This is a genomic window from Aeromonas sp. QDB63 (assembly GCF_027707425.1).
GTDB classification, from domain to species: domain Bacteria; phylum Pseudomonadota; class Gammaproteobacteria; order Enterobacterales; family Aeromonadaceae; genus Aeromonas; species Aeromonas caviae.
Genome location: NZ_JAPCIS010000017.1, coordinates 1 through 56,505, shown reverse-complemented (window position 1 = coordinate 56,505; position 56,505 = coordinate 1). Strand labels below are relative to the sequence as shown.

Here is a 56,505-nt window from a genome sequence, read left to right as displayed (position 1 = left end):
TTGGGAGAGGGGGTCTGCAACGGGGCGGGCAACAGAAAGGGGCGCGAGGCCCCTGACTGGAAACGGGTGAGCCGTTTACTCTTTTTTCTTTTTCTTCTCGGGCAGGGGCTTGCCGTCTCTGGCAATCACCTTGCCTGCCTCGAAACCGATCTGCGCCGCCAGCTCTTCCAGATCCGGCGCCTTGGCCTCGTTGCCGATGGCGTACTGGTAGTTGGCGATGGAGATCTTCTCCGCCACCGGTGTGCCCGGCACGATGGGTTCGCGCCAGCCCTGACCGATGTGGGCCACCAGGGTGCCGTTCATGATGAGCTCGCCGACGATCTCCTGGGTGGGGATGCCCTTGCCGTAGGTGAGGCCCTGCGGGTGCTTCTTGCCGACCAGGGGCTCTTGGCTTGCGGGCATCAGCTTGGTGCGGATCAGCCACTTGGGCGATTTGGTCTTGCCCACCGCCTTGCCGGTCTGGTACTCGTTGATCTTGATGGTCTTGATCATCTGGGCCGTGAACTCCTTGGTCAGGGCCTTCTGGGCTTCGCTGGTCTCGTCGATGACGATGGGGGCCACATACCAGGTCTGGGGAGCCTGCGCCTTGGGGGTCGCCGGGGCGGTTTGCGCCATGGCGAGCGGGCTGAGCAGGATGGCCGTCAACAAGAGTCCGATTTTCTTCATGGTGATTCCGCTTATGTTTCGACAAGAATTTTGTTTTGCCAGCGACGACTGCGCCAGCGCCAGAACATGGCCAGACCGCGCACCCACTCGTCGCAGGCGAGGGCCAGCCAGATGCCTACCAGGCCATAGCCCTGCATGATACCAAGGAAATAGGCCAGGGGAACGGCAATGCCCCACATGGAGACGAGCGCCATGTAGAGCGGGAAACGGGCATCCCCGGTGGCGCGCAGGGCGTTGATCACCACCAGATTGAAGGTGCGACCGGGTTCGAGGATGAGGCTGATGAGGAAGAGCTGCGCCACCTGGGTGATGATGTCGGCGTCGTCGGTGAACAGGCTGATGATGGCGCGGCCGTTGAGGGCGGCGGCGATGGCGATGGCGGCGGTGACGATGAGGCCGAGTTTCAGGCTCTTCATCAGTTGGCGATAGGCTTGATCGAAGCGTCGGGCCCCCGCCAGGTGGCCGATGATGATCTCGTTGCCAAGGCCGATGGAGAGGCCGAACAGCAGGATGAACAGGCAGATCTGGAAGAAGTAGGACTGGGTCGCCAGCGCCTTGTCGCCGAGCAGGCCGACGAAGGCGGTCACCACCATGAACTGCAGCATCCAGGAGAGGTTCTCCCCCGCCGCTGGCAGCCCGATGTGCAGCACCTTGTCCAGCATGGCGCGGCTTGGGCGGACGATCTCGGGCAGACGCAGCCGGATGCCGGTCTTGCGCGCCACCAGCCATACCAGCAGCACCACCCCGACGATGCGCCCGGCCACCGTGCTGATGGCGACCCCGGCGACCCCGAGCTGGGGCAGGCCGAACCAGCCATAGAGCAGCAGCAGGTTGCCGACGAAGGTGATGAGGTTGACGATGAGGGTCACGTACATGGCCTGGCGGGTGTGGCCGTGGGCACGCAGGGTGGCGGCCAGACAGAGGGCCGCCGCCTCCGGCAGCAGGCAAAGCCCGATGATCTGCAGGTAGAGGCTGCCGTCGCTCATCAGGTGGGCAGGCAGGTTCATCAGCGCCAGCATGGTGCCGGCCCCCGCCATGACGCCGACCGCGGCCACCAGTCCCACCAGCAGGTTGAAGCCGATGGCGGTGTGGATGACGACGCGGGCTTTTTCCTTGTCTCCCGCCCCCAGATACTGGGTGATCACCACGCTGGTGCCGATGCTGACGAAGCTGAACAGGGTGATGGCGAGATCGAAGACCTGGTTGCCCACCGCGAGGGCCGCCACCCCCTGATAGGAGACGTGGCCCACCATGAAGGTGTTGAGGGCCCCGGTCAGAAAGTGAAGGGCCAGATCGATGAACAGTGGCCAGGTCAGGGCGAACAGGGAGCCCGGGCCCGCGTGGGATTGAGTCTGCATGGGATATCCAGGTGCTGGCGATGGCCCTCGTCAGGGCCAACTGGAGGGGCATTTAACACCAAGCGGGGGCGGGGTGCAATCCTGGTCGCAGGAGGAGGGGGCCTGCGACCAGAGGATGTGTCTCAGACCGGCGTGGCGCCGGCCTCCTGCTCGCTGGGGCGGGTGAGGCGCGCCGAGTCGGGCAGGTCGTCATCGTGCGGCCAGCGGGTGAGCAGGGCATCCGTGGTGCTCTCCACCCCCTCGTCATCCCGGAACACCGGCTCCCGGTAACAGCGGGTCATGCGCAGGGCCTGGTACATGTCGGGGCAGAGGATGATGCCATCCTCGCCGACCCGGATACCCGCCTGTTTGAACCACTGGCTCATCTGGCCGTGCCGACCGGCCATCACCATGTGGATGCCGCGCCGCTTGAGCTCCTTGTGCAGCTCTCCCACCATGCTCATCACGCTGATGTCCTGATGGGTGAAGCAGGCCACCGCATCCACCACCAGGCACCTGGGATTGTGGGGATCCTGCACCAGCAGTGCCAGCACCCGCCGCTTGAAGTAGGGGGCGTTGAAGTAGGTGAGCGGGGAGTTGAAGCGGTAGACCAGGATGCCGGGAATCGCCTTGGCCTGCTCGTTGTCCCCCAGGGTGCGCACCACGCCCTCGTCGTCCATGCCGAGCAGCTGGTCGGTGGGGCGCATCACGTTGCGCAGGAACTGGAACAGCCCCAGCAGGACAGCGAGGGTGATGCCCGGAATGACCCCCATGGTGAGCACGCTGACAAAGGTCACCAGGGCGAGCCAGAAGGCGGCGCGATCCGAGTCGCGCAGGGCCCAGAGGCCGCGAAAATCCGTGAGCGACAGGGAGGCCATCACCAGCACCACGCCGAGGGCGGCGGTGGGAATGTATTGCAGCGGCGCCGTCAGGTAGAAGGTGACCAGGGCGATGACGGCGGCGGCGATGATGGAGACCAGCTGGCTCTTGCCGCCGTTGGCGTCGTTCACCGCGGTGCGCGAATCCGCCCCGCTGATGGCAAACCCCTGGGAGGCGGCGGCGGCCAGGTTCGCCATGCCCAGCGCCCTAAACTCCTTGTCCGCATCAATCTCGTAGCCGTTCTTGGCGGCGAAGCTGCGGGCGGTGAGCATCATGGAGACGAAGCTCACCATGGCGAGGTTGAGGGCGGGCAGCACCAGCTCACGGATAAGCCCGGGGGGAAAGTCCGGCATCTGGAAGGCGGGCAGCCCCGAGCCGATGGTCCCCAGGGTGGCGATGTCGACGCGGCCGAGATTGAACAGCCACACCAGGGCCGCCGTCACCACCATGGCCACCATGGAGGAGGGCCAGGCCGGTCTGTAGCGCTTGGCCAGCAGCAGGGTGAGCAGGGCCGTCAGGCTCATGGCCAGGGTGGGCAGATGGGTCTGGGTAATGTAGCTGGTGCCGTTCAGGATCCGCTCTATCAGGTAGCGCTCGCTGAAGGTGAAGCCGAAGATCTTGGAGAGCTGGCCCACCATGATGGTGATGGCCACCCCGTTGAGCAGCCCCATCAGGATGGGGCGGGAGAGAAAGTCTGCCAGCACCCCCAGCTTGAAGCGGCTGGCGATGAGGCACCAGAAGCCGGTCATGGCGGTCATGGTCATCACCAGTTGCCAGTGACGGGTGGGATCCCCGGCGGCGAGCGGCGTTACCACGGCGGCGATCACCGCGCAGGTGGCGGCATCCGGACCGACGATGAGCTGACGGGAGGTGCCAAAGAGGGCATACACCACCATGGGCAGGATGCAGGAGTAGAGGCCGACGATGGCGCCCACCCCGGCGAGCTCCGAATAGGCGATGGCCACGGGCAGGGCCACGGCCGCGACCGAGAGACCAGCGCGAAGATCCGGCATCAGCCAGGCCCGCTGGTATTGCAGCAAGGCGGCGAGCCCCGGCAGCCAGCGCTCGAGAGAGAAGAAGTCGCGCATTATTTAACCCATTGAGTTACAAACATCTTTTTCTTAGTGTGCCCAAGGTTGTCGGCCCTTTGCAATCCGCTCATGGCCAGTTCACCACAAGGTCAGGCCAGATGCGTTGCCACTCCTTGGCCCTGACCCGTTCGCTAAAGATACAGCTCTCCTGGCGACAGCGCGGATTGGGGCTCACCACCAGGGACCAGTTGGGGGCAAAGCCGTAGGGGGCCAGCCACTCGAACGCATCATCTGCCAACAGGCGGACTCCGATGCAGGTGGGTATCTCCACCCAGTGGCTGAGGGCCGAGAGCGAGCTGGCAAAAGGAGGCACCTGCTGGCGCAGATGCATGCGGGCCTGGTTGCGCACCTCCCACAACTGGCCTGGCATCCTGGCGGCGAGCCAGGCTTCGTGATCGGCCTCCTTCAATCCAGTCGGATCAGCGCTGTCCAGATAGATAAGATCGATGTCGTTGAGCGGGGTGGGTTCGGCCTTGTGATGGAGGTGATCCCAGATGAGGTTGCGCACGAAGCCCGCCCCCAGGGCCCAGTCGGGCAGCGCCAGCTCCCGCGCAGCCCGGAGGCAATCCATGCGCGGGTGATCGGCCCGCAGCAGGGCCTCGGTGCAGGCCCGCAGGTGCGCCTCCCGCAGCGCCCCGGCTTCAACCGGCATTGCGGCGCAACCAGACGTCGATGTAGCTGCAGCTCGGCACTATGGTGAGCCCCTCAGAGAGGGTCCAGTCGTAGAAGCGGCGGGCCAGCTTGTCGGCAATCCCCTGTCCGCGCAGCTCGGGGGGAACCTGGGTGCTGTAGGCGTCCACCGTGGTGGCGTCCAGCCGGCGATAGGCAAGGCGGGAGAGCTTGCCGTCCACGGTGCAGACAAACTGCTGCTGATCGGCCTGGTGAAGGATGTCGCTCATCGGGAGTCCTCTCTGGGTGAATGGGAAGATCAGAACATGGCGGACAGGGTTTGCCAACGCCATTCTTTGCGCCCATGGCGGGCTCGCTTACACTGGCCGGCCTGCGAATGGTCGCAAGGCAAGGTATAGAACATTGAGAGAGGATGGATCCGTCATGGCCTTCGCCACCCTGGACGATCTGATAGGCAACACCCCGCTGCTGGCGCTGCGCCGCATCAATCCGCACCCCGGCGTCACCCTGCTGGTGAAGCTGGAGGGCAACAACCCCGCCGGCTCCGTCAAGGACAGGGCGGCGCTGAACCTCATCAGGCAGGCAGAGGCGAGTGGTCACTTAGCGCCAGGAGCCCGGCTCATCGAGGCCACCTCCGGCAATACCGGCATCGCGCTGGCCATGGTGGCGGCGTCCTGGGGTTACCGGATGCGACTCATCATGCCGAGCAACATGAGCCAGGAGCGGCGCGACGCCATGCAGGCCTACGGCGCCGAGCTGGTGCTGGTGGAAGAGGGCATGGAAGCGGCGCGAGACCTCGCCCTGGCGATGCAGGCGCGGGGGGAGGGGCTGGTGCTCGATCAGTTCAACAACCCCGCCAACCCGGATGCCCACTACCGCTCCACCGGCCCCGAGATCTGGCGCCAGAGCGGCGGGGCGGTCACTCACTTCGTCTCGGCCATGGGCACCACGGGCACCATCATGGGGGTCTCCCGCTACCTCAAGGAGCAAAACCCGGCGGTGGCGGTGATCGGCCTGCAACCGGCCGAGGGGAGCCAGATCCCCGGCATTCGCCGCTGGCCCGAGGCCTACCGGCCCGCCATCTTCGAGCCTGCGCGGGTCGATGGGGTGCTGGATGTGACACTGGAAGAGTCCCTCGTCATGATGCGCCGCCTGGCGCGGGAGGAGGGGATCTGCTGCGGTGTCAGCTCGGGTGGCGCCGTGGCCGGGGCCTTGCGGGTGGCGGCGGAGATCGGGCAGGGGGTGGTGGTGGCGATCATCTGCGATCGGGGGGATCGCTATCTCTCCACCGGGGTCTTCACCCCCGATGTCTGACGGGCAAGGGGCCTGCTACTCCCAGGCCCGCTCCAGCAGGGCCAGCAACTGTTCCCTGTCCGCATCCTTGCGGTTGTAGAGCAGGGCGCCGTCGTTGATGGCGAGATCCCGGATCCCGGGCAGCAGCGCCTTGTCGGTGAGGCCCGCCTCCCGCAGGGTGCGGGGCAGCTTGACCGTCTGCCACAGGGTATCGCGCAGTGCCTGCAACGCCTCGATGGTGGCCTGGGGTCTCCCCTCGGCCGGGGTCGCGGCAAAGCACTCCGGCCCCACCAGGGGCAGCAGCAGGCGGGCGAGCTCGGGGTCGATGCCGGGCCGGTTGTAGTCGAGCACGGTGGGCAGGAAGAGGTTCATGCAGAGGCCATGGGGCAGGTGGCAGCGTGCCCCCAGACTGTGGCCGAGGGCGTGCACCAGCCCCACCATGGAGTTGGAAAACGCCATGCCCGCCAGGGTGGAGCCCTCTGCCAGTTGCAGCCGCAGGCCCTTGTCTGTCGGGTGGGCCAGCACCCTGGGCAGGGCGGTGGCAATCTTCTCCACCGCCATCAGGGCCAGGGCGTCACTGACCGGGTTCTTGCCGTTGCCGATGAAGGCCTCGATGGCGTGGGTCATGGCATCCATGGCGGTGGCGGCGGTGATGGGCAGCGGCAGCCCCAGGGTGAAGCGGGGATCCAGCACCGCCAGCCGGGGCAGCAGGAAGGGGGAGGTGAAGGGCACCTTGCGCCCGCTCCCTTCATCCTTGATCACTGCCACCAGCGTCACTTCGGAGCCGGTCCCCGCCGTGGTGGGGACCACCGCCAGGGGGTTGAGGGGACGGGTCAGGCAATCCGCTCCGGCATAGTCGAGCAGCCGCTCGCCCCCCAGGGTCGCCAGTATGTTCACCGCCTTGGCGGTGTCGATGACGGAGCCGCCGCCAAGGGCGAGCAGGCTGTCACAGCCCAGCTCCCGGTAGTGGCGGGCGATCCGCTCCACCACGGCGGTGGAGGAGTCCGCCGGGATCTCGTCCCAGATGGCGGCGACCGGCAAGGCCCCTTCGGCCATCACATCGGCCAGCAGGGTGGCTAGCCCGCTGCCGCTGACCCCCTTGTCGGTGAGAAGCAAGGGGCGGCCAGCTCCCAATCCCCTCAGGGCATCCGGCAACTGTTCCAGTGCCTGCTCCCCCGCCATCAGCTTGACCGGGCAGAAAAAATCGTAATAACGGCTCATCCCGTTCTCCTCGTGTTCAACCGGTCAGAAGACCCAGATAGATGTGGCAGGCCCGCGCGAGCTTGCGATGCGGGTCCGGGTAGTGGCGAAGCAGGGGCCGCGCGATGAAGGCGGGCAGGATCAGGCTCTGCAACTGCTCAAGCGCTCGCACCAGGTGCATGGCCGCGTCGAGATCCCCCTCCACCAGCAGCCGGTTTTCGCAAAAGGCCTGGTTGATGCCGAGGCGAAAACTGAGGGCGCGAAAGGCGACGGCGGGGTGCTTGAAGCGCACCCGCAGGGGGTGGGGGCCGTCATGGGCACAGGTCGAATGCGCCCTGCCAGCCTCCTCACCGCAGTGCCAGCGCCCCGCGAACTTGTAGAGACTCAGCCCCCGGGTCATGCCGTTTACCTCCAGCCTGATGGTGAGGCCATCCGGCAGGGGGGCAAGCTCGCGGCGCACCGCCTCGTCGACCCGGGCGGCGCGGCACAGGGTGCGGCCGATGATCCAGAGCAGGCTGCCAATCCAGAGGCGCCTGCCGGTGGCAAGCAGGGCGTCAGGGCGCATGAGAACCTCCGCTGATGGCGGACCAGAAGAGGGTGAAGGCGCTCTCCTGCCAGTGGGGGTCTTCTCCCAGTTCAGGCTGATCGACAAAGAGGGAGGCGCAGGCCAGAAACTGGCCCTGGCACACCTCCAGCATCAGGGGCGGCGGGGCCGACATCAGCTCGCCGCTGGCCTGGCCCCGGGCGAGCAGGCTCGGCAGAAAATGCAGGGTCTCAGCCAGGATCTGGCTGCGCAGGGAGCGGGCCAGCAGGGGGGAGTGGAAAAAGCCCAGCACGAACCTGAGCTCACGGGGGTGGGCCTGCATCCAGCCCATGGCCTGGTGCCAGTAGTGGCGGGCCTGCGCCTGGAGCGGCAGGGCGGCATCGGCCTCGGTGATGGCGGCGCCAAGGCGCAGCTTGATGTCCTGGTAGAGGCTCTGGATCAGCACCTCCTTGCTGGGAAAGTGATGAAACAGGGTGCCATTGGCCACCCCGGCCGCCTTGGCGATGCGGGCGGTGGCGGCGCCCTGCAGGCCATCCTCTGCGCACAGGGCCAGGGCGGCATCCAGAATCTGGCGGCGTTTGTCGGTCATGGTTTCTCGCATCTCGCCTCCTAACGCAGGAACAGGGCCATCATCAGCCGCTGGTACCAGCGCCGATAGGGGGGATGAATGAGGGAGCCTGTGCTGAAGCGCCCGCGACGCAGCACGGTTTTCGCCTTGGAGAAGGTGAGAAACCCCTCGCGGCCGTGATAGTGGCCCATGCCGGAGGGACCGATGCCGCCGAAGGGGGCATCGTCCGCCGCCACCTGGAACAGACTCTCGTTGATGGCCATGCCCCCGGCGTGGGTCTCCCGGATGAGGCGGCGCTGCAGCGTCTCGTCCAGGCTCATCAGATAGAGCGCCAGGGGGCGGGCCCGGGCCGCCACATAGGCCAGGGCTTCCTCGATGTCGTCATAGGGCACCAGGGGCAGCAGGGGGCCGAAGATCTCCTGCTGCATCACCTGGCAGTGGCCGGGCACCTCGGTCAGCAGGTGGGGCACCAGTTTGCGGGTGGCGTCATCCCGGGCGGGCGTGACGCAGGAGTGGATCTGGGCGCCGGCCTGCCTCGCCTCCTCCAGCCAGGCGATGAGCCGCTCGTACTGGGGGGGGTTGATGATGGCGCCATAATCCGGGCTCTCGAGCCCCTGGGGGTAGAGGCGGCTAAAATGGGCCTGATAGGCCTCGATAAAGGCCTGCTCCTGCCCCCTCGGCAGCAGCACGTAGTCGGGGGCCACGCAGATCTGGCCGGCGTTGAGGCTCTTGCCGAAGATCATCCGCTCCACCGCCAGGGCCAGGGGCATGTCGGGGGCGATGAGACAGGGGCTCTTGCCGCTGAGCTCCAGGGTGAGGGGGGTGAGCTGGGGGGCGGCCGCGGCCATCACCAGCCGACCCACCGCCGTGGAGCCGGTGAAGATGAGATGGTCGAAGGGGAGGGCGCTGAAGGCGGCCGCGATCCCCGCATCCCCCTCGATGACCACCACCTCGTCACCGCCGAGGGCCTCATCGAGCAGGGTGCGCAGCACGGCGTTGGTGTGAGGGGTGAACTCGGAGAGCTTGATCATGGCGCGGTTGCCGGCGGCGAGGGCGCCGATGAGGGGCCCGAGGCTCAGCATCACCGGGAAATTCCAGGGCACCATGATGCCGACCACGCCGAGGGGCTGATAGTGCACCTCGACCCTGGCGGGGGCCAGCAGCAGGCCGGAATGACGGCACTCCGGTTTCATCCACCCCTTGAGCCGTTTCAGGGTGTAGTTGATCTGCATGACGCAGGGGAGCACATCGGCGATCAGGCTGTCGTAGTCGCTGCGCTGGCCGTAGTCCCGGGCCAGGGCCTGACACAGTGCCTGTTTGTGGCGCAGCAGCCCCTGCTTGAGGGCATCAAGTCTGGCGCGGCGGGACGCCAGATCCGGCATGGGGGTGGCCTGGCTGGCCTGCCTGAGCCGATGCAGCTGCTCGGGGAGGGAGAACTTGTCCGGTGAGGCGGGGGTGACGGTGGTGTCCATGGCATGCTCCGCACGAAAAGTGACCGACTGATTAGTCGGTCCAAATCTAGCGATTCGTTGCCGACTTGTAAACCGGGCGAGGGCAGAGGGTGGCTGCCAGTGGGCAGCGTTGTCCGGAACTGTGTCCGGGCTCCCATTTTTGAGGCATCCGGATTGGCCTTATATCCAATAAGGGGTAATTGTGGGTCACCAACTCGGAGGGAGAACCGCACATGACCAGGGAATTGCATAGCCTGCTGGCTCGGCTGGATGACGTGATCGCGCACATGCCGGACAGTTTCAATACCTATGAGTTTGCCCAGAAGCTGGCGCTGCAACATCAGCAGGAGTATTTCGCCGCAGGCCACTCCCTGGCGGGCCAGGAGAAGAACCTGCTGCGCCTGCTCCACGAGAAGATTGCCCTGGCGCTGGCGAGCCATGAGGGCGTCATCGAGGGGGCCCTGCTGCCCTGCATGACCCCCTGGGGGGAGCGTGCCACCTCGCCCCGCTGGCACCGCAAGCACTGACCCGGCAACAACATGAAAAGGCCCCTCGGGGCCTTTTCATGTTGGGGGTCGCACCTACTGGACCAGCCTGCGGGCCTGCCAGTAGCGGCTGTTCCAGTAGACGTTGTCGAGGCGCGAGCGGATCACGCCCTTGCTGGTGGAGGCGTGGATGAACTCACCTGCCCCGGTGTAGACCCCGACGTGGTACTGCTGCCAGCCGGTCTTGAAGAAGACCAGGTCCCCGTGCTGGAGACGGTATCTGTCCACCGGGCGGCCGAGGCTCGCCTGGGATTCCGTGGTGCGGGGCAGGGTGAAGCCCAGCACCTGGCTGTAGGCGAGCTGGGTGAAGGCGGAGCAGTCGAGACCGGCGCGGCTGGTACCGCCCATGCGATAGGGCACGCCGCGCCACTGCTGATAGAAGTTGTCGAATGCGCCGCTCTGGCGCACGGGAGGGGGAGGCTCCGGCGTGCTGGAGCAGGCGGCGAGAAGCAGGGCCAGCAGGGGCAGCAGCAAGGTGCGAAACATCTCAACTCCTTGATAGGGCACGGGGTTCATCATAGACGATGATCCTGCCTGGAACCTGAATGACAACGGCATTGACGAGTGGCCGCCTGTGGGGGCAGCCACTGGATCACCCCGCCGGTTTGGGGGTAATGAGCGGCGTCAGCAGCTCGGCAATCTTGTAGAAGGTCTGTACCCGGGTGGTGCTGGGGCGCCACACCAGGCCTATCTCCCGATAGGGTTTCTCCCCGGGCAGGGGAATGGCCACCAGGTCCGTGTTGTCGAGGATGCCCGCATCTATGGCCATCTGGGGCAGGAAGGTGGTGCCAAGACCGGCCCCCACCATCTGCACCAGGGTGTGCAGACTGGTGGCGGCGAAGGGGTTGATCTTGCTCTTGTCCCGCAGCCGGCAGGCGCTCACCGCGTGCTCCGTCAGGCAGTGCTCCCGCTCCAGCAGGAAGATGCTCTGGTTGGGCAGCTCCTTGTAGTCGAACGGCATGTGCAGGCCCGCAGCCATGTGGGAGGGCATCACCATGTGGAAGGGATCCTGGCCGACGGTTTTGCTGTGGAAGCCGCCGATCTCCACCGGCAGCGCCAGGATCAGCAGATCGAGCTGCCCCTGCTCCAGCTGCTTGAGCAGATTGGTGGTGGTGTCTTCCCGCAGCAGCAGCTCCAGATCCGGATAGGCCTTACCGCACACCTGCAGCAGCTTGCTCAGCAGGAAGGGGGCGATGGTGGGGATGCAGCCCAGGCGCACCGTGCCGTGCATGACGCCCCCCTGCTGCTGCCCCAGCTCCATCAGGTCCCGGGCATCGGAGAGCAGGTTGCGCGCCCGCGCCACGATTTCCATGCCGACCGGCGTCATGATGAAGCTTTTGTGATCCCGCTCCACCAGTTGCAGGTTCATCATGTCCTCCAGGGTCTGGATCCCGGTACTCAGGGTCGACTGGCTGACATGGCAGGCCTTGGCGGCGCGGTTGAAATTCTTGTGCTCGTCCAGAGCGACCAGATACTGGAGCTGCTTCAGGCTGGGCCAACGTTGCATAGGAGAAACCCGATCGATGCTATCTATTTGATTTGATTAATTTACCATCGAGAAGCCCCGTTGTCGTCGACAAATCGGTGCCCCCTGGCAGGCGCACTGCCTCACGCACATGGGGTGGCCTGCTCCGATGGGCAGGCCACCCCTCATTGGTCAGGAGCTTATCCCCTTGTGCCGCGCCATTGAAGGGGCGCCGCCATGGGATGTGACGGGGATCGGCCTTCGGGCGGGGCGCCCTGCGCGCAGGAACGGCCATAAAAAAACGCGCCGGTGGGCGCGTTTTTGCAGAAGGGGGGCGGACTATTCGTCGAAGATACCGAAGTGATCCTTGGCGAAGTTGACCCGCTGCTCCACGTTCATCTTGACCTGACCCAGCTTCTCGATGGTCTTGAGGTTGGGCACCAGGCCGCGACCGTTGGCGATCTGGATGGCAAGGCCCGGACGGGCGTTGAGCTCCAGCAGCATGGGGCCGCGGAACTTGTCCAGCACCATGTCGGTCCCGATGTAGCCAAGACCGGACATCTCGTAGCAGGAGGCCGCCAGGTTGAGCAGGGTGTCCCAGTGGGGCACCTTCAGATCATAGAGATCCAGGCCGGTGTCCGGGTGGTGGCGCAGCGGGTTGCCAAACTGCACCGCCCGCAGGGCGCGGCCGGTGCGCAGGCACAGCCCCACCCCCACGGCGCCCTGGTGCAGGTTCGCCTTGCCGTCGGAAGCCGAGGTCGAGAGGCGCATCATGGCCATCACCGGGAACCCCTTGAAGATGATCACCCGGGCATCGGGGACCCCTTCGAAGGAGTAGCCGTCGAACACGTCATCGAAGTTGATGAGGCCTTCCACCAGCGCCACGTCGGGCTTGCCGCCGAGGGAATAGAGCCCCGCCAGGATGTTGGAGACATGGCGCTCCAGATCCTGGCCGTTGGCGGCGCTGCCGTTGGGCTTGTAGAAGAGGCCGTCCTCCTGGCGCAGGATCACCAGGATCCCCTTGCCGCCGGAGCCGCGGGCCGGCTTGATGCAGAAGCCCGGCCAGTCCTTCACCAGCGCGGTGATGCGAGTCACGTCGTGCTGCTCGCGGATGGTGCCGATGAGTTCAGGCACCGTCACCCCCGCATCCAGCGCGATGCGCTTGGTCTTGAGCTTGTCATCCACCAGCGGATAGAGGCGGCGCGGGTTGTAGCGGCTGATGTAGGAGTGGTTGCGCTTGTTCATGCCGAGGATGCCAGCCTGGGACAGGCTCCACGGACTGGTGTATTTCTGCCAGAACCACATCTGTTACTTGTCCTTACCCGGGGTGGCACCAGACTTCATCTCGTCCACCAGCGGCTTGAAGCGCTTGAGCTCGCTCAGCTTGTAGCCGGTGTAGTTACCCATCAACAGCACGGTCGCCATCAGCACCAGCTGCAGGCCGAGGAAGTTGAAGGTGAGGTGACGAATGAGCTCGTTGTCCATGGCCAGGTAGGCGATGACCGCCACCAGCAGGGAGCCGCCGCCCTGGCGGAACACCTCTTTGGGACCCTCTTCTTCCCACAGGATGGACATGCGCTCGATGGTCCAGGAGAGGATGATCATCGGGAAGAAGGTGATCTTCATGCCGTCGGTCAGCCCCAGCTTGAAGGCGAACGCCGAGAAGATGCCGATCATCGAGATCACCATGATGATGATCGCCGATATTCGGGCGACCAGCAGCAGGTTCAGCCTCGAGAGGTAGGAGCGGATCACCAGGCCGGTGCCGACGATCAGCAGGAAGCCGATGAGGCCGGTGACCAGCGAGGTCTGGATGAAGGCGACCGCGATCAGCACCGGCATGAAGGTGCCGGAGGTCTTGATCCCCACGATGACCCGCAGGAACACCACCATCAGCACGCCGATGGGGATGAGCAGCAGACCCTTGAACAGGGCTTGCTCTTCCAGGGGCAGGCTGTGGATCGAGAAGTTCATCATCTCGGATTTTTCGAACTTCTGGGCCAGGGCCACGTTGACCGGTTGCTCCTGCTCGATCATCGAGAAGGTGACGCGGGAGTTGTGACCGCCGGTGACGTCCAGCAGGGCGCCGGAGTTGTACTCCCACAGCAGCAGGTTGGCCGGTTGACCCTGTTCACCGCTTTGCGGGTTGAACAGCTTGTAGTCGGTCGGGCTGTTGAAGACCTGCAGGTAATCCACCAGCTCCTGACGGCGACGGCCATCTTCCAGGCTGAGGGCGTGAACCACCCGGGCCGGGACGTCCGCGTTGTTGAGCAGCTCGGCAATCAGATTGGCGCGGCTCTTGTGGGACTTGAGCAGCTCGGCGTTCTGTTCCTGCTTCTCGATCTCCTTGATGATCTCGCGGGTCAGGGTGTAGCCGTCGGCGGAGCGCTCCTGGGCGCGCTCCAGGATCTGCTTCATGGCCGTGGCGTAGGGCTCGCTCTCGATCTGCTTCTCGATGGCGGGCGGCTGCGGGTTGGCGGCGGGCTTGGCATGGGCATCGGCCATCATGTCGACCCGGTAGTAGAGCTCCTGACGGCCGGAGGCGGTGCGGATGGACCACTCGGCGCGGGCATCCCCGTCCTTTTCCACGAACGACAGGCCATAGCCCGGGCTCGCGGCGTTCTCGTTCATCAGGGTGAAGCCGGGCTGGGTGCCCGGAATGGCCAGGGAGGCGATCACCGGCTCGCCGGTGGCCTCGAACTCGAGTTTGGCTTCGATGGACCAGATCTGGCGCTTTTCACCCGGCGTGAGCGGGACGTCCAGCGCGATGTGATGATAGAAGGTCATCCCCAGGCCGACGATGTAGAGCAGGGCGACCAGCAGATAGAACGGCTTACGGGAAACCATGGATTATTTCACATCCTTGAGCTTGGGTTTGGGTTGGATATATTCGCGGGCCACGTCGACCACGGCGATGTCTTTGAGGAATTCACGGCCCAGCAGCACGGGGAAGGTCATGTCGCTGCGGTCCTTCAGGGTAAATTCGGCCTTCTCGGTCATGTCGCCGATGCGCACGGCAAGGCGGACCACGGGGCGACGGTCGAGATCGTCGGCGGAAGCCTGACGGACCCGCACGTGACGCACCAGGGGCGCTTCAATCTGGATCTTGTCGTCCATCTCCTGGTGGCTCAGGAAGAAGCGCACCCAGTTCTTGCCGTTGCGCTCGAAGATGGTGATCTCCTGGGCGCTGATGGAGGAGGTGGTGGCGCCGGTGTCGACCCGGGCCTGGAAGGCGTCGTTGGCGGCGTCAACCCAGATCCACTCCGCTTCACCCACCAGCAGCTTGCCATCGATGGTGTGGCCCTGGCTCGGCGCCGGGCACTTCTCGGTGGGAATGGGCATGGCCTTGGGCGGCTCGGGAGGCAGGGTAGCCAGCTTGCTGTCGACTTTCTTTACGGACTCTTTCATGTTGGTGACATCGGTGTTGAGCTGAACCAGCAGGTGCTGTTGCTGCACATACTGCTTCTGTTGCTGTTCCATGGATGTTTGCAGACGTTGCTCGCTCAACGAGATCTCGTTGCGCAGCTCGGCCAGCGTCAGGGTCGGGGCCGGGGGGGCTTTTTCCATACTGACACACCCGCCGAGACTGAGCAGGGAGAGCAGGGTCATTCCTTTTAATTTGCTTTTCATGTCATTCATTTAACTGTGCTTCCTGGAATTGGGTCAGTGTAACTTCCACAGCCGCCATCGGCTAGTCTTTGGCCTTTCTGGCGATCAGTACGGCACGTTTGGGTGCCGGGTATCCTTCGACCGTGAGTGCAGGATTGTGTGGATCCAGATAGTCACTCAGGGACTCGTTAATCATCCAGTCGGTACGACGCTGTTCGTCGGTGCTGGTCATATTCTCGTCGACGATGCGCACCTCGGTGAACCCGCAGCGCTCGACCCAGCGTGTGAGGGCCGCGCTCGAGGGGAGGAACCAGACGTTGCGCATCTTGCCGTAGCGATCGGAAGGCATCAGCACCTGGTTTTCGTCGCCGTCCACCACCAGGGTCTCGAGCACCAGCTCCCCATCGTCTTTGAGCTGGTTGCGCAACTGCTCGATGTGCTCGATGGGGGACTTGCGATGATAGAGCACCCCCATGGAGAAGACGGTGTCAAAGGCGCGCAGCGCCGGCAGCTCCTGGATACCGAGGGGCAGCAGGTGGGCGCGCTGGTCGTTGCCTGCGAAGTGGCGAATGGCTTCGAACTGGCAGAGGAACAGCGGGCTCGGGTCGATGCCGACCGCCAGTTTCGCCCCTTCCCCCACCATGCGCCAGAGGTGGTAGCCGCTGCCGCAGCCCACGTCCAGCACGTAGCGGCCCTGGAGCGGGCTGATGTGGGGCAGCACCCGATCCCACTTCCAGTCGGAGCGCCACTCGGTGTCGATGTGGATGCCGTGCACATGGAAGGGGCCCTTGCGCCAGGGCATGAGCTGGCGCAACAGGCTCTCGGTCTTCTTGCGCTCACCCTCTCCCAGGCTATCGGGGCCGCCGATGGCGACCCGCTCTTTGAGCTCGATCCGGCCGGGGGCCACGACGGGCAGCTTGGCGAGGGCGCGGTTCCAGCGCGGCAGATCCCCGTGCAGGTTGTCGTGCTGCCAGGCGTGCAGCTGGGCGGGCAGGGTGTGCAGCCAGTGGCTCAACCGGTTCTTGGCGATCAGTTGATAAAAATGGGCGAAATCGATCATGGCTTAGTTGGTGTCGCTGGCTTTGATGGCAATCATGGAGCCGAAGTTGAAGCACTGGAACCAGAGGTCCAGGTGGGTGAAGCCGGCGTCCCGCAGGCGCGCCTGATGGACCGCCAGGGTGTCGGTGCGCATCACGTTCTCAAGGGCGGTGCGCTTCTGGCTGATTTCCAGCTCGCTGTAGCCGTTGGCCCGCTTGAAGTCGAGGTGCAAGTCGATGAGCAGCTCGTTGACCTGCTCGTCATCGAAGCGGAACTTCTCGCTCAGGATGAGGATGCCGCCGGGGCGCAGGCCGTCAAAGATGCGCGCGATGAGGGCGGCCCGCTTCTCGGGGGCGACGAACTGCAGGGTGAAGTTGAGCACCACCACGGAGGCGTTCTCGATGGGGATGTCGCAGATGTCCGCCTCCACCAGATCCACCGGTACCTCGGACTTGAAGCCCGAGAGGTGGGCGCGGGCCCGCTCGATCATGGGGTGGGAGAGATCCACCGCCGTGATGTGGCAACCGGGCTGGGTGACGTGGCGGCGCATGGCCTGGGTCGCGGCGCCGAGGGAGCAGCCGAGATCGTAGAGGCGGCTCTGGGGCTGGGCGTAGCGGGCGGCCATCATGCCGATGGCGGAGATGATGTTGCTGTAACCGGGCACCGAGCGCTGGATCATGTCGGGGAAGACGTCGACGACCTGCTCGTCAAAGCAGAAGTCTCCCAGACGGGCGATAGGGGCGGCAAAAATCTGATCGTGCATGCTGACGCAACCTGACAGCCGGTGTGGTGGGCGGCTGTTTTATTCAATTGAATCTTGGGTGGACGGGCATCGAAATGGCGTCGTCACCGGTTGACGAACGGGGTGGCTTGCTCCGGGATCCTTCGGGCTGCCCCTGTTCGCAACGGGCCATGGTCCGGGCCCTCAGGGTGCCGGGCTGGGGTGGGCAACGCATTGCCATGCACCCAGGCCCGGGACCTTACTTGGGGCGCTAGTGTAGAGGAAAGGCGGGCGTTTGTCTTGACGCCAACCCCGGTGGGACCACAAAAAAAGCGGCTTTTTTTGGGGATGGAGAAGGGGCGGGGAGGGGGTCGCTCAAAAGGGCAGCACCCCCTGGCGGGCGCGATCGTTTTCTCCCGGCCAGGGGGCCATCTCCTGGCCGAGCAGGCGGCTGATCTGCCGTGCGAGTTCGGGGGCCCGGGCATTGTCGGCGGTGTGAACAAAGAGGTAGAGATCCTTGCCCTCCTGGAGCCATTGTTTCCAATGTGGCAACCATGGTGGCAAAAAAGGGTGATTGTCCTCGATTTGAGGCAAACCAATCAGGCGCACCACCGGGGCCCCCCCCGTGGCCAGCAGATGGACCGGCAACCTGGGTTTCTTGCCCTGGGCATCGATCATGGCGGCCGTGGTGGCGGGCACCGAGAAGAGCGGGCGGCTGTCGAGCATGATGCGATTGATGCCCCGCGCCATCAGCATCCGGTTGAGGGCCCGTTCCGCCTCCCCCTTGGCGAAGAAATCGGGGTGGCGCACCTCGAGGGCATAGGTGAAATCCTGGGGCAGCCGCGCGAAGAAGGCATCCAGACGGGCCAGCCCCTCTGGCCCGAAGCGGGCGGGCAGTTGCAGCTTGAGCAGCCCCAGCTTGTCATGCAAGGGGGCCAGCAGGCGGATGAAGGCCGTCACCTGTTTGTCCACGCTCACCAGATCGCTCTGGTGGCTGATCTCCTTGGGAAACTTGAAGCTGAAGCGAAAGTGGTCGGGGACAGCATCGGCCCAGCGCTGCACCGTCTCCGGGGTCGGCGAGGCGTAGAAGGTGGTGTTGCCCTCCACGGAGTTGAACACCCTGGCATAGTCGGCGAGGTGCTCGGCGGGCCTGGCATTCATCCCCAGCAACTGGCCGGGCCAGGCCGGGTGTGACCACTGGGGCAGGCCCAAATAGAGGCTCATGATGGTTCCTGTCGGCAGGTTGGCGCACTTTTGCCCTCCTTTTTGCGCCAGAACAACAAAAAACAGGGTAAAGGGGGCTGCGGGCCATTTTACCCAAATGGAGGTTTTCCTCTATAATGCCAACCCTTTTGTTTGCCACATTGTCGTAATGCGCGCGACCGAGCCCCCGGGTGACGATGATCGCGGCCCGGCAGTGGCCAGACAACGACGCCAGCCGATACCCCGGCGCCCACTCGTCATCCCGGTCGGGAGCGGGGGCATGCCTGGGACGGCGGCAAGAATCCGGCTCGGGGAGCCGGATGACCCGAGACAGATTTCAAACCGGGCAAGAAGCAGGATCTGGCCAGCTGTGAGACAGACGGTGCTTGCCAGTCGTGCCCGGCGACCCAGGATGAACCGTCTCTCTACCATTTCGAAGGAAGAAGTCCATGCGCTCTATCTATTGCGGACAGGTCAATGAGGCCCATGCCGGGCAGACCATTACATTGTGCGGTTGGGTCCATCGTCGTCGTGATCTCGGCGGCCTCATCTTTATCGACATGCGCGACCGCGAGGGCATCGTGCAGGTGTTCTTCGATCCGGACAAGCCGGACGCCTTTGCCCTGGCCTCCGAGCTGCGCGGCGAGTTCTGCATCCAGGTGACCGGTGTGGTGCGTACCCGCCCCGACTCCCAGCGCAACAGCGACATGGCCACCGGTGCCATCGAGGTGTTCGCCCACGAGCTGACCATCATCAACCGTGCCGAGCCGCTGCCCCTTGACTTCAACCAGGTCAACAGCGAAGAGGTGAGCCTCAAGTACCGCTACCTGGATCTGCGTCGCCCCGAGATGGCCAAGTACCTGAAGACCCGTGCCAAGGCCAGTGCCTTCGTGCGCCGCTTCATGGACGAGCACGGCTTCCTCGACATCGAGACCCCGATGCTGACCAAGGCGACCCCGGAAGGGGCCCGTGACTACCTGGTGCCGAGCCGTGTGCACAAGGGCAAGTTCTACGCCCTGCCGCAGTCCCCCCAGCTGTTCAAGCAGCTGCTGATGATGTCCGGCTTCGATCGCTACTACCAGATCGTCAAGTGCTTCCGCGACGAAGACCTGCGTGCCGACCGCCAGCCGGAATTCACCCAGATCGACGTGGAGACCTCCTTCATGACCGCGCCCCAGGTGCGTGAAATCATGGAAGAGATGATCCGCAAGCTCTGGCTGCACATCCTGAACGTGGACCTGGGTGACTTCCCCATCATGACCTTCGACGAAGCCATGCGCCGCTTCGGCTCCGACAAGCCGGACCTGCGTCTGCCCATGGAGCTGGTCGATGTGGCAGATCTCTTGACCGAGGTGGAGTTCGCCGTGTTCGCCGGCCCCGCCAAGGATCCGAAAGGCCGTGTGGCGGCCCTGAAGGTACCGGGCGGCGCGGAGCTGTCTCGCAAGCAGATCGACGAGTACACCAAGTTCGTCGGCATCTACGGTGCCAAGGGCCTGGCCTGGATGAAGGTCAACGAAGCCGGGAGCGGCCTCGAAGGGGTGCAGTCCCCGGTGGCCAAGTTCCTCTCTGACGCCATCGTGCGCGAGATCCTGGCCCGCACCGGCGCGATGGATGGCGACATCATCTTCTTCGGCGCCGACTCCAAGAAAGTGGTGTGCGATGCCATGGGCGCCCTGCGCCTGAAGGTGGGCCGCGATCTGGGCCTGGTGGAGAACGTCTGGAAGCCGCTCTGGGTCATCGACTTCCCCATGTTCGAGGAAGATGGCGAAGGCGGCCTGGCGGCCATGCACCACCCCTTCACCGCCCCGAGCAACCTGGGCCCGGCCGAGCTGAAAGCGAACCCGGTGGGCGCTTACGCCAACGCCTACGACATGGTGATCAACGGCTACGAAGTGGGTGGCGGCTCTGTGCGTATCCACAACAGCGAGATGCAGTCCACCGTGTTCGACATCCTGGGGATCACCCCGGACGAGCAGCGCCTGAAGTTCGGCTTCCTGCTGGATGCCCTGAAATACGGCACCCCGCCCCACGCTGGCCTGGCCTTCGGTCTGGACCGCCTCAGCATGCTGCTGACCGGCACCGACAACATCCGGGATGTCATCGCCTTCCCGAAAACCACGGCGGCCGCCTGTCTGATGACGGACGCCCCGAGCTTTGCCAACCCGGCCCAACTGGGCGAGCTGGCGATTGCGACCACCGTCAAGGGTGACGAATAAGCCGTTATCGGCAACAAAGGCCGCAGCGATGCGGCCTTTCCCGTTTCCCCCTGGGCGCAACCAGTGTTACTGAAATTTCCAACTATAACGGAGAGTCCCTATGGCAGGTCACAGTAAATGGGCCAACATCAAACACCGCAAGGCGGCGCAAGACGCCAAGCGCGGCAAGATCTTCACCAAGCTGATCCGCGAAATCACCACCTCCGCGCGTCTGGGTGATGCCGATCCTGCCAACAACCCCCGCCTGCGTGCGGCGGTGGCGGCAGCCCTGACCAGCAACATGACCCGCGACACCATCAACCGCGCCATCGCCCGTGGGGCCGGCGGCGGTGACGGCGAGCAGCTCGAGACCATCGTGTACGAAGGGTACGGCCCGGCCGGTTCCGCCGTCATGGTGGAGTGCCTGACCGACAACCGCAACCGTACCGTGGCCGAAGTGCGCCACGCCTTCAGCAAGTGCGGCGGCAACCTGGGGACCGACGGCTCCGTGGCCTATCTGTTCACCAAGAAGGGGGTGCTGACCTTCGTGGGCGCCGATGAAGACGCCCTGATGGACGCCGCGCTGGAAGCCGGTGCCGACGACGTGGTAACCGAAGAAGATGGCACCATCGAGGTCTACACCACTCCGAACGACTTCGGCACCGTGCTGGACGGTCTGGAAGCCGCCGGCTTCAAGCCCGAGAGCGCCGAAGTGACCATGATCCCCTCCACCGAGGCGGAACTGGATGCCGAGACCGCGCCCAAGCTGATGCGCCTCATCGACATGCTGGAAGATCTGGACGACGTGCAGGAGGTGTACCACAACGGCTCCATCTCCGACGAGATCGCCGCGACCCTGTAATTGCCTCTCGGGAGCGCTGTGATCCCCCAGGGCAAGGGGAGGGCGACCACAACGGTCCTCTCCCCCTGCTCCGACGAGATTGCCGCGACCCTGTGATTGCCTCTCGGGAGCGCTGTGATCCCCCAGGGCAAGGGGAGGGTGACCACAACGGTCCTCTTCCCCGGCTCCGACGAGATTGCCGCGACCCTGTAATTGCCTCTCGCGACCCTGTTCAGGTTCGCGAACACACAGGTGCGACACCTTGTTCACCTTCGCAAAAACGGCAGCCCGGGCTGCCGTTTTTTTATGTGCCAGACCGCGCACCTCCTCCTTGTGGTTCGATTTCCTCTCTTAATGTTCGCTTAAGTTTGCCGTCCTAGGATGACCCCGTATCTGGACCTCCCTGGCTCTTGTCCTGTTTTTCAGGGCCGAGTGTCGGGATGGTCACCACGAAGCCTGCTGGCAGGTTGTTAGTTCCACTGGTTTGTCGGAGTCTCTCTATGCGTCTCACTCTGGGAGTGATGAAGGTCAATCTGTTGCTGGTGCTGCTGTTTGCACTGGTCTTCAACTGGCCCATTTTCCTGCACTTTTATCGCATTCTCAGCGCCCTTGAACACGTCAAGGCGGGGTTTGTCCTCTCCATTCCCCTGGTACTGGTGGCGGCCCTCAACGCGGTGTTCCTGCCCTTTACCTTCCGTTATCTGCTCAAGCCTTTTTTCGCCTTGCTCATCCTGACCGGCTCCCTGGTCAGCTACGCCATGCTCAAGTACGGGGTGATCTTCGACATGGGCATGATGCAGAACATCATCGAGACCAACAGCGGGGAGGCGGGCTCCTACCTCAACGGCTCCGTGGTGCTCTGGTTCCTGCTGACCGGCCTGCTGCCGGTGCTGGTCCTGCTGTGGGTGAAGATTGAGTATCCCCGTCCCTGGTACAAGGGGCTGGGTCTGCGCCTCGGTTCCATCGCCCTCTCCTTGCTGTTTCTGATGGGGGCTGCCGCCCTCTATTACCAGGATTACGCCTCGGTCGGGCGCAACAACAAGTCCCTCGGCAAGGAGATAGTGCCCGCCAACTATGTGCACGGGCTCTACAAGTACGCCCGGGATGTGGTCTTCGCCACTCCCATTCCCTACCAGCAGATCGGCACCGATGCCAGGGTGATCGGCCAGCATGAGAAGCCGACCCTGATGTTCCTGGTGGTGGGGGAGACGGCCCGCAGCCAGAACTACTCCCTCAACGGCTACAAGAAGGAGACCAACGGCTTCACCGAGAAGGAGGCCAATGTGGTCTCGTTCAGGAACGTGCGCTCCTGCGGCACCGCCACTGCGCTCTCCGTGCCCTGCATGTTCTCGAACATGACCCGGCGCGGCTATGACGAGGCCAGGGCCCAGTCCCAGGATGGCTTGCTGGACGTGCTGCAACATGCCGGGATCTCGGTGCTCTGGAAGGAGAACGACGGCGGCTGCAAGGGGGTGTGCAAAAACGTCCCCACCATCGAGATTGAGCCCAAGGCATTCCCCGCATACTGCTCCGGCAATGCCTGTCATGACGAGGTGCTGTTGCAGGGGCTGGATCAGCAGATCGCCGACATGCAGGGCAAGCAGGGCAGCAAGCTGGTGGCCTTCCACCTGATGGGCAGCCACGGTCCGACCTACTATCGCCGCTACCCGGCCGCCGATCGCGTCTTCCTGCCGGACTGCCCGCGCAGCGACATCGAGAACTGCAGCAACGAAGAGCTGGTGAACACCTATGACAACACCATCCGCTACACCGACAAGGTGCTGGCCCAGCTCATCGACAAGCTCAAGAGCCTGGAGAGCCAGTACAACGTGGGGCTGGTCTATCTGTCGGATCACGGTGAATCCCTCGGTGCCATGGGGCTCTATCTGCACGGCACCCCCTACAAGTTCGCACCGGACGATCAGACCCGGGTGCCGCTCCTGACCTGGTTCTCTCCCCAGTTGCAGGCAGACCGTCAGCTCAATCTGGATTGCCTGCAACAGGAGGCAGCCAGCAAGCGCTTCTCCCACGACAACCTGTTCCACTCCATGCTCGGTATCATGGACGTGCAGACCCAGGTCTATGACGGCAAGCTGGATCTGTTCAAGCCGTGCCGGGCGGGGTGAACCGGCGAAAACAGACCATAAAAAAACGGCAGCCACTGGCTGCCGTTTTCGTGTCCGAAGGGGTGGACCTTACTTCTGCTCCATGATGATCTGCAGCAGATCCCCTTCCAGCAGGGAGCGCTTGACCAGGGCGAAGCCGCCGATGGTGGGCTGGTTCTGGAAGCGCGCCTTCACGATAGGCAGGCCGCGATGGAAACTTGGCAGAGACTGGTGCTCGACACAGCGGCGGATGGCCGGGATCAGGATCTCTTCGGCGGCGGTGATTTCACCGGCGATGAGCACCTTCTGGGGGTTGAACAGGTTGACCGTGATGGCGATGGCGCGCCCCAGGTGCTCCCCCACGTTCTCGATCACGCTGCGGGCCAGCTCGTCACCGGCCACCGCCGCCTTGCACACCTCCTGGATGGTGATGTGCTTCTCTTGCAGCGAACTCAGGTGGCCGCGGCTGATGAGTTCCTTCACCTTGTCGACGATGGCCTCGTTGGAGGCGATGGTCTCGAGGCAGCCGAAGTTGCCGCAGTGGCAGCGCTTGCCAAGGGGTTCGACCTGGATGTGGCCTATTTCGCCGACGTTGCGGTTCTGGCCGAGAAACACCTTGCCCTTGGTGATGATGCCCGAGCCCGTCCCCTGGTGGACACTCACCAGGATGGAGTCCATGCAGTCGCGGGACTCGCCGAAGAAGTGCTCGGCCAGCGCCAGCGAACGGGTGTCGTTGCCCACGTAGCAGGGGAGGTTGAAGTGGTGCTCCAGGAGCTTGGCGAGCCCCAGGTTGCGGATCTGGTAGGTGGGGGTGTAGATGACCATGCCGGATTCCGGGTTGACCAGACCCGGCATGGTCAGCGCGATGCTGATGAGGTTGCGGCTGCGATCCTGATTGGCGTCGATGAAGGCGCCAATCTCCCGCAGCAGCATGTCCACCACGGGTTGCTGCTCGATCTCGGTCACCTGGGTGATGTGCTGATCGAGCTCCTTGCCGTCGAGGTCATACAGGGAGAGCTGCAGGTAGCCGCGACCCAGCTTGGCGGACACAAACTGGAAGCGATGCTTGATGGTGGTCAGGGAGATGGCGCGGCGCCCGCCAGTGGAGGCTTGCGGCGAGGTTTCCCTGATGAGGCCGTGCTCGATAAGTTGCCGGGTTATCTTGGTCACGCTGGCCGGGGCCAGCTGACTCAACTCGGCAATTTTGACCCGCGAGATGGGCCCCTGCAGGTCAATGAGGCGATAGACGACCGCACTGTTTACCTGCTTGATAAGATCTACGTTTGCTATTTGTCCGCCAGTCATAGTGTCACTGTGTTGTGTAGTGTCCGTTAACCACGGTCCCGCAGACCGCGAAGGCCTGATCAAAGACGGTGAGGTTGGCAATTTTTCCGACCTGGATACTACCGAGACGCGAGTCCCATCCAATGGCGCGAGCGGGGTAAAGGGTGGCCATTCTCAGTGCTTCGTCGAGCGGCAATCCGACCTGTTTGACCAGATTTTCCACCCCTTCGATCATGGTGAGGGCGGAGCCGCCGAGTGTACCATTCTCATCGACGCACTGACCATCGCGGAAATAGACGGTTGCGCCGCAAAAATCAAATTTCTCAAAGCCTTCCGGTGCACCTGCCGCCGCGGTTGCATCGGTGACCAGCACCAGCCGCTCCCCCAGCATCCTGTGCGCCAGGCGCACGTTGGCCCAGTGTACGTGGTGGCCGTCGACGATGATGCCCGCATAGACATCCTTGCGATCGTAGATGGCGCCGACCACGCCGGGCTCGCGACCATTCAGGGTCGGAGTCATGGCGTTGTAGAGGTGGGTGGCAAAGCGCATGCCGTTGTCAAAGCCCGCCATGGCCTGGTCGTAGTTGGCGGCGGTGTGGCCGGCGGAGACCAGGATGCCGGCTTCCACCAGACGGCGGATGTGTTCGGGCTTGTTGCGCTCCGGCGCCAGGGTGATCTTGGCGATGGCGTCTGCGTTGTCGCAGAAGAAGTCGATCATCTCGTCGGCGGGCTGACGGATCTGTTCGGCCGGGTGGATCCCTTTGCGCTTGAGGTTGGTATAGGGCCCTTCCAGATGGACGCCAAGCACCTCGTTGGGGTGGGCGGCCATGTAGTCGCGGGTGACGGCAACGGCCTGCTTCATGTCCGCATCCGGGCTGGTGATCAGGGTCGGCAGGAAGCTGGTGGTCCCGGATTTCAGGTTGGCCGCCTGCATGGTGGCCAGGGTGTCCGTGGTGATGTGACCGTTGAACATGACGCCACCGCAGCCGTTGAGCTGGACGTCGATGAAGCCGGCGCTGAGGTTGGCGCCCTGGAGGTCAATCTGCTCGATGCCGGCGGGCAGTTCTGCCTGGCGGGAGATGGCGACAATCTTGTCGCCATCGATGACCACGCCATAACCGGTCAGCACGCAGCTGCCGGTGTAGAGAGTGCAATTAGTCAGAGCGTACATGGGAGCTCCTCAGAGGTGCTTGATATTGTCGGCTTCCAGTTGCTGGAAGTAGCGCACCGTCTTGACCTTCAACTCCATGGTGGAAGGTTCGTCGCACACCACAATCCCTTTCGGATGCAGTTGCAGGGTGGAGATGGTCCACATGTGGTTGACGCTGCCCTCCACGGTGGCCTGCAGGGCCTGGGCCTTGGCGTGACCGACCACCAGGATCAGGATCTCTTCGGCGTCCATCAGGGTGCCGACACCCACGGTCAGAGCCAGCTTGGGCACCTGCTCCATGTCGCCGCCAAAGAAGCGGGAGTTGGCGATGCGGGTGTCTTCGGTCAGGGTCTTGACCCGGGTACGGGAAGCCAGGGAAGAGGCCGGTTCGTTGAAGGCGATGTGGCCGTCATTGCCGACGCCGCCCATGAACAGGTGGATCTTGCCGTAGGACTTGATCTTGTCTTCGTAGCGCTGGCACTCGGCCACCAGATCCTCGGCGTTGCCATTGAGGATGTTGATGTTTTCCGGGCGAATGTCCACGTGATTGAAGAAGTTGTTGTGCATGAAGCTGTGGTAGCTCTCCGGGTGTTCCTTGGGCAGCCCCACGTACTCGTCCATGTTGAAGGTGACCACGTTCTGGAAGCTCACCTCGCCGACTTTATGCAGCTCAATCAGGCGCTTGTAGGTGTTGAGCGGGGTGCCGCCAGTGGGCAGACCCAGCACGAAGGGGCGCTCGGCAGTGGGTTTGAACGCATTGATGCGGTCAACGATGTAACGGGCAGACCAGAGACCCACCTGGCTGGCAGACTTCAACGGGATCAGGCGCATTCTATATACCTCAGTACGGTTGCCGCACAGGGAGTGACGGCAAGGGACCAGACACGGATTCAAGTTGTTTTATAGCGTAAATAAAGATTGCGAACTAAGCCACATCTATCGGCTACCTTTATCTCTGTTGAGTGATAATGATCACGAAAGCTGGTTTATTAATTTGCGCAGCGAAATAAAACACATAGACTGCCAATCAAGCCTTGATGGCTTATGCGTCGAACGTGATAAGCACTTAATTTCTAGAAAAACACCAACTAAGGAGAGGAACCGTGAACATTCTCGGTTATTTGCAAAAGATCGGCCGTGCCCTGATGGTGCCGGTAGCGGTATTGCCTGCCGCCGCGATCCTGATGGGGATTGGCTACTGGATTGACCCGAACGGTTGGGGTGGCGGAAGCCCTCTGGCTGCGTTTCTGATCAAGGCGGGCGCCGCCATCATCGACAGTATGCCCATTCTGTTCGCCGTCGGCGTCGCTTACGGCATGTCCAAGGATAAAGACGGTTCCGCCGCGCTGGCCGGTCTGGTCGGCTTCCTGGTGGTCACCACCCTGCTGAGCCCGGGCGCCGTGGCCCAGATCAAGGGTATCCCGGCCGACCAGGTGCCGGCAGCCTTTGCCAAGATCAGCAACCAGTTCGTCGGCATCCTGTGTGGTGTCATCGCTGCCGAGCTCTACAACCGCTTCAGCAGCGTGGAGCTGCACAAGGCGCTGGCTTTCTTCTCCGGTCGTCGTCTGGTGCCGATCGTGACCTCCGTGGTGATGATCGTCGTCTCCTTCATCCTGATGGCCGTCTGGCCGGTCATCTACGGTGGCCTGGTGAGCTTCGGTGAATCCATCGTCAGCATGGGCTCCACCGGTGCCGGCATCTATGCCTTCTTCAACCGTCTGCTGATCCCGGTCGGTCTGCACCACGCCCTGAACTCCGTGTTCTGGTTCGACGTGGCCGGCATCAACGACATCCCGAACTTCCTGGGTGGCCAGTCCTCCATCGACGCCGGCAAGGCTGTCGTGGGCGTGACCGGCATGTATCAGGCCGGCTTCTTCCCCATCATGATGTTCGGTCTGCCGGGTGCCGCACTGGCCATCTACCACAGCGCGAAGAAAGAGAACAAAGAGAAGGTTGCGTCCATCATGATCGCTGCCGCCTTTGCCGCCTTCTTCACCGGGGTGACCGAGCCGCTCGAGTTCTCCTTCATGTTCGTGGCGCCGGTACTGTACGTCATCCACGCCCTGCTGACCGGTATCTCCGTGTTCATCGCAGCCTCCATGCACTGGATCGCCGGTTTCGGCTTCAGCGCCGGTCTGGTGGATATGGTGCTCTCCAGCCGCAACCCGCTGGCGACCCAGTGGTACATGCTGCTGGTACAGGGTCTGGTCTTCTTCGGCCTCTACTACGTGGTCTTCCGCGCGGTGATCGCCAAGTTCAACCTGAAAACCCCGGGTCGTGAAGATGACGAAGCCGTGCCGGTACAGGCTCAAACCACCGACCGCACCGAGCTGGCCAAGCAGTATCTGGAAGTGCTGGGTGGTCAGGAGAACCTGGTGACCATCGATGCCTGCATCACCCGTCTGCGTCTGACCCTGAAAGACCGCAGCATCGTTGACGAGCGCAAGCTCAAAGCCCTGGGCGCGGCCGGTGTGGTCAAGCTCGGTGAGCAGAACCTGCAGGTGATTCTGGGCCCATTGGCCGAGATCATCGCCGGTGAGATGAAAGCCCTGCGTTAATCGAGCGACTCGCTCACCTCAAGTCTAAGTCCATTGTTGACATAACTAAGGGCCCCGCCTCGGGGCCCCATATAAAAAAAGCCAAGAAAATCCAACCTTTACTTCAAATGAGAGCAGCAGTTATGAACTTGAAACATTCTCTGTTAGCCATTGCCATGTCTACCGTTTTCGCCGCTCCCGCACTTGCAGCCGATGCTGCCAGGCAAGCGGTGGTCGACGCCCTCGCCAGCAACCTCGTCGTCAAGTACGAAGTCGTCACCAATGACGGTGCCGGCGCCGGTCTTGACTGCCAGGCCCTGGGCTCCGAGTGGGCGAGCTGCGGCGTTGCCAAGCTGCACCTGACCAATACCGGTGCCGACGTCACCTCCAAGGACTGGAGCATCTATGTCTCCTCCATCCGCCGCATCCAGCGGGTGGACAACGACCAGTTCACCATCACCCACCTGACCGGCGACCTCTATCGTTTGACGCCGACCGAGAAGTTCCAGGGCTTTGCCAAGGACGCCACGGTCGAGGTGCCCCTGGTGGTGGAATACTGGGTATTGTTCGAATCTGACATCATGCCGAACTGGTATGTCGCCAGTGAAGGGGCCGAGCCGAAAGTGCTGGCCAGCATGAGCAACATCGACGATGCCAGCACCTACGAGAAGCCGATGCCTGCCGATGGCTGGAAGCGCACCAAGGATGACAACAACATCCTGATGAACAGCGAGACCCGTTTCGCCGCGAACCAGACCAGCACCCTGCTGCCTGCCGGCAAGATTGACGACCGCATCCTGCCAAGCCCCATGAAGCAGGTGGTCAAGGCCGGCCCGCAAATCGACTTCTCCACCATCAAGCTCAATGCCCTTGACCTGCCGAGCGATCGCGCCGAGGCCCTGAAGGCGCAACTGACCAAGCTGGGTGTTACCCTCTCCGACACCGGCTACCCGGTCACCATCAAGCTCGGCAGCAAGCTCAAGCAGGCCGAAGGCTACGACATGACCATCGGCAAGAAGGGCACCGTCATTCAGGGGCACGACGTTGACGGCGCCTTCTGGGGCGCCCAGTCCCTGATCTCTCTGCTGGGGGTTGACGACAAGCTGGTGAGCCAGATGAGCGTCGAGGATGCGCCGCGCTTTGAATACCGTGGCATGCAGACCGACGTGGCCCGTCACTTCAGAAGCCCGGAGACCATGAAGAAGCTGGTGGATCAGATGTCCGCCATGAAGCTCAACGTGCTGCACCTGGGGCTGACCAACGATGAAGGCTGGCGTCTGGAGATCCCGGGCCTGCCGGAGCTGACCGATGTCGGCAGCCAGCGTTGCCACGACGATTCCGAAACCAAGTGCCTGATGCCGCAGCTCGGCTCCGGCCCCAGCAGCGACAACCAGGGCTCCGGTTTCTACAGCAAGGCGGACTACATCGACCTGGTACGCTATGCCAAGGCCCGCGGTGTGACCGTGATCCCCGAGATCAACATGCCGGCCCACGCCCGTGCCGCCGTGGTCTCCATGGAGGCGCGCTACAAGCATCTGATGAGCGAGGGCAAAGAAGCCGAGGCCAACCAGTTCCGTCTGACTGACCCGGCCGATACCTCCAACGTCACCTCGGTGCAGTTCTACGACAAGATGTCCTTCATCAACCCCTGCCAGCCGGGTGCCGCCACCTTCGTGGCCAAGGTGATGGACGAAGTGGCCCAGATGCACCAGGCCGCCGGCCAGCCGCTGACCGCCTGGCACTACGGTGGTGACGAGGCGAAGAACATCATGCAGGGCGGTGGTTACCAGGATCCGGCCGTCACCAAGAAAGAAGACCTGATGGCCTGGAAGGGCAACGTCGACTCCAGCAAGCAGGACAAGCCGTTCGGCAAGTCCCCCATGTGCCAGAAGATGATCGACGATGGCAAGATCAAGGACGTGGCCGAGCTGCCGGTCTACTTTGCCAAGGAAGTGAGCGAGATGGTCAAGGGCCACGGCTTCTCCACCCTGCAGGCGTGGGAAGATGGCCTGAAGTACGCCACGGATGCCAGCGTATTCGCCACCGACAAGACCCGGGTCAACTTCTGGGAAACCCTCTACTGGGGTGGTTTCAACGAGGCGATGAAGTGGGCGCACAAGGGCTATGACGTGGTGCTCTCCAACCCGGATTACCTCTACTTCGACTTCCCGAACGAGGTACACCCGGCCGAGCGCGGCTACTACTGGGCAACCCGCTTCAACGACACCCGCAAGGTGTTTGCCTTCGCCCCGGAAAACCTGCCGCAGAACGCCGAGACCTCGGTTGACCGCGACGGCAACGCCTTCGTGGCCAAGGGTGACCAGGATCCGGTCAAGTTCAAGGGGATCTCCGGTCAGCAGTGGAGTGAAACCGTGCGCACCGATGCCCAGTACGAATACATGGTCTATCCGCGCATCTTCTCCGTGGCCGAGCGCGCCTGGCACAAGGGCGGCTTCGAGCTCGATTACGTGAAGGGTCGCGAGTTCTCCGGCACCACCAAGCATGTCAACAAGGCCACCCTGAACAAGGAGTGGAACCAGTTTGCCAACGTGCTGGGTCAGCGCGTGCTGCCGAAACTGGACCAGGCCGGGGTGGAATATCGCCTCTCCGTACCGGGTGCCAAGGTGGTGAACGGTGTGCTGGAAGCGAATGTGGATCTGCCGGGTCTGCCCATCCAGTACAGCCTGGATGGCAAGAGCTGGAGCGCCTACGACGCTGCCGCCAAGCCGACCGTGGATGGCAAGGTCTACCTGCGTACCACCAGCTTCGATGGCAAGCGTACCAGCCGCGTCACCGAGCTGAACTGATAGCTAGCCTTCAATCCATAACGCAAGGTGGGTCGCAAGACCCGCCTTTCCCAAGGTCGATGGCCATCGGGTTTGGGAAAGGTTGACTCTGCGTGTGAACCTTTGTTGTGTGTGTTTTGTCTGTTTTTCATCACTTGAGACCCCGCCCCGTGCGGGGCTTTTTTTGATCGGGATCTCTGCAATTTCTCCCGTTTCGCCGTTTTTGGTGCGCCAATGACCCGAATTGGCCAAATTCAGGTTGAGGCAGGGCGCGTAATGAGGGATCATACCCGGCTTGACGGCGGGGGTATGAGGGTGCCAGCCGGCACAACGTCCGCCAGTGACGCATTTTTGAGGTGAGCCATGAGTCAGGCGAACAGCCCAACTAACTTTATTCGTCAGATCATTGATGAAGATCTGGCCAGCGGTAAGCACAGCAGCGTGCATACCCGTTTCCCGCCGGAGCCGAACGGTTATCTCCATATCGGCCACGCCAAATCCATCTGCCTGAACTTCGGCATCGCCCGCGACTATCAGGGTCAGTGCAACCTGCGTTTCGATGACACCAACCCGGCGAAGGAAGACATCGAGTTCGTGGAGTCCATCAAGCAGGACGTCCAGTGGCTGGGCTTCCAGTGGAGCGGCGAGATCTGCTACTCCTCCGACTATTTCCACAAGCTGCACGGCTACGCCATCGAGCTCATCGAGAAGGGGCTGGCCTATGTGGACGAGCTCTCCCCGGAGCAGATGCGCGAATACCGCGGCACCCTGACCGCCCCTGGCAAGAACAGCCCGTTCCGCGATCGCAGCGTGGAAGAGAACCTTGCTCTGTTCGCCAAGATGAAAAACGGTGAGATGGCCGAAGGCTCCGCCTGCCTGCGCGCCAAGATCGACATGGCATCCCCCTTCATGGTGATGCGCGATCCCGTCATCTATCGCATCAAGTTTGCCCACCACCACCAGACCGGTGACGAGTGGTGCATCTACCCGATGTATGACTTCACCCACTGCATCTCGGATGCCCTGGAGGGGATCACCCACTCCCTGTGTACCCTGGAGTTCCAGGACAACCGTCGCCTGTATGACTGGGTGCTGGACAACATCAGCATCGACTGTCACCCCCGTCAGTACGAGTTTTCCCGTCTGAACCTCGAATACACCGTCATGTCCAAGCGCAAGCTGAACCTGCTGGTGACCGAGGGGCACGTGAACGGCTGGGACGATCCGCGCATGCTGACCGTCTCCGGTCTGCGCCGCCGTGGTTACACCCCGGCCTCCATCCGCGAGTTCTGCAAGCGCATCGGTGTGACCAAGCAGGACAACATCGTCGAGATGAGCATGCTGGAAGCCTGTATCCGCGACGATCTCAACGAGAACGCCCCGCGCGCCATGGCCGTGCTGCACCCGGTGAAGGTGGTGATCGAGAACCTGGCGGCCGACGAGGTGCTGACAGCCCCTGCGCACCCGAACAAGCCGGAGATGGGGACCCGTGAGCTGCATTTCTCCCGCGAAATCTTCATCGATGAGGCGGACTTCAAAGAGGAAGCCAACAAGCAGTTCAAGCGGCTGGTGCTGGGCAAGGAAGTGCGCCTGCGCAACGCCTACGTCATCAAGGCCGAACGGGTCGAGAAGGATGCGGACGGCAAGATCACCTGCATCTACTGCTCTTACGACCCCGAGACCCTGGGCAAGGATCCGGCGGACGGCCGCAAGGTGAAAGGGGTGATCCACTGGGTCAGCGCCACTCACTCCCTGCCGGCCGAAGTGCGTCTCTACGACCGTCTGTTCAAGGTGCCGAACCCGGGCGCCGAGGATGACTTCGAAGCGGCTCTGAATCCGGAATCCCTGGTGATCATCGAAGGGGCCCGGGTGGAGGCTTCCCTGAAGGATGCCAAGCCGGAGTTTGCCTACCAGTTCGAGCGTGAAGGTTACTTCTGCGCCGACAACAAGCTCTCCAGCGCCGAGCGCCTGGTGTTCAACCGCACCGTGGCCCTGCGTGACGTCTGGGGCAAGGCCGAGGCCTGATAGAAGAGGGCAGGGGAGACCCTGCCGCTTCTGGTCCGGATTGCGGACACAAAAAAGCCAGCATCATGCTGGCTTTTTTATTGCGCCGACCCGGCCGAATCAATCGTCGTGCTTGCAGTCACCGTTGGCGCAGTGGCCATACAGGTAAAGGCTGTGGTTGGTCAGGCGGATGTTGTGCGCCTTGGCGATGTCGCGCTGGCGCTGTTCGATCACCTCGTCGGAGAACTCGATCACCTTGCCGCAGTCGAGGCAGACCAGGTGGTCGTGGTGCTCCTGGGTGGCGAGCTCGAACACCGACTTGCCCCCTTCGAAATGGTGACGGGTGACGATACCGGCATCATCAAACTGGTTGAGAACGCGATAAACGGTAGCGAGACCAATCTCCTCGCCCTGATCGATCAGCCGTTTGTACAGATCTTCCGCACTGGTGTGCTGGCAGTCCGGCTGTTGCAGGATTTCCAGGATCTTGACACGGGGCAAGGTGATCTTGAGCCCGGCCTTTTTTAACGCTTGGTTGTTGTCTGCCATTTCTATTTATTCGCATTCTCGAAGGTGTGGTTATTCTGATTGACTGCCGCTGTAATGGCAACCACGAACTCGCTTGGCCTGTCATTATAGGTCGTAGCCAAGTTAAAAATAAACCCAGCAATTCAAGGGCTTTAGCTCATCAAGCCCATCATGGGAATATTCAGGTCCGCTTGCTCGACCAGAGAATGTTGATACTATGTGACTTCTTTATAGTCTGGTCGGATGAGATCCATGGATTGGCTTTTCGGCAATGCCGCCTGGGTGCGCTGCGCCCTCAACGCCTGGCCCCCCTTCTGGGGCGCAGGCATCAAGATAGAAACCCTGAGCCCCGATTTCCGCTTCTGCCGGGTCACTCTCAAGTCCCGCTGGTGGAACAAGAATGCCAACCGGACCCAGTTCGGCGGCAGCATGTTCGCCATGACGGATCCCATCTACCCGTTGATGCTGATGGGCTATTTCAAGAACCGCTACTACGTGTGGGACAAGGCGGGCAGCATCAATTTCATCAAGCCGGGCAAGGGCAAACTGGTGGCGGAGTTCACCCTGAGCGACGCCAAGCTGGCATCGATCGTGGCGGCGACCGAGGGGGGGGAGAAGCACTTTCCCGAGTTCGAGGTGCAGGTGCAGGATGGCCAGGGCGAGCTGGTGGCCCAGGTGAAGCGCACCCTCTATGTCAGATCCAAGCCCCAGCACAGGGGGGGCTGAATGCCTGCTGCAGATGCAACAAGGGCCCCGTCGGGGCCCTTATTGCATGAAGAGGGAGGGAGATCAGATCACTCCAGCTCGCCCAGGCACATCTCTTCGTGCAGCTGTTTGCACCAGCCCTTGACGCGCTCTGCAGTCAGCTCGGGTTGGCGATCTTCGTCGATGCCCAGGCCCACGAAGTGCTTGTCATCCACGAGCGCCTTGGAGGCTTCGAACTCGTAGCTCGCGGTCGGCCAGTGGCCGATGATGATGGCGCCCTTGGCTTCGACGATGTCACGCAGGGTGCCCATGGCGTCGAGGAAGTACTCGGCATAGTCTTCCTGATCGCCGCATCCGAAGATGGCCACCAGCTTGTTGTTGAAGTCGATCTCTTCGAGTTCGGGGAAGAAGTCATCCCAATCGGCCTGGGCTTCGCCGTAGTACCAAGTCGGGATGCCGAACATCAGCAGATCGAAGCTGTCGATGTCGGCCTTGCTGCTCTTGGCAATGTCACGGACTTCAATCAGTTGTTTGCCCAGTTCTTTCTGGATCATCTTGGCGACAGCTTCGGTATTACCGGTATCGCTGCCGAAAAACAGACCTACACTAGCCATAGTGTTTCGTTACCCGTATCTGGTGTTGATGCTTGACGGTTCAGATTGCGATGCCTGCTGCATGAGCAGACTCGATCTGTTGCTTCAGGATAGATTGGATCAGCTCGGCTCGGCTGACGTTCTGTTGCAGCGCAAGTTGGTTCAGGCGCTCCAGCAACTCGGCTTCCACCTTTAACTCGACCCGTTTCAGCCCGTTCTCACGATCGCGCTTGAGCTGGTTGCGCTTGTTGATCTTGAGCTGGGTCTCGCGGGGGAGTGGATTGGTCTTTGGCCTGCCGGGGCGCTTCTCAGTTGCGAACAGATCCAGTGTTGTTCGATCAGTTTGCTGTTTGGCCATACATCACAGATGAAAAGTAGTTAGCCGATCCCTGAGCCTTCCCAGCCCATTTCGATCAGCCCCTTGGCGACAAAACCCGCGCAACCCAGAAACAGCACCAGCCAGACGATGAAGCGGCCGAAGCGGGGCACATTGCCCCGTTTGAGCACGTCCTGAATGGCCAGACCAATCAGCAGGAAGATGGCCACGAAGAACAGTTTCAGGCCCAGACTCTCGATGAGATCGATGTGTTCACTCAGCATGGATTGCGCGCACTCCTTAAGACGGGCGCACTATATCACAAAGGATTTGAAACTGTTAACCGCCTGTCGACAGGAAATCCACAACCAGTTTGTTGAACAAAACCGGCTTTTCCGCGTGCAGCCAGTGACCCGTGCCGGCGATGACGCGGGCCTTGGCGGCCGGGAACTGGGCCATCGCGGCCCCGGTGTATTCGGGCAGCATATAGTCGGAGTCGCCCCCCTTGATGAAGAGTGTCGCGCCTTCGAAGCGGCGTTCATCGTCGGGCCAGCCCATGATGTTGGCGTAGTTGCGCTCAAGGGCCGGCACGTTGAAACGCCACCCCCATCCAGACTCCCCTTTGGCGAAGGATTTGAGCAGGAACTGGCGCACCCCGGCGATCTCGATGTGCTCGGCCAGCATGGCTTCCGCCTCGCTGCGGCTCAGGGGGGGCGTGGCCAGCGTGGCATTGAGCCCGGCAAACACGTTCTTGTGGCGGGCGTGGGGATAGGCCACCGGGGCGATGTCCGCCACCACCAGCTTGCTGACCCTGTGTGGGGCCTGCTTGGCGACCTGCATGGCGACCTTGCCCCCCATGGAGTGGCCCACCAGGGCCACCTGTTCAAGTCCAAGATGGTCCAGCAGGGCCAGGATGTCCGCCGCCTGAGCCGGGTAGCTCATCTCGTCCGAGTGAAAGGAGGCACCGTGATTGCGCAGATCGATGCTGATGACCCGGTATTGTTTGCAGAGGGGGCGCGCCAGCAGGCCGAGGTTGTCCAGGCTGCCAAAGAGGCCATGGATCAGCACGACAGTCGGGCCTTCGCCCTGTTCCTTGAAGTTCAATCGTGGGTATTGTTGCAAAATGACACCTTATCGGTCGTGGGCTCTATCGCCATAATTTTTAACACACTGAAAGAAAAGGATTTCATTCCTGGTGGGGGATTTTTTTGTGGTTTTTTTTCAAAAATATCTCCCCGGGATCGGCTATCAGTGCGGGGGATCACACACTTGGCCCGTCATTATGCCGTATTCTCAAGGAGATTCATGCACATCTGTCCGCCCCTTGCTTGGGCTGCCGGGTCTGCCTATGTATAATCGCCGCATCCGAATTTCGACGAGTCCAGCGCATCCCTATGAAAACCATCGAGCTTGATGACGATCTCTACTTCTTTATCGCGAGCCAGACCCGGCACATCGGCGAGAGTGCGTCCGATATCCTGCGTCGCCTGCTGGAGCAACCCGCCCAGGCTGGCACGGCAACCGTGGCGGCCGCGCCTGCGATGCAACCGCAACCCGTGGCCGATGCCATGGGGCTGGAGGCGTTGCTGGATTCCGGCGAGCTTCAGAAAGAAGAGAAGTCCATCAACCGCTTCATGCTGGTATTGAGTACCCTCTATCGGGACAACCCGGAAGGCTTCACCCAGGCGACCGAGATAAAAGGGCGCAAGCGCGTCTATTTTTCCCGTGACCCGGAAGCGCTGCGTGCCAGTGGCAGCACCACCAAGCCCAAGCCGGTACCGGAGACCCCGTTCTGGGTGATCACCAATACCAATACCAGCCGCAAGCAGAACATGGTGGCCCAACTCATGAACAGCATGGGTTATGACGAGGATCTGACGGCTCGGGTGTGCGGCGCCGTTTAACCCATCAATGACTTCAGGCCTTGCCGGGCAAGGCTCAGCTCAAGGAAAACGCCATGGCACAGCATTCCCACGCCGGTCAGCCGGCTCGTCTTTGCGATCTGACCAACATTCCCCGTCTGGTCAGCGCCTACTACCTCAACAAGCCGGACATGAGCCGCCCTGAGCAGCGGGTCGCCTTCGGCACCTCCGGTCACCGCGGCAGCGCCCTGCACAGCGCCTTCACCGAATCCCACATTCTGGCGGTGACCCAGGCGCTGGTGGAGTACCGCCAGCAGGCCGGTATCACAGGGCCGCTGTTCGTCGGCATGGATACCCATGCCCTGTCCGAATCCGCCTTTGCCAGCGCGGTGGAAGTGCTGGCGGCCAACGGTGTCGAGACCCGCATTCAGGCCGGCCTCGGCTTCACGCCGACCCCGGTCATCTCCCATGCCATCCTGCGCCACAACGCAGGCAAACCCGTGGCCCAGGCAGACGGCGTGGTGATCACCCCGTCCCACAACCCGCCGGAAGATGGTGGCTTCAAATACAACCCGCCCCACGGCGGTCCTGCCGAAGGCGAGATCACCAAGTGGGTGGAAGACCGCGCCAACGCGATCCTGGAAGCGGGCCTGGCCGGCGTGAAGCGGATGCCGTTTGCCGAGGCCCTCAAGAGCCCGTTCGTGGTGGAACACGACTATGTCACCCCTTATGTGGATGATCTCGAAAACGTGCTGGATCTGGCCGCCATCAAGCAGGCTGGCATCAAGATCGGCGTGGATCCGCTGGGTGGCTCCGGCGTCGCCTACTGGGACGTCATCGCCAGGCGCTACGGTCTGGACATCGAGGTGGTGAACTACAAGGTCGACCCGACCTTCTCCTTCATGACCCTGGACAAAGACGGCAAGATCCGGATGGACTGTTCCAGCCCGTTCGCCATGGCGAGCCTGATTGCCCTGAAAGACAAGTTCGACATCGCCCTTGGCAATGACCCTGACTACGATCGTCACGGCATCGTCACCAAGGCGGGCCTGATGAATCCGAACCACTATCTGGCGGTGGCCATCCAGTATCTGTTCACCCACAGAACCGGCTGGCCCAAGGGGGCGGCCGTCGGCAAGACGCTGGTCTCCTCTTCCATGATCGACCGGGTAGCCGGCGAGATCGGTCGCACCCTCAAAGAGGTGCCGGTCGGCTTCAAGTGGTTCGTGGACGGTCTCTACAGCGGCGAGTTCGGCTTTGGCGGCGAGGAGAGCGCGGGTGCCTCCTTCCTGCGCAAGGACGGTACCGTCTGGACCACTGACAAGGATGGCTTCATCCTGGCGCTGCTGGCGGCCGAGATCCTGGCGGTGACCGGCAAGGATCCCCAGGCCCACTACGATGCGCTCGAAGCCAGATTCGGCCGCTCCAGCTACCGCCGCATCGATGCCCCGGCCAACAGCGCCCAGAAGGCGGTGCTCTCCAAGCTGGATCCGGCCCTGGTGGAAGCCTCTACCCTGGCTGGCGAGCCCATCCTCGCCAAGCTGACCAAGGCGCCGGGCAACGATGCCGCCATCGGCGGCCTGAAAGTGGTGACCGAGAACGGCTGGTTCGCGGCGCGCCCCTCCGGTACCGAGTCCATCTACAAGATCTACATGGAGAGTTTCAAGGGGGAGGCGCACCTGGACCTCATCCAGCAGGAAGCCCAGCAGATTGTCTCCGCCGCCCTGGCCAAGGCCGGCGTCTGACCCTTACGGCAACAACCCATGTGAAAGAGGAGCCCTGGTGGCTCCTCTTCTTTTTGTGTCGGGTTGACTGCGGATCAGCCGTTGTCGACGCTGCCGGTGGCGGCTTTGCGGTTCTGCCAGCGCTTGAGGAAGGGGCGGGCAGGCAGCTTCATCAGGAAGAGAGAGAGCAGGATGGTGCCGATGCCGAGCCACTGACGGCCATCCAGGGTTTCTCCCACCATCAGCACACCGCAGGAGACCGCCACCATGGGGTTGGTGAGGGCCAGCATCCCCATCACCTCCGGGCCATGGCGTTTGAGTCCCCAGAGCCAGGCCCAGTAGGCCAGAGCCGTATTGAGGATCACCAGCCAGATAAGCCCGGGAGTGGCGTCAGCCCGGGGCAGGGGCATGGGGCCGGCCAGCCACCAGGCCAGCGGGATCAGCATCAGGCCGCCCAGCAGCAGCTGCCAGGCGGTCAGGGCCAGCAGATCGTCCACCGGCCAGCGTTGCATCCAGCGGCTCGACTGGCCGATGAGCAGGGTGGCGAGCAGGGCGCACGCCACGCCGACGGGATCCAGATTGGCAGAGGGATTGAGCAGCAAGAGCACCCCGACGAGCCCCATCACCCCCAGCAACAGCCACTTGAGCGTCGGTCTGACACCGTCTTGCCGCCAGGCCAGCCCCATCAGGATGAGGGGCAGCGTCGCTCCCAACGTACCCGCCACGGCGCCGGGCAGGCGAAACGCCGCCACGAACAGCAGGGCGAAGAAGGCGGTGATGTTGCAAAACGCCAGCAGGAACTGCTTGCTCCAGACGAGAGGCGGTCTGCGGGGATGGAGCAACAGCAGCAGCACCCCGGCGGGGAGGGCGCGCCACACGGCCACCCAGTAGGGGGAGTAGTCGGTCAGGTAGAGACTGACGACGGCATAGGTGCTGCCCCAGAGCAGGGGGGCGAGCAGGGCGATCAGCAGCGGCATGGTTATCTCGCAAAAAAGTATCTTTAAGTAAAGATACATTAGCCGCGAGTTGGTTTATTATCAAGTATCTTCATGTAAAGATAATGGAGCCCGAATGGAGAGTGATCATGTAGATCAGCTGCTGGCCCAGTGGGCCCGGCAGCGCCCGGACCTCGACTGCACCCCCATGGGGGTGCTGGGGCGGGTGGCGCGCATGGCGGCGATCGCCGGGCGCGAAGTGAGCGAGACCCTCAAGGAGTGCGGTCTGCTGGGGTCTGATTTCGATATCCTGGCGACCCTGCGTCGGGCCGGCGAGCCGCTGACTCCGACCGCGCTCTACCAGTCCGCCATGCTGAGTTCAGGTGCCATGACAGCCCGGCTCGACAAGCTGGAGCAGCGAGGCCTGATAAGACGTGAAGCCTCCCCCGATGACAGGCGCAGCCTGCTGGTCTGCCTGACGGAGCCGGGGCGGGAGCTGGTTGACCATGCGGTGGAACAGCACGTGGCGAACGAGCGCCGCCTGCTGGCCCCATTGACCTTGGCCGAACAGGAGCTGCTGGCAGCCCTGCTCAAGCGCTGGTTGCTGGAGAACGAATAGCAAAACGGGCCCATCGGGCCCGTTTTCGTTGGCATTGAGGCTGACTCAGTAGCCGCCTCTGGCATCCCTGACGGCAAGGCCAAGCTGCCATACCGCCATGGCGTAGTGGGTGCTGTGGTTGTAGCGGGTGATGGCGTAGAAGTTCGGCAAGCCGTACCAGTACTGATAGTCGGTGCCGACATCCAGACGCAGCAGGCTCGCCTCCTTGTGGTTGCCCAGATTGCCAGTGGGAGCCAGCCCGGCACCGCGCAGGGTGGCCACCGGGTAGCGGGTCTGGAAGCCGTGCTCATAGCCCGGCAGCTGTCCCTGGCCGCGTACTGCCACCGGCTGCCCTTTCTCCCAGCCGTGGGCCTTGAAGTAGTTGGCCACGCTGCCGATGGCATCCACCGGATCCCACAGGTTGGTGTGGCCGTTGCCGTTGAAGTCCACCGCGTAGTTGCGAAAACTCGACGGCATGAACTGGCCGTAGCCCATGGCCCCGGCATAGGAGCCCTTGGGTTCGGTGGGATCCATCCCCTCATCCCGGGTCATCACCAGGAAGGCTTCCAGCTCGCCGGTGAAGAAGTCGGCGCGGCGCGGGTAGTCAAATGCCAGGGTCGCCAGGGCGTCGAGAATGCGGGTCTTGCCCATCACCCGACCCCAGCGGGTTTCCACCCCGATGATGCCGACGATGATCTCGGGTGGCACCCCGTAGATCTGCTGCGCCCGGTTGAGTTCACTCTCGTATTCACGCCAGAAGTTGACGCCGTTCTGTACGTTGTCCGGGGTGATGAACTTGGCGCGGTAGCGGTTCCAGGCGCCGGTCGGACCGGTGGGCGGTCTGGTGGTAGGGGCCTGGGCGTCCATCAGCTTGATGATCCAGTCATAACGCTCGGCCTGGGCCAGTACCCGGTGCAGCTCGGCGCTGTCGAAGCCGTGCTTTTGCACCATCCGCTGCACGAAGTTGTCCACGTTGGAACGATTGGCGAAGTCCCCCTTGCTGACCCCGGGCTGGCTCACCTGTCCGTAGAAGGGTTTGCTCGGCGGCGTCTGGTTGATGAAGGCGCTGTTGGGCTGGGGTTTGACCACGGGCTTGGGCGCCGGCGTGCTGCTGCAGCCGTAGATCAGGGGAAACAGGGAGAGGACACAGACAAGGCGACGCATAGGGTTCTCGTGAGCCTGAAAAAGAGTGCCGTCATGGTAAAACATTGGCGTGCAGGCGCAAGTGCTCCGTGCCGGCGCGTCCCCCGGGATCCCGTCAGCGCAGGGAGTGGTAGCCGCTCCAGATCCGGGTCAGGGTCGTGATGGCACAGAGCAGGGCAAAACCGTAGGCCAGTGGCACGAAGGCGGCGGGCCAGAGGCACATGAGCACGAAGAGGACGATGGTTTCGCTCCCCTCGGTGAGCCCGCCCAGATAGTAGAGGGATTTGTGGTGGTAGACGGGGCTCTCGATGCCCCGCTTGCCCGCCATGATGGCAAAGGCCAGAAAGCTCGATCCCGTGCCCATGAAGGCGAACAGCAGGGTGGCGGCGGCCAGGGCGTTGGCCGGGTCGGCGAGGGCAAAGCCCAGCACCACGGCGGCGTAGAAGATGAAATCCAGCGTGATGTCGAGAAACCCGCCGCAGTCGGTGATGCCCGTTTCCCGCGCCACGGCGCCATCCAGCCCGTCCAGCAGCCGGTTGAGCAGAATCGCCGCCAACGCCCATTGATAGCAGCCAAAGGCCAGCAGCGGCAGCGCCAGCATGCCGATGAGAAAGCCGGCGAGGCTCACCTGGTTGGCACTCACCCCGGCCCGGCACAGGGGGCGGGCGAGCGCGGCGAGGGGGCGGCGGATAACCGGGATCAGGTGGCGATCAAACAAGGTGGTGCTCCTCTTCTGGGATGGCTGGGGGGATCAGCTGCAAGATGGTGCCCGGCGCATCCTCTTCGTCGTGGGTCACTAGCAGCGCGGGGATGGCCTGCGTGCGCAGGCGCTCGAACACCAGGGTTCTGAATGCCACCCGCAGCGGCTTGTCGAGGCGGGAGAAGGGCTCGTCCAGCAGCAATGCCCTGGGCTCGGCCAGCAGGGCACGCAGCAGGCTGACGCGGGCTTTCTGGCCGCCGGAGAGCGCCCCGGGCAGCTTGTCCGCCTGAGCCTCCAGCCCGACCTCGGCCAGCGCCTCGCGGGCCCGGGTCTGCCTTGCCGCCATCCCCTTGAGATGCGCCGGCATGCCGAACATCAGATTTTCGGCCACCGTCAGGTGGGCAAACAGCAGGTCATCCTGAAACAGGATGCCGACGCCCCTCTCCTGGGGGGGCAGCGGGGTGAGGCGATGTGCGCCGAGCAGGATGTCCCCGGTCAGCCGGATGGGCCCCCCGGGTGGCAGCACTCCCGCCAGGGCCGCCAGCAGGGAGCTCTTGCCACAGCCGCTCGGTCCCATCAGGGTGAGCACCTCGCCCGGGGCCACCCTTAGGGGGGGGAGCGTCAGCAGGGGGGCACCGTCGAGGAAGAGGGTGAGTGTGGAGGTGTGCAGCATCGGGTCAGGGCCTCAGGGCGGGGTTGATGCGCCGCGGCAGCCAGAGCGCCAGGGCATAGATGAAAAGGGGCAGCAGCAGTTGCAGCAGGCCGTAGAGCCCCGCCAGCCGCCGGTTGAGGCCGCTGCCGATGGCCACCGCCTCCGTGGTGATGGTGACGACCCGCCCGCCCCCGAACAGCAGGGTCGGCAGGTATTGGGCCAGGCTCACCGCCGCCCCGACACCGAAGGCGAACAACAGGGGACGGGCGAGCAGGGGGCCCTTGACTCGCCACCAGGCCCCCCAGGGGCTGGCCCCGAGCGTGAGGGCCACCCGGGTGAGGCGCTCGTCGAACTGGCGATAGGGGCCGTGCAGGCAGAGATAGACGTATGGAAAGACGAAGATCAACTGGCTCCAGAGTACCCAGCCTGGGCCTATGCCAGTGAATCCCAGCTCGTCGGTCTGAAGGCGCAATCCAAACAGCAGGCTGGCCTGGGGCAGCAGCAGAGGCAGGCAGACAAGCCAGAGGGTGCGTGTGGCGCGGCGCGCAGGCAACGCCTCGAGGCAGAGCACCGCCAGCAGCAGGGAGAGCGCGGCGCAGAGCAGGGCCAGCCACAGACTCTGCCACAGCAGCGGGCCCAGGCTCGGCAGCAGAGCCAGCCAGTGGTGGCTGCTCCATTCGCTCGGCCAGAGGGCGGGAAAAGACCAGCGCCGGGTCAGGGACCAGAGCAGCAGGGCGGCGAGTACCAGCAGATTGGTCAGGAGCAGCCCCCACACGCCGATGCGGGCAATGAGTGCGGGCCAGGGCGAGGCGGGGGCGCGTCGCCCATCCAGCCAGCGTGCCTTGCCGAGGGTGAGGTGGGCCCGCTCCAGCAGCCTGAGGGCGCCAAGCAGCAGCAGGTTGAGGGCGAGCAGCAAGAGGGCGCCGCTGGCACTGGCGCCGCGCCAGGCGGGGTCGGCATCCTGATACCAGAGCCAGAGTCGCACCGCCAGGGGCGGCGGGGCATCCGGCCCCAGCAGCAGGGCGAGATCCACCACCGCCAAACCATAGGCGGCCACCGCGTAGAGGGGCAGTCGCAGGGCGGGCCAGAGGGCGGGCAGCAGCAGGCGCCACCAGATCCGGGGGGCACTGAAGCCGAGGCTGGCCCCCAGCCACTGCTGGCGCGCCACCTTGGCGGGATCCAGTGCCGCCAGCGCCATCAGCAGCAGGAAGGGGGTCTCCTTGAGGATGAGCACCACGATGAGGCCAAGCCCCCAGGGATCCTTGAGGGTTTGCCAGTCCGGGGGCTGATGGGTGATGTCAAGCAGGGGGGCGACGAGGCGCAGCAGCCAGCCGGAGGGAGCGATCAGAAAGGCGATGCCGATGGCAAAGGCGACGTGGGGAAGCGCCAGCAGGGGGGAGAGCAGGCGGCGCAGCCAGCGCATCCAGGGACGCCCGTCCCCCTGGGCGAGCAGCAGGGCGGTGGCGCCGAGAGCCCCCAGGGTGGAGGCGCCCGCCACCCAGAGGCTCAACCCTGCGGAGTGCCAGAGTCCGGGCTGGGGGAGCAAGAGGGATAGATTGGCGGGGGTGAGTCCCTCGATGACCAGCAACAGCAGGCCCCCGGCGAGCGGGATCCCCAGTAGCAAGGCTCCCAGCATCAAAAAGGGCAGCAGGAGGAGAAGAGGGGCGCGCGCCTGCATGATGGATCAGTGGCCGTAGCGCTCGGCCCAGGCCGCTTCCAGCCGGGTTTGCCAGCTGGGATGGGGCTCTGCCACTCCCTTGAAGCGCAATGCCGGACGGGTCTGGCCTGGCAGCGCCTCCTGGCGCAGCACGCTGGGATCCCCCCAGAAGGCGGGGTCGCTCTTGCGCGCCTGGGCGGCGGGGCTCAGCAGGAAGTTGACCACCACCTTGGCCCCGGCCCGGGCGGAGGCATTGAAGGGGATGGCGAGGAAATGGCTGTTGGTGAGCGCCCCTTTTTCCATGGCGATGGCCTGGACGGTGGGGGGCAGGGTGCCGTTTTGCACCGAACTCTGGGCTTCCCCCGGGTTGAAGCTGATGGCCATGGCCAGCTCGCCGTCATCGAGCAACTGCCTGGTCTCGGCGCCGCCGGTGGGGAAGAGCCTGCCCTTTCGCCAGAGCGCGGGGTGAAGCTGGTCGAGCCAGGCCCAGAGAGGGGCGGTGACGCGGAGGAAGTCGGCATCGGTCGCCTCCCGGTAGAGGGGCGCCGGATCCGGTGTCAGCTCCAGCAGGATCTGCTTGAGAAAGCTCGAGCCGTGAAACTGGGGAGGCTTGGGGTAGGTGAAGCGGCCGGGGTGAGCCTTGGCCCAGGCCAGCAGGGCGGCCGCCGAGGTGGGAGGTGCGTCTACCTGGTCGCCATCCACCATCAGATTGAGCTGGCCTATGCCCCAGGGGGCCTCCAGCCCCTCTACCGGCACGGTGAAGTCTTCACTCACCGGCAGGGCGGTGTCCACCAGGGCCATGTTGGGCAGCTCGTCGGTAAAGGGGGCCCCCAGCAGCCCCTGCTCCTTGAGCGCCTTGAAGTTCTCGCCGTTGACCCAGAGCAGGTCGATGGGGCCGTTCGACGTCTTGCCAGCCTGCTTGCCGGCCAGCAACTGGCTCACGCTCTGGGCGATGTCATCCACCTTCACCTGCACCAGCTCGACCTGGTACTGGCGAGCGATCTCCTGCCTGGCCCACACCAGGTAGGCATTGATCTCGGGGCTGCCTCCCCAGGCGTTGAAGTAGACGGTCTGTCCTTTGGCGGCCAGCAGGGTCTGCTGCCACGACGCGTCATTGGCGTGGAGCGGGGAGGCCAGCAGCAGGGGGACAGCGGCCATCAGGGGACGGAGCAGGGCGCGAAGTCGGGTCTTGAACATGATGGTTGCCTCGTCAGAGTCAGGCGCCGCGGCGCCAGCGGTGATAACGGGCCAGCAGCGCCAGCAGGCGCCCGGGCTGGCGGGCACGGCGCCAGGCGCCAGCCACGTACTTGTTCCCCTCCATCAGGGTGGGGTAGGGGTGAACGGTGGCGAGGATCTTGCCAAGTCCCAGGCGGTGGCGCATGGCGAGGGCAAACTCGGCGATCCGCTCGCCGGCGTGAGCACCCACTATGGTGGCCCCGAGTATCCTGTCACGGCCCGGCACCGTCAGCACCTCGACGAAGCCCCCTGACTCGCCATCGGCGATGGCTCTATCCAGCTCGGCCATCTCGAAGCGGGTCGACTCGAAGGGGATGCCTCGGGCCCGAGCCTCTTTCTGGTTGAGGCCGACCCGGGCTATCTCCGGACTGGTATAGGTGGCCGCCGGCATGACCCTGTAGTCTGCCCGAAAGCGCCTGAACTGGCCAAAGAGGGCGTTGATGGCGGCATACCAGGCCTGATGGGCGGCAAAATGGGTGAACTGGTAGGGGCCGGCAACGTCCCCCACCGCCAGGATGCTGGGGTAGTTGGTGGCGAGGAAGCCGTCGATGGCCAGGGTGCCGCCGGGGGCCAGTTCAACCCCCAGCGCCTCCAGCCCGAAACCGCTGACGTTGGCCTCCCGGCCAAGGGCCAGCAGCAGCTGGTCCCCCTCAACCACCAGCGTCTCGTCCCCCCGGCGCAGGTGCAGCCGGATGGGCAGGTTGGTGTCTTTACCGTCCATATACCCGGCCGAGGTAGCCTGCCAGCCGAGGTGCAGGGTGACACCGTCGTGCTCCAGCTGCGCGGCCAGGGCCCCGGCGACGTCCCTATCTTCCCGGGGCAGCAGCTGAGGGCCTTGCTCCACCAGGGTGACGGGGATACCGAGCAGGGCCAGGCTCTGGGCCAGCTCGCAGCCGATGGGGCCCCCTCCCAGCACCAGCAGATGGCGGGGGGGCTCACGCAGTCGCTGCCAGAGGGTGTCGGAGGTGAGGTAGGGAATCCCGTCCAGCCCCGGCAGTGCGGGTACCCGGGGGCGGGCGCCGGTGGCGATCACGATATGACGGCTGATCAGGCGCTTGCCGTTGACCTCCACCTCCCAGGGGGAGGTGACTCGCGCCCGCCCCTGGATGCACTCCACCCCAAGTCCTTCATAGCGCGCCACCGAGTCGTGGGGTTCGACCTCCTCGATGACCCGGGCGACCCGCGCCATCACGGCGGCGAAGTCGGCGCGGCTCTGGCTCGGGGTAAAACCAAGCTCCCCGGCCTTGCGCTGTTCAAAGGCGAAGCGGGCGCTTCGGATCAGCGCCTTGGAGGGGATGCAGCCGGTATGGAGGCAATCCCCCCCCATCCTGTGCTGCTCGATGAGGGCCACTCTGGCTTTCACCGCGGCGGCGATGTAGCTGGTGACCAGACCTCCGGCGCCGGCACCTATCACCAGCAGGTTGTAGTCAAAGCGCGCCGGCTTGCGGTAGGGGGCGTGCAACCGGTAGAGGGCGAGACGGCGCTGCAAGGCACGCATCAGCCAGGGCATCAGGCCGAGCAGGGTCAGGGCGGCCAGCAGGCCGGGGGAGAAGAGGTTGCCTGTGCTGGTGAGGGTAGCCAGCTCGCTTCCCGCCAGCACGTAGACGAGGGTGCCCGGCAGCATGCCGAGCTGGCTGACCCAGTAGTAGGTGCTGACTCTGATGGGGGTGAGCCCCATCACCAGGTTGACCAGAAAGAAGGGGAAGAGGGGGATGAGGCGCAGGCTCAGCAGATAGAAGGCCCCCTCCTTTTGCATGCCGGCCTGAACGCTCGCCAGCTTGTCGCCAAAGCGCGTCTCGACCCAGTCCCGCAGCAGGAAGCGGGCACTGAGAAAGGCCAGGGTGGCGCCGAGGGAGCTGGCAAAGGAGACCAGCAAGAGCCCCCACAGGATGCCGAAGACGGCGCTGCCCGCCAGGGTGAGCAGGGCCGCCCCCGGCAGGGAGAGGGCGGTGGTGAGCACATAGATCACCAGAAACAGCAGGCTGGCTGCGACAACATGGCGGTCGACCCAAAGGGTCAGGCGCGCCTGGTGTGCCTGCAACTGGGTGAGGCTCAGATAGTGGTCAAGGTCGAGGGCAAAGAAGGTGCCGACCAGGGCCCCCATCGCCAGCAACAGCAGCAGGCGTGCCCGGTTCATCCCTGTCCCTTGTCGAGGGGGCGCTCGGGTTGCACCGGCAACTGGCAGAACCCCTGGGGAGCGATGTCGAGAGCGGCATTGAACTTGGCGGACATGTTCTGGAAGGCGATGAGGCCGGTGAGCTCCACCAGGGCGTCGTCATCGAACCAGGGCTTGAGGCGGGCGGCCTGCTCGTCGCTCACGCCATCCAGCCCGGTCATGGCCTCGGCATAGTCCAGCACGGCCCGTTCCCGCTCGTCGAACAAGGGGCTGTCGCGCCACCGGGCCAGCGCCTCCACCTTGTCGCTGGAGCCTGCCCGCTTGACGAGGGTCATGGCGTTGATGTCGACACAGAAACGACACCAGTTGAGCTGGGAGACCCGCACCGTCACCAGAGAGCGCAGCACGGGGTCGATGGGGGAGCGCTTGCGGTTGATGACGCCGTAGAGGGTGGCGACCGCGGCGAACAGCCTGGGGGTGCGCCCCCAGCACTTGCCCGGGATCAGCACCTGACCGTAGTTGCGTTTCTGCAGCCAGAAGAAGGGGCGGATGAACCAGGCGTAGGCCCGGTCCGGTTTGACCTCAATGCGCATCTTGTTCCTCTTTGAGCTTCTCCATCTTGGGCTTGTAGGCCCCGCCCAGGCGCTCGTTCAACCGATTCAGGAAATCGATGATCCGTGCCCGGTTGACCCCCAGATCGCTGCGCCCCTGGCGCGAGGCGGAGCGCATGTCGATACGGGTCTCTTTGGGCCCGGCAAAGACCCGCAGGGCCACGTCATCCTGAAACCCGAACCAGCCGGTGGTGACGACGGCATCGATACCCTCGCTGCCCGGGCGAACCTGCCAGCCCAGCTCCGTCATCAGTTCCTCGGCTTCCGCGAGTACTTCGACCGGGGATGCCCGGGTATAGAGAGGACCGGGGTTGCCTGGAAATACTTGCAGGGGCGGGGGGGAGACCGGGAGATCCTCCGGGCTTCTGAGCTGCTCGGCCCACTGGAGCCGTGGCGGATGGTAGGGATCCGTGCTGACGTCGTTGGTGAGGGGGGAGAGCAGCGCCTGGACGAGAAACAGCAGGGGCAGCAGCAGGGGAGTTATGCCCCAGATATCCGGCCAGAGGTTGGTGGTGCGGCGATAGCGCCAGGGCAGGCGCAGCAGCAGCACGAGGCTGAGGAGGGCGCTGGCGAGACAGAGGATGAAGCCGAGCCACCAGGGCCAGAGATGGGCACGGCTGCCAAGGGCCCCGCAAAGGGGCAATAGCCAGGTCAGCAGCGGCCACCACAAAGAGCTGTGCATATGAGGGATCCACGGGTCAGGATGGAACTATGCCCAGAAGGATAAACTTAATTGCCTGATAACGTTAGTAAATGATCATCAATCCCAGGCGTGCGGCTCAGAGAACCGATGGCCTCGTCGCCCTGGATCAGCTGCGATAGAGCACCTTGATGAGGTGGAAGCCGAACTTGGTGCGCACCGGCCCCAGCACGGTCAGCAACTCCCCCTTGAACACGGCATCGTCGAAGGACTTGACCATGTCCCCCTTGGAGAACTCTCCCAGATCGCCGCCACGCTTGCCGGAAGGGCAGGTGGAGAAACGCTTGGCCATCTGGCTGAAATCGGCGCCCTTGGCGAGCTTCTCCTTGATCTCCAGACACTGTTTCTCGGTCTTGACCAGGATGTGCTGGGCACAGGCTTTTTTCATCGGAATGCTCCTCGGCGAGGGGAAAGGGGGCGCAAGATTACTGCAATTGCGCCTCCACGTCAGCCCCTCGGGCGCGAGACCCGGTTCCGGGGGCCGGTGGCCAGGGGGACCCTGGCCCGGGATTGCCAGAGGATCTCCAGCCCCAGCAGGGCATAGAGGCTCCAGATGGCCAGGGGGTTGAGCCAGTTGCCTCCCATCTGCAGGGTGGCCAGGGCTGCGCTCACCAGCAGCAGGACTATGCCGGGCAGGCGCCAGTGGGCAGACAGGGGGGCGAGCAGGGCCATGCCCAGCAGCAGGGCCAGGCCAAAGGGCAGATTGAGCGCGGTGAAGGCGAGGGCCTGCTGGCCGTTCATGCCGGTCAGCAATGCCAGCAGGGCGCTGCAGCAGGCCAGGAAGGTGATGAACTCGAGTCGGTCGGCGATGTAGTCAGCCAGTTGTTCGCTACGTAGGTGCATGGGGTCTCTCCTGCGATGATTGGGATCAGTGTGGGACAGGCAGGAGCGCAGGGGCAGCGGGATAAATCGATTGAATTGAACGAAGCTTTAGTGCCATCTATTCAAGTGATTGATTTAAAATTATTTTCCTGTTCAATAGCAGGCAGGGTGGGGAAGAGGGCACGGAGCAAGTCGAGGGGGACGGGTTGACGAAACCCGCCGGATGCGGGGTGTCCGACAAGGGTTGTCGCGACGAGCCGGACCCTGCTGCCAGCCCAAGGCCGCCAGGGGAGATCCGGCGTGGCGGGGCAGGTGGTGGCGTTTTGTTCGCCCCTTGCCCGGATTGTGCGCAGTTTGGCTCCTCACACCCGGCTGGCTCCTTGCTGGGCCGAAGCGATCCCCGCACCGGGGGCGGCAGAGCGGCACGCAAAGGGGCCCCGAGCGTGGGATTTCGCCGTCGCGATTATGCTAGGATGAGCGGCACTCGCCCGGGATGAGTCTCGGTATCGTACTAAATAACACAATCTTTAAATCATGTTATTCGGGGAAAATGACGTTTGACAGGATGCTATCCTACTTTTCTCACCGGGAGCACTTCATCCGGGCGATCCCGTCGCCCCGGGCCCGGTCTCTTGCTGCTCGCCCTCGCTCTCTGGCTGATGGCGATGCCCGCCATGGCGGCCAAGTTGACCTACCAGATCAAGGGGGTCAGGGGAGAGCAGAAAGACAACGTCGAGGCCTACCTCAACGCCCTGCCCGTCTATCAGGAACGCCAGTACCGCCCCGCCCGCGCCAAGATCACCGAGAGCGTACAGAAGGCGCTGCAGGTCTATGGCTACTACCAGCCCAAGATCACCCTGAACCGCGACAAGAAGACGCCCGCCAAGGTGGTGATCGAGATTGAGCGGGGGGAACCCGTGATCATCTCGCGCCTCGACATCCTGCTGGAAGGGGATGCGGGGAGCGACGAGGTGTACAGCGAGCTGCTGGACAAGCTGCCCCTGAAGGAGGGAGATCCCCTCAACCACGGCAAATATGAATCCATCAAGGCGGATCTCGGCAGTCTGGGGCTGGCCCGCGGCTATTTTGACGCCAAGATCAGCAAGAGCCAGGTCAAGGTTTTCCCGGAACAGGGCAAGGCGGAGATCTACATCCTGTTTCGCTCTGGCCCGCGTTACCATTTCGGCGAGATCCGCTATGACGCGACGCCGGAGGCACTGCACCTGATCCGCCCGCTCATCAACATCAAGAGCGGCGACCCCTATCTGGCGATCCGTCTGGCGGAGATGTCCCAGGATGTCTCCTCCACCAAGCTGTTCAAGCAGGTGGACATCAAACCCCTGATCAGCCAGGCCGAGGGCAACCGGGTGCCGGTGCAGGTGACCCTCTCCAACCGGGTCGATCACGAAATTGAGACCGGTATCGGTTATGCCACGGACGTGGGGCCGCGCCTGAGTGCCACCTGGGAGAAACCCTGGGTGAACCGCTATGGTCACCGCCTCTCCAGCACCGCCAAGGTCTCGGCGCCAGAAGCGGAGCTCAGCTTCGACTACCAGATCCCGGTGGGCAACCCGCTGCGGGATTACTACTCCCTGCAGGCGGGCTATCAATACACCGACAACAACGACACCCGCTCCGATCTGGCCACCTTCGGGGTGCACCGCTGGACACGCCGACCGGAGAGCTGGGACAGAGACGTCTTTGTGCGCCTGGAGAACGAGCGCTACGTCCAGGGTCAGGACGAGGGGAACAGCCTGCTGCTGATCCCCGGCGTCTCCTGGTCACGGCTGCGGGTGCGCGGCGGTCTGGTGCCGGATTGGGGGGATCGCCAGCAACTGACGATGGAGTTCTCGAGCCCCTACTGGGGGTCCGACATCAGCTTCATGCGGGTGTGGGGGCGCAGCAAGTGGCTGCGCACCCTGGGCGAAGATCACCGTTTCCTGATGCGGGCCGAACAGGGGGCCATCGTCGGGGATGATTTCTCCCTGGTCCCCCCCTCCCTGCGCTTCTTCACCGGCGGCGATCAGACGGTCCGGGGCTACGGTTACGAGACCATTTCGCCACGGGGGGACGATGGCAAGCTGACCGGCGGACGCTACGCCAGCGTCGGCAGCCTGGAGTACAACTACCGCTTCAGCGAGAAGTGGCTCGGTGCCCTGTTCGTGGACGCCGGGACCGCCACCGTCGACTACAGCGAGGCCTGGAAGATAGGCACCGGGGTCGGGGTGCGCTGGGTCACCCCCATCGGTCAGGTCAGGCTCGATCTGGCGGTGGGCATCTCCGAGGAGGACAAGCCGCTGCGGCTGCACTTCGCACTGGGGCCGGAACTATGACCCGGCAACCAGGCGCATATCCTCTTCTTTCTCTTTTCTGGCCGCTGCGGCTGCTTTCCTTGCAGGGGTCTGCATCGTGATCTGGGTAAAACGCATTTTCTTGTGGCTCATGGGCCTCTTCTTCCTGCTGCTCATCGGCGTCAGCCTGCTGGGCTTCACCCATCAGGGCAACAAGTGGTTGTGGCAACAGGCCAGAGCCGCGCTGCCCTCCCTCAAGGGGGAGCTGGTGGCGGGGCAACTCGGGTATGGCTGGACCTTCGAAGGGGTTGGCTGGCAGGACGAGCTGGTGGATGTCACCGTGGAGCGGGCCGTGCTGGACTGGGATCTGGGCAAGCTCCTGCAGGGCAAGCTCTGGATCAAGACTCTGGCGGTGACTCGCCCCGTGGTCCGGGTGGCGGAGTCCGAGCCGGTGCCGGAAGAGCCGTCGGAGCCCTTCGTCTGGCATCCGTTGCCGCTCAAAATCCAGGTCGACAGCCTCAAGGTTGCCGATCTCGATGTGGCGGTGCCCGGCGTGACGATCACCCTCAAGGATCTGGACATTGGCGCCGCCCTGGATCGCGCCGGGCTCATCGTGCGCGGCCCCGTGCTCGATGGCCTGAACGTGGTGGTAGCACCGTCCCCGGTGGAGGCGGCCAGTGACAAGGGCGCCAAACCGGCGGATGAGAAAAGCGCCACCCTGGCGGCCGGCGAGCGCAAGGCTGTCCCCGGTGACAAGACGCAGGCCGCAAGCAAGCCCGAGCCCATGGTGCTGCCGGCGGTGCGACTGCCTTTCCCCATCCAGCTGGAGGGGCTGAAAGCCACGGCGTTCCGTTATCAGCAAGGTGAGCTGGTGGAGGGGCTAGACAACCTGTTGCTGTCGGCCACCGCCGAGGAGGAGCGCATCGACATCCGGGAGCTCTCCTTGCGCCATGCCATGGCGGATCTGGCCTTGAGTGGTCAGGTGCGCCTGCACGAGGATTACCCCCTCGCCCTGACTCTGGATGCCAAGGCGCGTCAAGGGCTGCTGGACGGGGAGCTCAAGGGGGAGCAGGTCAATCTCGTCCTGGACGGTTCTGTGGGCAAGCTTGGGCTGGCACTCAAGGCCAAGGGGCCGGTGGGCGCCAATCTCAAAGGATCCCTTGCGGCCCTCGACCCGGATCTGCCCTTCGATCTGGCGCTGGACTGGAAGAGCCTCTCCTGGCCCCTGCACAAGCCCGCCAAGGATGAGCCCAGCTATCGGCTGGACAAGGGCACCCTGAGCGCCAAGGGCAAGCTCTCCGGTTACCAGTTTGCGCTCAACACCGCCGGCAAGGGGACCGATGTGCCCCCCTTCAAGGTGGCGCTCTCGGGCAAGGGGGATCTCAACCAGCTGAGCCGTATCGAGCTGCTGCTGGGGGCCCTCAAGGGGGAGCTCAAGCTCGACGGCAAGCTGGCCTGGAGCAAGGGGGTCCAGTGGCAGGGGACGACCGAATTCAAGGGGATCAACCCGGCGGAGCTGGTGCCCGAGATCAAGGGGGTACTGGCGGGCAAGATCGCCAGCCGCTTTGATCTGGATGAGGCGGGCCACTGGCAGCTGGCCCTGCCCGAGCTCAAGGTGGATGGCAAGCTCAACCAGTATCCCCTGGCCTTGCAGGGCAGGCTCAGCGGCAACGACAAGATGGAGTGGACCATCCCGGCCCTGGCGCTGCAAAGCGGCCCCAACCGGCTGCAGGCCAAAGGCTCGCTCACGACCCAGGCCTGGAAGCTGGATGCGGATCTGGATGCGCCCAAGCTTGGGGGTATCTACCCGGGTCTGGGAGGGGACATCAAGGGCCAGGTGCGCGTCACCGGCAACCAGCAGGCGCCGCGCGTGAATGCCGATCTGGTGTCGGGCCGACTCGCCTACGCGGGCACCGTCCTCAAGGAGACCGTCATCAAGGCCAACACCCTGGTCGGGGAGAAGCCCGCCGGTGAGGTGGCGGTGACGGTGGCGAGCCTGGCGCAGGGGGAGACCAAGCTCTCGCAAATCGCCCTGAACCTGAGCGGCGATCTCGAGCGCCACGGGCTCACCTTGACCATGAAGGGGGATCCCCTGGCGGCAGACCTCAGCCTGAATGGCAGCCTGCGCGGTGACCACTGGCGTGGCGCCCTTGCCGAGCTGAAGCTCAAGACCCCCCTCAAGCGCTGGGCGCTGACCGCCCCCTGGTCTCTGGACCTGGATCTGCCGAAACAGCAGCTGACCATGGGGGATCTCTGCCTCGCGTCCCAGAAGGCCAGTCTCTGCGTCAAGGGGAGCCGGATAGCCCAGTCCCAGGGCAATCTGGAATTTGCCCTGAACGAATTTGATCTCAAGCGGCTGCGCCCCTGGTTGCCGGACAATTTCCGCTGGCAGGCGGTGCTGTCGGCCGACGGGCGCGCCAGCTGGCGCGGCAACCAGCCGACCCTACACGCCACCGTGCGTACCACGCCTGGGACCTTCGTCGCCGACGAACTCAAGACCGACTACCAGCGCCTCGAGCTCGGGATCGATTTCGAGCGCCAGCAGGCCGCCATCCGGGTCGATTTCGCCTCCGAGCAGATCGGCAACATCGACACCGATCTGCTGATCCGGGATCCCGCCGGCCGCGGCAACCTCGGCGGTCAACTCAGGTTTGACGATCTGAAGCTGGCGACCTTTGCGCCCCTCATTCCCGAAGTGCGCTCCCTGCAAGGGGTCATCTCGGCGGATGCCCGCTTCGACGGCACCCTGGCTGCCCCCCTGCTGTATGGCGAGCTGAACCTGAAGGAGGGGGAGGTTCAGACCCACTCCGACATGGTGACCCTCTCCAAGCTGGTGACCCGCCTCAAGATAGAAGGCAACCGGGCCGAACTCGACGGCTCCATGATGGTGGGCAAGGGCCCCCTGGTACTGGGGGGCTGGCTGAGCTGGGCCCAGCAGCCGGTGACCGGCAGCCTCACCATTCAGGGCAAGGAGCTGGAAGCCCAGTACCCGGGCATGGGTCGGGTCAGGGTGACACCTGACATCGCCATCTCTCTCGGGGAGGAGACCAGGGTGACCGGGCAGGTGGACATCCCCTGGTCGCGCATCCTGGTCAAGAGCCTGCCAGACAGCGCGGTAGCGGTCTCCGATGATGTCACCGTCATCTACGACGATCTGCCGCCGGTCCCCAAGGCGGCACCGCTGCCCATGGAGATCAGGCTCGCCATCCGGCTCGGGGACGACGTCCGCCTTGAAGCCATGGGACTCAAGACCAAGGTGGGAGGGGCCCTCAACATTCGCCAGGATCCCTCCAAGCCGCTCTCGGGCAACGGGCAACTGGAGCTCAGGGACGGGCGCTTCAAGGCCTATGGCCAGAACCTCATCATCAAGGAGGGGCGGATCCTCTTCTCCGGCCCCATCGATCAGCCCTATCTCAACATCGAGACCTATCGGGATCCGGACACCATCGAGGACAACGTGACCGTCGGGGTGCGGGTGACGGGGCCGGCTGCCAAGCCGAAGATCACCGTCTATTCCGAGCCGCAAATGGCGCAGTCCGAACAGCTATCCTATCTGTTGCGGGGCAAGGGATTGCAGACCAGCGGCGAGGATGGCGGCTTCAACGGCCTGCTGGTGGCGGGGGCCGTGAGCCAGGCGAGCGGCGTGGTCTCCAGCATCGGGGAGTCCCTCGGCATGAGCGACGTGGCCCTCGATACCGCAGGCAGTGGTGATGACACCCAGGTGACCCTGTCGGCCTACCTGCTGCCCGGCTTGCAGTTCCAGTACGGGGTCGGGGTGTTCAGCCCCATCGCCGAATTCAAGCTGCGCTACGAGCTGATGCCAAGGCTCTATCTGCAGGCCATGAGCGGGGTGGCCCAGGCGGTGGATATCTTCTATCGCTTCACCCTGTAAGGGGCGCGGATGACAAGACAGATGCCTGGGGGGACGCTTATCCCCCTCTGCCCGACCTGCTGATGACAGCTGTCGCCAGCAGGTTCGGGGTGAGAGCGTGCATATATTGACGGGAGGCCTGGCCTCCCGTTTTTTTGTAGAGAAGAAGGGGATTTGTGGAAGGCAGAAAAGCGAAAACCCGGCACAAGGCCGGGCTTTCTGAAAGATGGTGGAGGGAGAAGGATTCGAACCTTCGAAGGCAGAGCCGTCAGATTTACAGTCTGATCCCTTTGGCCGCTCGGG

At 63.7% G+C, this 56,505-nt stretch carries 50 protein-coding genes; 14 read left to right on the top strand and 36 right to left on the bottom strand.

The window, feature by feature from the left end; translation table 11 throughout:
- Positions 1 to 75 precede the first annotated feature (75 nt).
- The 5 genes from PG879_RS12415 to PG879_RS12395 all read right to left on the bottom strand — a co-directional run bounded on the left by PG879_RS12415 (position 76) and on the right by PG879_RS12395 (position 4,872).
- The gene (locus PG879_RS12415; RefSeq protein ID WP_039039859.1) at positions 76 to 666 is read right to left on the bottom strand and encodes a hypothetical protein; all 591 of its coding nucleotides are present in this window, start codon (positions 664 to 666) and stop codon (positions 76 to 78) included.
- 11 nt (positions 667 to 677) lie between these two features.
- Positions 678 to 2,024 (bottom strand): MATE family efflux transporter, encoded by a 1,347-nt coding sequence (locus tag PG879_RS12410; protein WP_010674075.1) that lies wholly within the window; start codon positions 2,022 to 2,024, stop codon positions 678 to 680.
- 122 nt (positions 2,025 to 2,146) lie between these two features.
- Positions 2,147 to 3,970 carry a SulP family inorganic anion transporter gene (locus PG879_RS12405; protein WP_039039857.1) on the bottom strand — a complete coding sequence of 608 codons (1,824 nt, stop codon included), beginning with the start codon at positions 3,968 to 3,970 and terminating at the stop codon, positions 2,147 to 2,149.
- Positions 3,971 to 4,040: 70 nt separating this feature from the next.
- Positions 4,041 to 4,625 carry a nucleotidyltransferase family protein gene (locus PG879_RS12400; protein WP_210600170.1) on the bottom strand — a complete coding sequence of 195 codons (585 nt, stop codon included), beginning with the start codon at positions 4,623 to 4,625 and terminating at the stop codon, positions 4,041 to 4,043.
- Positions 4,615 to 4,872, bottom strand: coding sequence for a GNAT family N-acetyltransferase (locus tag PG879_RS12395; protein ID WP_041212700.1), 258 nt, complete (start codon positions 4,870 to 4,872; stop codon positions 4,615 to 4,617). Before PG879_RS12395 ends, PG879_RS12400 begins: the two co-directional genes overlap by 11 nt.
- 154 nt (positions 4,873 to 5,026) lie before the next feature.
- On the opposite strand from PG879_RS12395, the gene cysM reads away from it, so the two are divergent.
- A complete protein-coding gene (cysM, locus tag PG879_RS12390; protein WP_270830248.1) occupies positions 5,027 to 5,917 on the top strand; it encodes a cysteine synthase CysM in 891 nt (296 codons plus the stop codon).
- Positions 5,918 to 5,932: 15 nt separating this feature from the next.
- Here cysM and PG879_RS12385 read toward each other — a convergent pair whose 3' ends face one another.
- The 4 genes from PG879_RS12385 to PG879_RS12370 are packed head-to-tail and all read right to left on the bottom strand — an operon-like array spanning position 5,933 to position 9,680.
- Positions 5,933 to 7,117 carry an iron-containing alcohol dehydrogenase gene (locus PG879_RS12385; RefSeq protein WP_210600171.1) on the bottom strand — a complete coding sequence of 395 codons (1,185 nt, stop codon included), beginning with the start codon at positions 7,115 to 7,117 and terminating at the stop codon, positions 5,933 to 5,935.
- Positions 7,118 to 7,133: 16 nt separating this feature from the next.
- Positions 7,134 to 7,661 (bottom strand): hypothetical protein, encoded by a 528-nt coding sequence (locus tag PG879_RS12380; RefSeq protein WP_041212703.1) that lies wholly within the window; start codon positions 7,659 to 7,661, stop codon positions 7,134 to 7,136.
- On the bottom strand, positions 7,651 to 8,241 hold the full coding sequence (locus PG879_RS12375; protein WP_210600172.1) for a TetR/AcrR family transcriptional regulator: 591 nt from the start codon (positions 8,239 to 8,241) through the stop codon (positions 7,651 to 7,653). The genes PG879_RS12380 and PG879_RS12375 overlap by 11 nt, the downstream gene beginning before the upstream one ends.
- Positions 8,242 to 8,249: 8 nt before the next feature.
- The gene (locus PG879_RS12370; protein ID WP_210600173.1) at positions 8,250 to 9,680 is read right to left on the bottom strand and encodes a coniferyl aldehyde dehydrogenase; all 1,431 of its coding nucleotides are present in this window, start codon (positions 9,678 to 9,680) and stop codon (positions 8,250 to 8,252) included.
- Between the two features lie 212 nt (positions 9,681 to 9,892).
- On the opposite strand from PG879_RS12370, the gene PG879_RS12365 reads away from it, so the two are divergent.
- Entirely contained in the window at positions 9,893 to 10,186 is a 294-nt protein-coding gene (locus PG879_RS12365; protein ID WP_210600174.1) for a hypothetical protein, read from the top strand.
- A gap of 54 nt (positions 10,187 to 10,240) precedes the next feature.
- On the opposite strand, the gene PG879_RS12360 is transcribed toward PG879_RS12365, so the two are convergent.
- The 8 genes from PG879_RS12360 to PG879_RS12325 form a co-directional block, all read right to left on the bottom strand.
- Positions 10,241 to 10,690, bottom strand: coding sequence for a C40 family peptidase (locus tag PG879_RS12360; RefSeq protein WP_029314241.1), 450 nt, complete (start codon positions 10,688 to 10,690; stop codon positions 10,241 to 10,243).
- 106 nt (positions 10,691 to 10,796) lie between these two features.
- Positions 10,797 to 11,711, bottom strand: coding sequence for a hydrogen peroxide-inducible genes activator (locus tag PG879_RS12355; RefSeq protein WP_010674086.1), 915 nt, complete (start codon positions 11,709 to 11,711; stop codon positions 10,797 to 10,799).
- A gap of 297 nt (positions 11,712 to 12,008) precedes the next feature.
- Positions 12,009 to 12,974 (bottom strand): alpha-L-glutamate ligase-like protein, encoded by a 966-nt coding sequence (locus tag PG879_RS12350; RefSeq protein WP_010674087.1) that lies wholly within the window; start codon positions 12,972 to 12,974, stop codon positions 12,009 to 12,011.
- A gap of 3 nt (positions 12,975 to 12,977) precedes the next feature.
- Positions 12,978 to 14,516: an inactive transglutaminase family protein gene (locus PG879_RS12345; protein ID WP_010674088.1), complete on the bottom strand. Its 1,539-nt coding sequence runs from the start codon at positions 14,514 to 14,516 to the stop codon at positions 12,978 to 12,980.
- A gap of 3 nt (positions 14,517 to 14,519) precedes the next feature.
- Complete coding sequence (locus PG879_RS12340; RefSeq protein WP_442866271.1) at positions 14,520 to 15,308, bottom strand: ATP-dependent zinc protease family protein; 789 nt, start codon at positions 15,306 to 15,308, stop codon at positions 14,520 to 14,522.
- A gap of 52 nt (positions 15,309 to 15,360) precedes the next feature.
- Positions 15,361 to 16,338 (bottom strand): tRNA 5-methoxyuridine(34)/uridine 5-oxyacetic acid(34) synthase CmoB, encoded by a 978-nt coding sequence (gene cmoB, locus PG879_RS12335; RefSeq protein ID WP_119196820.1) that lies wholly within the window; start codon positions 16,336 to 16,338, stop codon positions 15,361 to 15,363.
- 3 nt (positions 16,339 to 16,341) lie between these two features.
- Entirely contained in the window at positions 16,342 to 17,079 is a 738-nt protein-coding gene (cmoA, locus tag PG879_RS12330; protein ID WP_167824878.1) for a carboxy-S-adenosyl-L-methionine synthase CmoA, read from the bottom strand.
- A gap of 333 nt (positions 17,080 to 17,412) precedes the next feature.
- Positions 17,413 to 18,261, bottom strand: coding sequence for a DUF72 domain-containing protein (locus PG879_RS12325; protein ID WP_109112019.1), 849 nt, complete (start codon positions 18,259 to 18,261; stop codon positions 17,413 to 17,415).
- A gap of 428 nt (positions 18,262 to 18,689) precedes the next feature.
- Here PG879_RS12325 and aspS point away from each other — a divergent pair, with 428 nt between their 5' ends.
- The 3 genes from aspS (at position 18,690) to PG879_RS12310 (ending at position 23,402) form a co-directional block, all read left to right on the top strand.
- Positions 18,690 to 20,456 (top strand): aspartate--tRNA ligase, encoded by a 1,767-nt coding sequence (gene aspS / locus PG879_RS12320; protein ID WP_045525291.1) that lies wholly within the window; start codon positions 18,690 to 18,692, stop codon positions 20,454 to 20,456.
- A gap of 100 nt (positions 20,457 to 20,556) precedes the next feature.
- The gene (locus tag PG879_RS12315; protein ID WP_010674094.1) at positions 20,557 to 21,297 is read left to right on the top strand and encodes a YebC/PmpR family DNA-binding transcriptional regulator; all 741 of its coding nucleotides are present in this window, start codon (positions 20,557 to 20,559) and stop codon (positions 21,295 to 21,297) included.
- A gap of 479 nt (positions 21,298 to 21,776) precedes the next feature.
- A complete protein-coding gene (locus tag PG879_RS12310) occupies positions 21,777 to 23,402 on the top strand; it encodes a phosphoethanolamine transferase (RefSeq protein ID WP_041212708.1) in 1,626 nt (541 codons plus the stop codon).
- 69 nt (positions 23,403 to 23,471) lie between these two features.
- Here PG879_RS12310 and nagC read toward each other — a convergent pair whose 3' ends face one another.
- From nagC to nagB, 3 genes are read right to left on the bottom strand one after another with little or no spacing between them, the layout of a single operon-like run.
- A complete protein-coding gene (nagC, locus tag PG879_RS12305) occupies positions 23,472 to 24,686 on the bottom strand; it encodes a DNA-binding transcriptional regulator NagC (RefSeq protein WP_010674096.1) in 1,215 nt (404 codons plus the stop codon).
- A gap of 4 nt (positions 24,687 to 24,690) precedes the next feature.
- A complete protein-coding gene (gene nagA / locus PG879_RS12300; protein WP_039039842.1) occupies positions 24,691 to 25,836 on the bottom strand; it encodes an N-acetylglucosamine-6-phosphate deacetylase in 1,146 nt (381 codons plus the stop codon).
- A gap of 9 nt (positions 25,837 to 25,845) precedes the next feature.
- Positions 25,846 to 26,646: a glucosamine-6-phosphate deaminase gene (gene nagB, locus PG879_RS12295; protein ID WP_270830247.1), complete on the bottom strand. Its 801-nt coding sequence runs from the start codon at positions 26,644 to 26,646 to the stop codon at positions 25,846 to 25,848.
- Positions 26,647 to 26,918: 272 nt separating this feature from the next.
- Here nagB and nagE point away from each other — a divergent pair, with 272 nt between their 5' ends.
- The 3 genes from nagE to glnS all read left to right on the top strand — a co-directional run bounded on the left by nagE (position 26,919) and on the right by glnS (position 33,163).
- A complete protein-coding gene (nagE, locus tag PG879_RS12290) occupies positions 26,919 to 28,373 on the top strand; it encodes an N-acetylglucosamine-specific PTS transporter subunit IIBC (protein ID WP_039039841.1) in 1,455 nt (484 codons plus the stop codon).
- Positions 28,374 to 28,495: 122 nt separating this feature from the next.
- Positions 28,496 to 31,159, top strand: a complete 2,664-nt coding sequence (locus PG879_RS12285) for a beta-N-acetylhexosaminidase (protein ID WP_270830246.1) — start codon at positions 28,496 to 28,498, stop codon at positions 31,157 to 31,159.
- 342 nt (positions 31,160 to 31,501) lie between these two features.
- The gene (gene glnS, locus PG879_RS12280; protein ID WP_221366342.1) at positions 31,502 to 33,163 is read left to right on the top strand and encodes a glutamine--tRNA ligase; all 1,662 of its coding nucleotides are present in this window, start codon (positions 31,502 to 31,504) and stop codon (positions 33,161 to 33,163) included.
- A 99-nt stretch (positions 33,164 to 33,262) separates the two neighbouring features.
- Here the strand turns inward: glnS and fur are convergent, their stop codons facing one another.
- Complete coding sequence (gene fur, locus PG879_RS12275) at positions 33,263 to 33,691, bottom strand: ferric iron uptake transcriptional regulator (protein ID WP_010674102.1); 429 nt, start codon at positions 33,689 to 33,691, stop codon at positions 33,263 to 33,265.
- A gap of 231 nt (positions 33,692 to 33,922) precedes the next feature.
- On the opposite strand from fur, the gene PG879_RS12270 reads away from it, so the two are divergent.
- A complete protein-coding gene (locus PG879_RS12270; RefSeq protein ID WP_010674103.1) occupies positions 33,923 to 34,396 on the top strand; it encodes a DUF4442 domain-containing protein in 474 nt (157 codons plus the stop codon).
- 68 nt (positions 34,397 to 34,464) lie between these two features.
- On the opposite strand, the gene fldA is transcribed toward PG879_RS12270, so the two are convergent.
- Genes fldA through PG879_RS12250 form a run of 4 tightly spaced genes read right to left on the bottom strand, consistent with a single transcriptional unit; the run spans position 34,465 to position 36,388 of the window.
- Complete coding sequence (gene fldA, locus PG879_RS12265) at positions 34,465 to 34,989, bottom strand: flavodoxin FldA (protein ID WP_010674104.1); 525 nt, start codon at positions 34,987 to 34,989, stop codon at positions 34,465 to 34,467.
- 40 nt (positions 34,990 to 35,029) lie between these two features.
- Positions 35,030 to 35,326 carry a LexA regulated protein gene (gene ybfE / locus PG879_RS12260; protein ID WP_005325670.1) on the bottom strand — a complete coding sequence of 99 codons (297 nt, stop codon included), beginning with the start codon at positions 35,324 to 35,326 and terminating at the stop codon, positions 35,030 to 35,032.
- 20 nt (positions 35,327 to 35,346) lie between these two features.
- Entirely contained in the window at positions 35,347 to 35,568 is a 222-nt protein-coding gene (locus tag PG879_RS12255; protein WP_010674106.1) for a DUF2788 domain-containing protein, read from the bottom strand.
- Positions 35,569 to 35,623: 55 nt separating this feature from the next.
- A complete protein-coding gene (locus PG879_RS12250; RefSeq protein ID WP_270830252.1) occupies positions 35,624 to 36,388 on the bottom strand; it encodes an alpha/beta fold hydrolase in 765 nt (254 codons plus the stop codon).
- Positions 36,389 to 36,678: 290 nt separating this feature from the next.
- Here PG879_RS12250 and seqA point away from each other — a divergent pair, with 290 nt between their 5' ends.
- Together seqA and pgm are read left to right on the top strand one after the other, a co-directional pair.
- Positions 36,679 to 37,188 (top strand): replication initiation negative regulator SeqA, encoded by a 510-nt coding sequence (gene seqA / locus PG879_RS12245; RefSeq protein WP_010674108.1) that lies wholly within the window; start codon positions 36,679 to 36,681, stop codon positions 37,186 to 37,188.
- Between the two features lie 53 nt (positions 37,189 to 37,241).
- A complete protein-coding gene (gene pgm, locus PG879_RS12240; protein WP_010674109.1) occupies positions 37,242 to 38,891 on the top strand; it encodes a phosphoglucomutase (alpha-D-glucose-1,6-bisphosphate-dependent) in 1,650 nt (549 codons plus the stop codon).
- A 74-nt stretch (positions 38,892 to 38,965) separates the two neighbouring features.
- Here pgm and PG879_RS12235 read toward each other — a convergent pair whose 3' ends face one another.
- Positions 38,966 to 39,847 (bottom strand): DMT family transporter, encoded by an 882-nt coding sequence (locus tag PG879_RS12235; RefSeq protein WP_221366345.1) that lies wholly within the window; start codon positions 39,845 to 39,847, stop codon positions 38,966 to 38,968.
- A gap of 94 nt (positions 39,848 to 39,941) precedes the next feature.
- On the opposite strand from PG879_RS12235, the gene PG879_RS12230 reads away from it, so the two are divergent.
- Entirely contained in the window at positions 39,942 to 40,424 is a 483-nt protein-coding gene (locus tag PG879_RS12230) for a MarR family winged helix-turn-helix transcriptional regulator (protein ID WP_201924985.1), read from the top strand.
- 45 nt (positions 40,425 to 40,469) lie between these two features.
- On the opposite strand, the gene mltB is transcribed toward PG879_RS12230, so the two are convergent.
- The 10 genes from mltB to PG879_RS12180 form a co-directional block, all read right to left on the bottom strand.
- Positions 40,470 to 41,567, bottom strand: a complete 1,098-nt coding sequence (gene mltB, locus PG879_RS12225) for a lytic murein transglycosylase B (RefSeq protein ID WP_270830242.1) — start codon at positions 41,565 to 41,567, stop codon at positions 40,470 to 40,472.
- A gap of 94 nt (positions 41,568 to 41,661) precedes the next feature.
- Positions 41,662 to 42,264: a CDP-alcohol phosphatidyltransferase family protein gene (locus PG879_RS12220; protein ID WP_270830240.1), complete on the bottom strand. Its 603-nt coding sequence runs from the start codon at positions 42,262 to 42,264 to the stop codon at positions 41,662 to 41,664.
- On the bottom strand, positions 42,257 to 42,919 hold the full coding sequence (locus PG879_RS12215) for an ATP-binding cassette domain-containing protein (RefSeq protein WP_270830239.1): 663 nt from the start codon (positions 42,917 to 42,919) through the stop codon (positions 42,257 to 42,259). The genes PG879_RS12220 and PG879_RS12215 overlap by 8 nt, the downstream gene beginning before the upstream one ends.
- A 4-nt stretch (positions 42,920 to 42,923) precedes the next feature.
- Positions 42,924 to 44,576 carry an ABC transporter permease gene (locus PG879_RS12210; RefSeq protein WP_270830237.1) on the bottom strand — a complete coding sequence of 551 codons (1,653 nt, stop codon included), beginning with the start codon at positions 44,574 to 44,576 and terminating at the stop codon, positions 42,924 to 42,926.
- A 6-nt stretch (positions 44,577 to 44,582) separates the two neighbouring features.
- Entirely contained in the window at positions 44,583 to 45,752 is a 1,170-nt protein-coding gene (locus tag PG879_RS12205; RefSeq protein ID WP_270830236.1) for an ABC transporter substrate-binding protein, read from the bottom strand.
- 19 nt (positions 45,753 to 45,771) lie between these two features.
- On the bottom strand, positions 45,772 to 47,928 hold the full coding sequence (locus PG879_RS12200; RefSeq protein ID WP_270830235.1) for an FAD-dependent oxidoreductase: 2,157 nt from the start codon (positions 47,926 to 47,928) through the stop codon (positions 45,772 to 45,774).
- Positions 47,925 to 48,500, bottom strand: coding sequence for a carboxymuconolactone decarboxylase family protein (locus tag PG879_RS12195; RefSeq protein WP_270830234.1), 576 nt, complete (start codon positions 48,498 to 48,500; stop codon positions 47,925 to 47,927). Before PG879_RS12195 ends, PG879_RS12200 begins: the two co-directional genes overlap by 4 nt.
- Positions 48,490 to 49,200, bottom strand: a complete 711-nt coding sequence (locus PG879_RS12190) for a DUF1499 domain-containing protein (RefSeq protein ID WP_270830233.1) — start codon at positions 49,198 to 49,200, stop codon at positions 48,490 to 48,492. Before PG879_RS12190 ends, PG879_RS12195 begins: the two co-directional genes overlap by 11 nt.
- Before the next feature lie 127 nt (positions 49,201 to 49,327).
- Complete coding sequence (locus tag PG879_RS12185) at positions 49,328 to 49,606, bottom strand: peptidylprolyl isomerase (protein ID WP_010674120.1); 279 nt, start codon at positions 49,604 to 49,606, stop codon at positions 49,328 to 49,330.
- Between the two features lie 59 nt (positions 49,607 to 49,665).
- Positions 49,666 to 50,061, bottom strand: coding sequence for a hypothetical protein (locus tag PG879_RS12180; protein WP_201900799.1), 396 nt, complete (start codon positions 50,059 to 50,061; stop codon positions 49,666 to 49,668).
- A 536-nt stretch (positions 50,062 to 50,597) separates the two neighbouring features.
- On the opposite strand from PG879_RS12180, the gene tamA reads away from it, so the two are divergent.
- Positions 50,598 to 52,373 (top strand): autotransporter assembly complex protein TamA, encoded by a 1,776-nt coding sequence (gene tamA / locus PG879_RS12175; RefSeq protein WP_151027829.1) that lies wholly within the window; start codon positions 50,598 to 50,600, stop codon positions 52,371 to 52,373.
- 76 nt (positions 52,374 to 52,449) lie between these two features.
- Positions 52,450 to 56,223: an autotransporter assembly complex protein TamB gene (gene tamB / locus PG879_RS12170; RefSeq protein ID WP_270830232.1), complete on the top strand. Its 3,774-nt coding sequence runs from the start codon at positions 52,450 to 52,452 to the stop codon at positions 56,221 to 56,223.
- The last annotated feature ends 282 nt before the right edge of the window (positions 56,224 to 56,505 follow it).

Excerpts from the sequence above, each read along its gene's own strand:
- PG879_RS12210 (WP_270830237.1), bottom strand. The coding sequence starts at position 44,576 with ATGCAGGCGCGCGCCCCTCTTCTCCTCCTGCTGCCCTTTTTGATGCTG.
- PG879_RS12350 (WP_010674087.1), bottom strand. The coding sequence starts at position 12,974 with ATGTGGTTCTGGCAGAAATACACCAGTCCGTGGAGCCTGTCCCAGGCT.
- PG879_RS12325 (WP_109112019.1), bottom strand. The coding sequence starts at position 18,261 with ATGAGCCTCTATTTGGGCCTGCCCCAGTGGTCACACCCGGCCTGGCCC.
- PG879_RS12360 (WP_029314241.1), bottom strand. The coding sequence starts at position 10,690 with ATGTTTCGCACCTTGCTGCTGCCCCTGCTGGCCCTGCTTCTCGCCGCC.
- PG879_RS12395 (WP_041212700.1), bottom strand. The coding sequence starts at position 4,872 with ATGAGCGACATCCTTCACCAGGCCGATCAGCAGCAGTTTGTCTGCACC.
- cmoA (WP_167824878.1), bottom strand. The coding sequence starts at position 17,079 with ATGCACGATCAGATTTTTGCCGCCCCTATCGCCCGTCTGGGAGACTTC.
- PG879_RS12370 (WP_210600173.1), bottom strand. The coding sequence starts at position 9,680 with ATGGACACCACCGTCACCCCCGCCTCACCGGACAAGTTCTCCCTCCCC.
- PG879_RS12200 (WP_270830235.1), bottom strand. The coding sequence starts at position 47,928 with ATGAACCGGGCACGCCTGCTGCTGTTGCTGGCGATGGGGGCCCTGGTC.
- ybfE (WP_005325670.1), bottom strand. The coding sequence starts at position 35,326 with ATGGCCAAACAGCAAACTGATCGAACAACACTGGATCTGTTCGCAACT.
- pgm (WP_010674109.1), top strand. The coding sequence starts at position 37,242 with ATGGCACAGCATTCCCACGCCGGTCAGCCGGCTCGTCTTTGCGATCTG.
- PG879_RS12400 (WP_210600170.1), bottom strand. The coding sequence starts at position 4,625 with ATGCCGGTTGAAGCCGGGGCGCTGCGGGAGGCGCACCTGCGGGCCTGC.
- PG879_RS12205 (WP_270830236.1), bottom strand. The coding sequence starts at position 45,752 with ATGTTCAAGACCCGACTTCGCGCCCTGCTCCGTCCCCTGATGGCCGCT.
- PG879_RS12190 (WP_270830233.1), bottom strand. The coding sequence starts at position 49,200 with ATGCACAGCTCTTTGTGGTGGCCGCTGCTGACCTGGCTATTGCCCCTT.
- PG879_RS12215 (WP_270830239.1), bottom strand. The coding sequence starts at position 42,919 with ATGCTGCACACCTCCACACTCACCCTCTTCCTCGACGGTGCCCCCCTG.
- PG879_RS12380 (WP_041212703.1), bottom strand. The coding sequence starts at position 7,661 with ATGCGCCCTGACGCCCTGCTTGCCACCGGCAGGCGCCTCTGGATTGGC.
- nagB (WP_270830247.1), bottom strand. The coding sequence starts at position 26,646 with ATGCGCCTGATCCCGTTGAAGTCTGCCAGCCAGGTGGGTCTCTGGTCT.
- PG879_RS12385 (WP_210600171.1), bottom strand. The coding sequence starts at position 7,117 with ATGAGCCGTTATTACGATTTTTTCTGCCCGGTCAAGCTGATGGCGGGG.
- cmoB (WP_119196820.1), bottom strand. The coding sequence starts at position 16,338 with ATGATCGATTTCGCCCATTTTTATCAACTGATCGCCAAGAACCGGTTG.
- PG879_RS12235 (WP_221366345.1), bottom strand. The coding sequence starts at position 39,847 with ATGCCGCTGCTGATCGCCCTGCTCGCCCCCCTGCTCTGGGGCAGCACC.
- PG879_RS12415 (WP_039039859.1), bottom strand. The coding sequence starts at position 666 with ATGAAGAAAATCGGACTCTTGTTGACGGCCATCCTGCTCAGCCCGCTC.
- PG879_RS12315 (WP_010674094.1), top strand. The coding sequence starts at position 20,557 with ATGGCAGGTCACAGTAAATGGGCCAACATCAAACACCGCAAGGCGGCG.
- glnS (WP_221366342.1), top strand. The coding sequence starts at position 31,502 with ATGAGTCAGGCGAACAGCCCAACTAACTTTATTCGTCAGATCATTGAT.
- aspS (WP_045525291.1), top strand. The coding sequence starts at position 18,690 with ATGCGCTCTATCTATTGCGGACAGGTCAATGAGGCCCATGCCGGGCAG.
- PG879_RS12405 (WP_039039857.1), bottom strand. The coding sequence starts at position 3,970 with ATGCGCGACTTCTTCTCTCTCGAGCGCTGGCTGCCGGGGCTCGCCGCC.
- PG879_RS12185 (WP_010674120.1), bottom strand. The coding sequence starts at position 49,606 with ATGAAAAAAGCCTGTGCCCAGCACATCCTGGTCAAGACCGAGAAACAG.
- PG879_RS12270 (WP_010674103.1), top strand. The coding sequence starts at position 33,923 with ATGGATTGGCTTTTCGGCAATGCCGCCTGGGTGCGCTGCGCCCTCAAC.
- PG879_RS12195 (WP_270830234.1), bottom strand. The coding sequence starts at position 48,500 with ATGCGCATTGAGGTCAAACCGGACCGGGCCTACGCCTGGTTCATCCGC.
- PG879_RS12340 (WP_442866271.1), bottom strand. The coding sequence starts at position 15,308 with ATGAATGACATGAAAAGCAAATTAAAAGGAATGACCCTGCTCTCCCTG.
- PG879_RS12285 (WP_270830246.1), top strand. The coding sequence starts at position 28,496 with ATGAACTTGAAACATTCTCTGTTAGCCATTGCCATGTCTACCGTTTTC.
- PG879_RS12230 (WP_201924985.1), top strand. The coding sequence starts at position 39,942 with ATGGAGAGTGATCATGTAGATCAGCTGCTGGCCCAGTGGGCCCGGCAG.
- PG879_RS12410 (WP_010674075.1), bottom strand. The coding sequence starts at position 2,024 with ATGCAGACTCAATCCCACGCGGGCCCGGGCTCCCTGTTCGCCCTGACC.
- PG879_RS12255 (WP_010674106.1), bottom strand. The coding sequence starts at position 35,568 with ATGCTGAGTGAACACATCGATCTCATCGAGAGTCTGGGCCTGAAACTG.
- fur (WP_010674102.1), bottom strand. The coding sequence starts at position 33,691 with ATGGCAGACAACAACCAAGCGTTAAAAAAGGCCGGGCTCAAGATCACC.
- cysM (WP_270830248.1), top strand. The coding sequence starts at position 5,027 with ATGGCCTTCGCCACCCTGGACGATCTGATAGGCAACACCCCGCTGCTG.
- PG879_RS12375 (WP_210600172.1), bottom strand. The coding sequence starts at position 8,241 with ATGCGAGAAACCATGACCGACAAACGCCGCCAGATTCTGGATGCCGCC.
- nagA (WP_039039842.1), bottom strand. The coding sequence starts at position 25,836 with ATGTACGCTCTGACTAATTGCACTCTCTACACCGGCAGCTGCGTGCTG.
- PG879_RS12180 (WP_201900799.1), bottom strand. The coding sequence starts at position 50,061 with ATGCACCTACGTAGCGAACAACTGGCTGACTACATCGCCGACCGACTC.
- fldA (WP_010674104.1), bottom strand. The coding sequence starts at position 34,989 with ATGGCTAGTGTAGGTCTGTTTTTCGGCAGCGATACCGGTAATACCGAA.
- PG879_RS12365 (WP_210600174.1), top strand. The coding sequence starts at position 9,893 with ATGACCAGGGAATTGCATAGCCTGCTGGCTCGGCTGGATGACGTGATC.
- seqA (WP_010674108.1), top strand. The coding sequence starts at position 36,679 with ATGAAAACCATCGAGCTTGATGACGATCTCTACTTCTTTATCGCGAGC.
- PG879_RS12355 (WP_010674086.1), bottom strand. The coding sequence starts at position 11,711 with ATGCAACGTTGGCCCAGCCTGAAGCAGCTCCAGTATCTGGTCGCTCTG.
- nagC (WP_010674096.1), bottom strand. The coding sequence starts at position 24,686 with ATGACTGGCGGACAAATAGCAAACGTAGATCTTATCAAGCAGGTAAAC.
- mltB (WP_270830242.1), bottom strand. The coding sequence starts at position 41,567 with ATGCGTCGCCTTGTCTGTGTCCTCTCCCTGTTTCCCCTGATCTACGGC.
- PG879_RS12345 (WP_010674088.1), bottom strand. The coding sequence starts at position 14,516 with ATGGTTTCCCGTAAGCCGTTCTATCTGCTGGTCGCCCTGCTCTACATC.
- PG879_RS12310 (WP_041212708.1), top strand. The coding sequence starts at position 21,777 with ATGCGTCTCACTCTGGGAGTGATGAAGGTCAATCTGTTGCTGGTGCTG.